Here is a 57,671-nt window from a genome sequence, read left to right on the forward strand (position 1 = left end):
CCAGCAGAATCGGCGACATCGTCAAAGCCGCACTCGTCCTCACTCATTTCGAACACAGCTACCCAACGTGAAAGTCGCTGAGATCACCTCAATGGACGAGCGTAATCTCATCGATCCCCCAGGGTCGCACGGCACGAAGAAGCGATCTCCGACATGGAGGATAACAGGATTCTAACGCACATAGATATCTATAATATGAATTATACTATTCTGTCATCGCATTTCTGGTTTGAATATATTTCACGGCGAACGGCAGGATGGTCCGAATCGAATACGGCATCACCGGGCGCCACAGGCTTCGCCGGGGTCCCCGCGGCCGGTGACCGCCGCCCGGGGCTCCGGGCGCAGGACGAGGCGCCCGCAAGGACGCACGTCGAGCGCGACCTGTTCGAACGCGGCGGCACCAGCGGTGCGACCGGGACCGGCGCGAAGCCTTCACGGTCGCGTACGGGCATGAGCCAGGGGCGGGCACGAATAATATATTGACGCCCCATATTCAGATATAAGTGATACGCCTATGCTCGTGGCCGTCCATCCGCCAGGCTGACGCACCGTCACACCGCACCGTTCCCACGCGTCGGACCACGCCGACGGACAGGACGCGGCTCCCCCAATTAAGGAAACCCTATAGGGGTCGAATATTCTGTCCGCAATTCCCTCATCGGCCTTGTCGCATTTCAGCGCTCGCCTCATGCGGCGATTCCGGTACCGGCACGGGAAGGCCGGCGCGAGAAAGTCGGCGCGAGAAAGCCGGCAGCACGGGCCGGCCGGGCCGGAGGGTCTCCGCCCTCCGCGGGAGTGAGGGTCTCCTCCAAAAAGGTGTGGGCCCCGTCCCACCGGGACGGGGCCCACACCGTGACGTCAGACCCTGAGCGTCAGGACGTGCTCGACCAAGGTGATCAAGGTCGACTTCACGGCGTCGCGGGACCGGGCGTCGGTCCGGACGACGGGGATGTGCGGGGAGATCGTGAGAGCCTCCCGCACCTCCTCCTCACCGTGGACGTGCGATCCGCCGAACCCGTTGAGGGCCACGACGAACGGCAGGCCGGCCTCCTCGAAGTAGTCGATCGCCGGGAAGCTGTCGGCCAGCCGCCGGGTGTCGACGAGCACGATCGCACCGATCGCGCCCTTCACGAGGTCGTCCCACATGAACCAGAACCGGTGCTGACCCGGCGTACCGAACAGGTACAGGATCAGGTCGCGGTCCAGCGAGACACGGCCGAAGTCCATGGCGACCGTGGTGGTGCGCTTTGTCGGAATGTGCGAGAGGTCGTCGACGTCCGCACTCGCCTCCGTCATCACCGCTTCCGTGGTCAGCGGCATGATCTCGGAGACCGCGCCGACGAAGGTCGTCTTGCCGACACCGAACCCGCCGGCAACGACGATCTTCGTCGATGTCATCCCGGCGTCAGAGCCTGCGAAGCCCACTGAGCACCCTTTCAAGCAAATTGAGATCCGGCTTACCCGCATCCAGCGACGGCTGGTGGATCTGCACCAAGCCCTCGGCCGCCATGTCCGCGATCAACACCCGGGTCACGCCGAGAGGCATGCGCAACAGGGCGGAGAGCTCGGCAACCGAGCGCACCTGCCGGGACAACGAGATGATCGCCTGATATTCCGTGGAGAGCGTGGTGGGATCCACGCTCGCGAACGTCGCCGAGGAAACCAGCGCCTCGAGAGCGAGCTGCATCCGGGGAGCGGTCCTGCCCCCGGTCACAGCGTACGGACGGATCAAACGATCTCGCCCGCTCTTGGCCTGGGACGTACCCAGAGATTCCTCCGGGCCACGCCAACCTGGTGCGTCCATATCACCCCCCTATCGCTGAACCGACTGCAGTTCGGCCCGGAGCGCAGGCGTAAGGGCCTGGCCGGCACGCTCTGCGAGCAATGTCATCTGGTAGGCCACGAGGCCCATGTCACAGTCCGGCGAGGCCAGTACGGCCAGCGCGGAACCGTCGCTGATCGACATGGTCAGCAGGAGGCCCCGCTGCATCTCGATCACCGTCTGCGCGACCGGACCGCCCTCGAAGACCCGCGAGGCCCCCTGGGTGAGGCTGATCAGACCGGCCGTGATCGCGGCGAGCTGGTCCGCCCTGTCCTTGGGAAAGCCCTGGGAGTAGGCCAGCGGGAGCCCGTCCGCGGAGACGATCACCGCGTGCGCCACTCCGGGCATCTCCTTGACGAACTCGGTGATCAGCCAGTTGAAGCCGCGAGCGGCCTGGCTGAGTTGGTTGTTCACTGCTGGTTCTCTCCCTCGACGGCGTTGGCGCGCTCGCTCATCTCAGCACGTCCCTGCCGTACGCCTTGCTGGAAACTGGACAGACGGCTGCGCACCCGTTCCGCCGATATCGGCGGCATCGGGGGGGCCGGAGCCGCCGGGGCCGCCGAGGCGGCACCGGGAACGAGGTTCGCCTTGGGCACCCGCTTGGGAAGACCCGCGCCGGTCACGCCGCCCTCCACGGGCTTCTTGGCGACCTCGGCGGCCGCCCAGCCCTGGTCGGAGGGAGTGCTCCACGGCTGCCTCTCGGCCGCGGGCTCGGCCGGCCTGGGCTGGCGCGTCGGCTGGGGCGTCCGCTGCGGCAACGGCTGCGCCTGCTGCTGGGGGCCCCGCTGCGGAAGCGGCTGGGGCTGGGGTTGCTGGGGCGGCGGCGAGGAATGCGTGATCTGCGGGATGTTCTGGGTCTCCAGCCCCTGCGGTCCCCTCCTGACCCGCTGCTCCAGCGGACGTGGCCTGACCTCGGCCACGGGCTCGGGAACGGCCTCCGGCTCCGGCTCCGGTTCGGGGGCGGCGGCGCCGCTGCGGAACCAGTCGGACCCCACCGCCGCGAAGATCGGCAGGAACTCCTCGGGCTCCGGTTCCGTCGGCGGCACCTCGACCACGGGAAGGGCCTGGGTGTTCTCCATCGGTTCCAGCCGGTGCGGCGCCTGGGGCGTCTGCGGCGTCCAGGGGTCGATCGCGGGCGGATCGGGCCAGGCCGAGGGGAACGACGGCGGCGCGGTCGACGCCATCGGGGACGACCACAGGTCCTCCACCGCGGAGGCGGGCACCACCGGCCCGGACCACAGGTCCGCCGAGGTCGGCGCGGGCACCTGGGGAGGTGCCTGGGCGGGCGGCGCCCCGGGACCGGCCTGCGGGCGGCTGCCGCGCCCGGCCCCCGCTCCCACCCCTGCCCCGGTCCCGAACGGGTCGGGATTCGGGACGGAGCCGAACGGGTCGGGGTTCACCGAGGCGAACGGATCCTGGCCCGACATGCCAGACATGCTGGACAGGGAGCCGAACGAGCTCGACGGGCCCCCGAAGGAGCCGGACGGCATGCCCTGCGCCGACAGCGCCATCTCGGGCATCGCCGTGGACTGGGCCACCACCTGCACCGGCAGGAGCACCACGGCGCTGAGGCCGCCGGTGTCCGGACGCCTGAGCTGGACCCGGATGCCGTGACGCATGGCCAGGCGGCCGACCACGAACAGGCCCATCCGCCGGGAGACCGACAGGTCCACCGCGGGGGGCTCGGCCAGGCGGCGGTTCGCCTCGGCCAGTTCCTCGTCGCTCATCCCGATGCCGGAGTCGGTGACCGCCAGGATGACGGCGCCCATCTCGTTGCCGTTGCTGGTCACCGTGATCTTGGTGTCCTGCGGCGAGAAGAAGATCGCGTTCTCGACGAGCTCGGCGACCAGGTGGACGATGTCGTTGACGGCCTGGCCGATGATCGAGATGCCCGACTCGACCCGGAGGTTGACCCGCTCGTAGTTCTCGACCTCCGACAGCGAGGCGCGGACGACGTCGCTGAGCGGGACCGGCTCGCTCCACCGGCGGCTCTGCTCCTGGCCCGCGAGGACCAGGAGGTTCTCGGAGTTGCGGCGCATGCGGGTGGCCAGGTGGTCCAGCTTGAAGAGGCTGCCCAGCCGGCCCTCGTCCTGCTCGCCCTGCTCCAGGTCGTCGATGAGGTCGATCTGCCGTTCCACCAGCGACTGGGTGCGCCGCGAGAGGTTGACGAACATCGCGTTGATGTTGCTGCGCAGGCGGGCCTCGTCACCGGCGAGCCGGATGGCCTCGCGGTGGACCTCGTCGAAGGCCCGTGCCACTTCCCCGATCTCGTCGCGGGAGGCCACCCCGATGGAGGGCACCTCGACGTTCGGGGCGTGGTCGCCGGACTCCCGCAGCACCCGGACGGTCTCGGGCAGCCGGGTGTCGGCCACCTCGAGCGCCTCGCTGCGCAGCCTGCGCAGCGGCCGGACGAGCGTGCCGGCCACCCAGGCGGTGATGAGCAGGATCAGGACCAGCAGGACCAGGATCGAGGCACCGGAGATCACCGCGCTGCGCTGCTCGGCGCTCTCCATCTCCTGGCTGCGGGCGACGACCGCGGACGCCAGGCGGCGCTCGACGGTCCGCATGCCCTCCACGATCGAGGTGGAGGCGCTGTACCAGGTGTTGGCGCTCACCGGCCAGGTGCGGCCCGCCATCCGCTCCAGCGGCTTGTTCTCGCGCATGAGGGACATGACGAGGGCGCGCACGGAGTCGGCCTGGTCGACCTTGGGGCCGGTGACCGCGTCACGGAAGCCCTTGATGTCGGCGGCGGAGGCGGTGGCCCGGAAGGAGTTCTCCTCGCTCTGCTGGCTGCGGTACGCGCCGAGGAGGTCGGCGGGGTCGTCGAAGTCGAACTTGCGGTCCAGGAAGCTCACCATGAGGGTGCCGCGCTGCCTGGCGACCTGCTCCTTGGCCCGGGTCAGCGCGCCCAGCGCGAGCGCGTCTCCGATGAGGCGCTCGTCGCCGCCGCTGCGGCCCAGGTCGTCGTGGAGGGTGATGAAGTCGGTGATCATCCGCGTGTACATGCCGAGGGCCGCTCGGGGCAGCACGCTTCCGTCGGTCATCAGCCTGCGCAGGCCGGGAAGCCCGTTGAGCCAGCGGCGGACCTGGGCGGCCTCGGTGCGGACGCGGGCGGCCTGCGACTCGTCGAGGCCGTCGATGGCGGCCAGCGCCTGGTCACTGCTCCGGTCGACCACCGCACGCTGCTCCCTGACCCTGTTCAGGTTGGTACGGGTGCGGGCGGCGATGGACCAGGCCGTGAGGTCGCGCTCCTCGGCCATCTCGTGGGAGAGGGTGCCGAGCGACTCGACCAGCGTGGCGACCTCGCTCATCCGGCGGTACTCGTCGGCGGTGGACAGGGCCGTGGTGAGCTGGAGGCCGGTGAGGAGGACGGCCGCGGCGGTCGGGAGCAGGATCAGCGCGACCAGTCGGGGACGCACGCGCCAGTTCGCCGGCAGGAGTCGACTGCCCACCCCTGACGCGCGGTGGCTCCGGCGGTCTTGTGTCATCACTGGCCTACGTAACCCCTCGCCGGATTTGGAAACGGCGGAAGCAATTTGAGCACATCCTTTATGTCACTTCGAATGGAGTAAGTGCCGACATATCCCCTCAAAAGGGACATACGGTGTCAAAGTTTTCAGGCGGGCCGGAAGGAATCCCTCACCTCCGGAGCCTGGTGCTTGATCATGAGATGGCGGGTCACAGAGTATTCCTGAACCGCCTCCTGACTCATGTCCTTGCCGAAGCCGCTTCCCTTGACCCCGCCGTGCGGAGCCTCGGAGGCGATGGGTAGATGGTCGTTCACCCAGGTCACGCCCACATCGAGCCGATGCGAGACGCGCAGTGCCCGCGCCACGTCCCTGGACCAGACCGAGGAGGCCAGCCCGTAGGGGGTGTCGTTGGCCAGTTGCACCGCCTCGTCCTCACCGTCGAAGGGCAGCGCCACGAGGACCGGACCGAAAAGTTCACCCTGAACGATCTCACTGTCCTGCGCGGCGCCGGAAACCAGGGTGGGCGGATAGTAGAATCCGGGCCCCTCAAGCGGGACGCCGCCGTGGAGCACCGAGGCGCCCGCGGCGACGGAGCGCTCCACGAAGCCGTGCACGCGGTCGCGGTGCCCGGCGGAGATCAGCGGGCCGATGTCGGTGGCCGGGTCCCAGGGGTCGCCCACCGTGATCTGGGCCAGCGTCGCGTGCAGCGCCTCGACGGCCTCGTCGTACACGTCGCGGGAGATGTAGACGCGGGTCGCGGCCGTGCAGTCCTGGCCGGTGTTGTAGGTGGCGCCCATCGCGACGCCCCTCGCCATCTCGGCCAGGTCCGCGTCGCCGAAGACCAGCGCCGGGGCCTTGCCGCCGAGTTCCAGGTGGACCCGCTTCAGGGAGCCGGTGGCGCCGCGCATGACGGCCCGGCCGGTCGCGGTGGAGCCCGTGACGCTCACCATGTCGACGCCCGGGTCGGCGACGAGCGCCTCCCCCACCTCGGCGTCGCCCAGGACGACCTGGAGCAGACCGTCGGGCGCGCCGGCGCGGGCGAACAGCTGCGCCATCCGCAGCGTGGTGCCCGGCGTCTGCGGGGCGGGCTTGATGACCACCGCGTTCCCCGCGGCCAGCGCGGGGCCGATCTTCCACACCGCCATGACCAGGGGGAAGTTCCACGGGGCGATCGACCCCACGACCCCGACCGGGCGGCGCACCAGCACCGAGGTGTAGCCGGAGCTGAGCACCCCCGCGCCGGTGCCGTCCAGCGAGCGGGCCGCGCCGGCGAAGAAGCGGAGGTTGTCGGCCGCGAACGGCAGCTCGCCGTCGCGGAAGACCGCCGCGGGCTTGCCGGTCTCGATGACCTCCAGCCGGGTGAGCTCCTCGACGTCGGCCTCGACGAGGTCGGCGAAGCGCAGCAGCACCCTGGACCGCTCGGCCGGGGTCGCCGTGCTCCACTCCTCGAACGCCGCGCGAGCCCGCCGCACGGCGGCGGCCACCTCCTCGATCGGGGTGTCGGCCACCTCCCGCAGCAGGTCTCCGGTCGCCGGATTGATCAACTTGCCCATGGAACTTCCCTCGTCGTGGTGATGCGGAGCCGTCAGGCGCCCGCCCGCTCGATCAGGTCGGCCGCCCTGCGCAGGCCGTCGCGACCGCGGATCTCCTCACCCGCGGCCGCCAGGCGCTCGCGCAGCGCGGTGTCGCCCAGGAGCCGCTCCAGCGCGCCGGTCAGCTCCTCGTCGGAGAAGGTGTAGGTGGCCAGGCGGACGCCGTAGCCCAGCTCGTGGATGCGCTGCGCGTTGTCGTACTGGTCCCAGAACAGGGGCAGCAGGATCATCGGCTTGCCGAAGTGCAGCGCCTCGGTGGTGGTGTTGTTGCCGCCGTGCGTGATGACCAGGTCGGCCAACGGAATGATCTTGGTCTGCGGGACGAACTCGGCGCCCCACATGTTGTCGGCCAGCTTGATCTCCTCGTGCAGCGGGCCCATGGAGACGATGAAGCGGTACGGGGTCGTGCCCAGCACGTCGATGACCCGCTGCATGAGGGCGACGTCCGCCGAGCCGAGCGAGCCCAGCGAGAAGTAGACCAGCGGCCCCTCCCGCCCGGCCAGCGACGCGGGGAGCTCGAAGCCGCCCTCCGTCTCGCGCACCGAGGAGTCCAGGCGGTGCCAGGAGTCGCCCAGCGGCCGGGCGTCGGTGTAGTCGGCGATCTCCGGGAAGACGTACAGGTTGAGGTCGCCCTCGTGGATGAAGTCCAGGTCCGGCAGCGGGGGGGCGCCCTGCTCGACGACCCACTCGTTGAAGGCGGTCCAGATCTCGCGGTGGGTGCGGTCGTACTCGGCCTCGAAGGCGCCCCACTCGGAGCGGTCGTCGGCGGGCAGCCCGGAGAAGACCGGGGCGACGCCCTCGCCGCGTACCTCCAGCGGGTTGCAGGAGACGATCCGCACGAACGGCTTGCCCGCCGTCAGCAGCGCCGGAAAGGTGATGACGTTGTCCTCGACGATGACGTCCGGCCGCACGCGCTCGATAATCGCCTTCAGCTGAGGCTCGCAGTACTTGGCGCCGTCGATAAGCGCGTCCCAGATCGGCTTGGTGACCGTCTCCAGCTGCTCCAGGGTCGACTTGCGGTATTCGGGGGCGGTGTCCCGGATGAAGTCCTTCCAGAACTGCCCGGCGTCCTGCTCCTCCTCGGACGGCGGCGCGAGATCGACCAGGTCCTCCTCGAATCCGAGGGCCGTCAATTTCCCCTTCCAGGAGGCCTCAGCTGCGAAAACGACTCGATGTCCGCGCTTACGAAGAATGTCACCGATGCCGATGCAGTTGTTCGTCGGCCCGTAGGCACTCTCGGGCATGAACAGGATCGTGAGGGACATCACGCCTCCTTGCGTCTAGGGAGTTGCGGCTTTTGAAGAATGGTTCAATTCTTGGGTGGCAAAAACACCGGGAAACGGTCACTATGGACCCCGGCACAGAGCGTGGTTCTCAACGAGCGGGGAAATATGACGCGCAAGGGTCGGGCGGACCGGCGCCTGGATCTCATCGCGGCCGCACACCGGGCGATCATCAGGCACGGCACCGAGGGGGTGCACCTCAACCACGTCGCCGAGGAGGCCGGTCTCACCTCCGGAGCGGTCCTGTACCACTACCCGCGCCTCAGCGAGCTGCTGGTCGACGCCCACCACGCCGGGATGGAGCGCTTCTACGAGCAGAGGCTCAAGCGGATCAGCGGCATGCGCGACCCCGCGGAGAAGCTCGTCGTCACCATCCGCTCGGGGCTGCCGCACGGCCCGGACGACCCGGACGTGCGGCTGCTCAACGAGCTCGGCGGCGCCGCGCCCCGCAACAGGATGTACGCCCTGCTGCTGACCACGCTCTACGACCGTCAGGTCTCCCTCTACCAGAGCATCCTCGACACCGGGGCCGCGCTGGAGACCTTCAGGCTCTCCGGCGACTCGCTGCCCATCGCCCGCAACCTGGTGGCGCTGGAGGACGCCTACGGCTACCGCATAACGGCCCGCCACCCGGTGATCGGCGCGCAGGAGGCGGCGGAGCTCATCCTCGACTACGCCAGGACCGCGACGAACAACCCGCTGAAGTCTTCTCATTGAGGGATCAGCACCCCGTCGCCGTCCGCCCAGCCGAGCGCGACGAGGGAGCCCGCCCGCACCTGCGTGGCCCCGGGGGTGGCCACCAGCAGGGGCGTGGGACGGCCGCTCACCTGGACCGACACGTGCGAGACGCCGCCGAAGAAGCTCACGTCGACGACCTCGCCGCGCAGCACCCCCTCGGTCCCGATCCTGAGCCGCTCCGGCCGCACCGCGAGCAGCGCGGGCGTGCCGTCGGGCAGGGTCGAGATCCCGGGAAGCACGCCGAGCCCGTCACTGGCCAGGCCGACCGAGCAGGCCCTGCCGGGGAAGATGTTGTTGGCCCCCACGAAGTCGGCGACGAACGGGGTGCGCGGGCGCTCGTACAGCTCCACCGGGGCGTCGACCTGCTCGACCGAGCCCGCGTTGAAGACCGCGATCCGGTCGGCGAGCGACATGGCCTCCTCCTGGTCGTGGGTGACCACGACGAAGGTGATGCCGACCTCGTTCTGCAGCCGCTTGAGCTCCAGCTGCATCTCCGCGCGCACCTTCTTGTCCAGCGCCGACAGCGGCTCGTCGAGCAGCAGCAGGCGCGGCCGCTTCACGATCGCGCGGGCCAGCGCGACCCGCTGCCGCTGGCCGCCGGACAGCTGGTGCGGCTTGCGCCCGGCCATGCTGTCCAGCCCGACCTTCTCCAGCACCTCGCCGACCCGGCGGCGGACCTCCGCCCTGCCCACCTTCTCCCGCTCCAGGCCGTACGCGACGTTCTTGGCGACGGTCATGTGCGGGAACAGCGCGTACGACTGGAACATCAGGTTGACCGGGCGGCGGTGGGCCGCCTGGCCGAGCAGGTCGGCGCCGTCGAGCGTGACGGAGCCCTCGTCGGGTGACTCGAAGCCCGCCAGGATCCGCAGGAGCGTCGTCTTGCCGCAGCCGCTGGGGCCGAGCAGCGCGAAGAACTCGCCCTGCCGGATCTCCAGGGAGACGTCCGACAGCGCCGTGACGTCGCCGAACCGGCGGCTGACACCTGTGATCTTCAGCATTAGGACAGCGACTCCGTCAGTCGGGTCATCCGCTGGGTCACGATCACCGCGGTGAAGCTCACCAGCAGCAGCAACGTGGCCAGCGCGTTGATCTCGGGGGTGACCCCGAAGCGGACCATTGAGTAGATGACGATGGGCAGGGTCGGCGTGGTGGGCGCGGCCGTGAAGTACGCGATGACGAACTCGTCGATCGAGAGGGTGAACGCCAGCAGCGCGCCCGCCAGGATGCCCGGCGCCAGCTGCGGCAGCGTGACCCGCAGGAACGTGGTGAACGGCGTCGCGCCCAGGTCCCTGGAGGCCTCCTCCAGGGAGGTGTCGGCTCCTGTGAGCCGGGTGCGGACCACCGCGGTCACGAACGCCATGCCGAACACCGTGTGGGCCAGCAGCACCGAGTGCAGGCCGAGGGTCGACTTGATCGTGGCGTAGAACACCAGCAGCCCGATGGCGAGCACCAGGTCGGGCAGGACCGCGGGCAGCACGCCCAGCGCGTCGAGCGCCCGCGACCTGGTGTGCCGGGCCAGGCCCACCGCCAGCAGGGTGCCGAGCACCGTGGCCAGCGCGGTGGAGCCCGCCGCCACGACGAGCGTGTTGACCAGCCCCTCGCGGATCTTCTCGTTCTGGGCGAGGACGCCGTACCAGTCGAGGCTGAAGCCCTCGTAGATGTAGGGGGACTCGCCGGCGTTGAACGACATCACGACGAGCACGAGGATCGGCGTGTAGAGGAAGGCGTAGGCCGCCCAGAAGGGGACGTACAGCAGGCGTGGTCTACGCACGTCGGGCACTCCAGGCCTGCAGGAGCAGCAGGACGATCAGCACGGCGATGAGCGCCAGCGCGAGGGTGGATCCGAACGGCCAGTCGCGCGCCTTGAGGAACTGGTCCCTGATCAGGTTGCCGACCATGATGGAACGGCCGCCGCCGAGCAGTTCGGGGATGATGAAGTTGCCGAAGCTCGGCACGAAGACGAACAGGCAGCCGGTGAACACGGCCGGCAGGGTGAGCGGCAGCGTCACCGACGCGAACGTGCGGGCCGGTGAGGCGCCGAGGTTGGCCGAGGCCTCGCGCAGCTGCGGGTCGAGCTTCTCGATCGCCGCGTACAGCGGCAGGACCATCAGCGGCAGGTACGAGTAGACCAGGCCGGTGACGATGGTGCCCTGGTTGTAGAGCAGCTCCAGCGGCTTGTCGATCAGCCCCAGGTCCATCAGGGTGGTGTTGACCAGGCCGGGGCCGCTCAGCAGGATGATCCAGGCGTAGATGCGGACCAGGAAGTTGGTCCAGAACGGCAGCACGATCGCCACCAGGGCGATCGTCTTCCACTTCCGCGGGAGCTGGGCGATCAGGTAGGCCGTCGGGTAGCCGACCAGCAGGGCGATCAGCGTGGCGATCGTGGCCAGCTTCAGCGAGCCGAGCAGGACCTCGAGATAGAGCGGGTCGAACAGCCGGGTGAAGTTCTCGCCCGTGACCTCGTAGACCACCCCGCCGAACCGGCCCCTGCGGAAGATCGTGAAGCTGATGAGCAGGGCGAGCGGTACCAGCAGGAGGACGAGCAGATAGGTCAGGCCGGGCCCCAGGAAGACGATCCTTCCCAGGGCACGCGACCGGCGCGCCCGCGATCTCGCGGACGCGCCGGAAACGCTGGTGGAACGTGTCACTGCTTCGTCGCAACCTCGGACGCGAGCCGGCTGAACTTGGCCGAGTCCTCGCCAAGGTCGATGATCGACTCACCCTTGAGCAGGTCGGACGGCGTCATCTGCAGCGGGGCGTTGTCAGCCTTGAGCTTGGCGTCCATCGCGTCCATCGCGGCCTTGTTCGGGACCTTGTAGAGGATGTTCTCCGCGGCCCAGCCGTGGACCTTCGGGTCCAGGATGTAGTTGATGAAGGCGTGTCCCGCCTCCTTGTTCTTGGAGGACTTCAGCACGACCATGGTGTCAACCCACAGGTCGCTGCCCTCCTTGGGGATCACGAACTTGATGTTCTTCTCGGTGGTCGGGCACCAGCCGTCCCACGCCTCGACCATCACGGCCTCGCCGGTCTTGAGCTTCTCGCCGAAGGTCGTGTCGTCGTAGCTGAGCAGCTTCGGCTTCGCCTCAAGGAGCTTCTCCTTGACCTTGGCGATCTCCTCGTCGCTCCTGGTGTTGACCGAGTAGCCGAGCGCCTTGATGGCCGGAAGCGCCAGCCAGCGCTCGGTGGTCATCATGGTGACCTTCTTGAGCGCCTCGGCCGGCGGGTCGAGAATATCGTTCCAACTCGTCGGCGCGGTCTTCACCAGGTCGGTCCGGTAGCAGATGCCCGTCGTGCCCCAGGTGTAGGGGACCGAGAAGACGTTGCCCTTGTCGTAGGACAGCTCCTTGGCCTCGGGGTAGAGGTTCGCGAGGTTGGGGATGAGCTCGGGGTGGATCGGCTCCAGCAGCCCGGCCTCGTTGAGGGCCTGGGCGTACTGGCCGGAGACGAAGGCCACGTCGAGACCGGTGTCGGCGCCGGCGGTGAGCTTCGCCATGATGTCCTCGTTGGTGGCGTGCTCCGTCACCTTGAGGGTGGTCTTCAGGTTGTCCTTGATCCGCTGGGGCAGGTCCTCGGGCGTGTAGCCCGCCCAGACGGAGATGGCGACGCTCTGCTTGGAGAGGTCGGCGTTGGGGTTCAGCTGCGCCGCCGAGGCACTCGCGGCGGGCGCGGCGGCGGAGGTGTCCGCGGCCTCACCGCCACAGGCCGAGACGGCGAGCGCGAGACCGGCGACCAGGGCGGCGACCGGAAGACGACGGGTGTACCGGGTGCGGGACACGGCCGCTACTCCTTCAGAATTCAGTGTAATTGGGGTAGACCGGCCGTTGGGAGACACGGCAGACCAAAGCAGGAGTGTTGCAGTCAACATTAACTTGAGCAAGACTTCCCCCGACATCACCCCTGGAAAGTTTGGTCCGTTTGTTAAATCCTGCTTCAATCTGGGACCGGCTCGACACCGTGCCCCGAGCCGGCGACGGGCGGACCACCGAGCTCGTCGAGGCTCTGACCTGCGATGCACCGGCCCCATTCGACGTGCGCCGATTCCATCCGCTCCCCGCACCGATCACCACTCTTTTCTCAATCGACACTCAATTGTCATCGACCGGCCAGGGCGCCGGGAGTGCCGAGCGGGGGATCGAGGTCGACCAGACCAACCATTCGGTGATCGTCGGTGAGCGGATCGTCGTGAAATGGCTCACCCCTCCCGCGCCGCTCCCCCAGCCCGCGCCCGACGTGTTCGCGCACCTGACGTCGGTCGGCTTCACCGCGACCGCCACGCCGTACGCGTCCGTCTCCCGGCGCGCCGCCGACGGCTCGGAACTGCTGGTCGCCCTCGTCACCGCGTACCTGCCGGGGGCCGTGGACGGCTGGGAGTGGTGCGTGGACGAGGCCGTCTCCGGAGGCACCTCCTTCGCCGCCGACCTGGGCGTTCTCGCCGCCGACCTGCACGCGGCGATGGCCACCCCGTCCGCGACCTTCCCCGGCCCCGTCAGACAGGCGGACGCCGTACGGGCGGGAGAGAGCCCGTGGTCGCTCCGGGCGGGCGAGGCGCTGGCGGAGGCGCTGGCGCTCACCGGCGGGGAGGACGGCGACTGGCTCGCGGAGCGGGCCGACGCGCTCCGCGCCGACCTGGCGCCGCCGGCCTCCGCGGGAGCCACCCCGCTGATCCGCATCCACGGGGACCTGCACGTCGGCCAGGTCCTCCGCTGGCGGGACGGCTACGCGGTGATCGACTTCGACGGCAACCCGACCGTCGCGGGCGCCGACCCCTTCCAGCCCGCGGCCCGCGACCTCGCCCAGCTCACCACGAGCCTCGAACACGTCGGCCAGGTCGCGATCAGGCGGCGCGACGCCGACCCCGAGGTGATCGCCGGATGGTCGGCCACGGCCCGCGCCGCCCTGGAGTCGGCCTACCGCGACCGGCTGGACGAGCGGGGCCACGCCGCGCTCCTGGACCGTTCCCTGCTGCGCCCGTTCGAGATCGAGCAGGAGTGCCGCGAGCTCGTCTACGCGGCCAGGCACCTGCCCCGCTGGCGCTACGCCCCGATGGGCGTGCTGCGCTCCCGCTACCGCTGAACCCCGTGGGGGGGCCGCAGCCGCGCTACCGCCGAACCGGTGCCGCGGTCCCGACACCGCTCCCGCTGTTACCGCCGAACCCGACGCTTCCGACGCTTCCGATGAAGGAGAGACCGTGATTCCCGAGCTGTACCTCGCCGATCTGGAGGCCAAGCCCGCCGCGCTGGCCGCGCTGGCCGACGCCCTGGAGGCGGGTGATCCCTTCGCGGGGATCCCCACGGGGATCCGGCGGGTGCTCCTGCTCGGCATGGGCAGCTCCCGCTACGCCGCACAGGTGGCCGCGCTGCGCCTGCGGGCCGCGGGGGTGGACGCGGTGGCCGAGTACGCCTCCGCCGCGCTGTCCTACCCGCCGAGCCCGGACACGCTGGTGGTCGCCATCTCCGCCACCGGCGGCAGCCGGGAGACCCTGGACGCGGTCGCCCGCCACCGTGGCCGGTCCTTCGTCCTCGCGCTGACCAACAACCCCGGCTCAGCCGTCACCGAGGGCGCCGACCTGGTGGTCCCGATGGTGGCGGGCGAGGAGCGCGGCGGCGTCTCCTGCAGGACCTTCCAGCACACCCTCGCCCTGCTCCTGGCGCTCGGCGGCCATCTCACCGTCCCCGGCTGGGGCGGGCGCGTCCCGGCCGGGGACGAGCCCGGCGGTCTCGGCCGGGACGTGCCCGAGCTGCTCCGGCGTACGGCCGAGGCCACCGCCGACCTGCTCGACCGCCGTGACGAGTGGCTGGAGGGGGCGGCGGCGCTGCTCGACGGCCCGCACGGCGTCTACACGATCGCCCCCGCCGAGCACCTCTCGTCGGCCGAGCAGTCGGCGCTGATGTTCCGGGAGGGCCCTCGCAGGGCGGCCGACGCGTGCGAGACCGGGGACTGGGCCCACGTGGACGTCTACCTCACCAAGACCCTCGACTACCGGGCCATCCTCTTCCCCGGCTCCCGCTACGACGAGCAGGCCATGGACTGGATCGGGCAGCGCGGCTCCACCGTCCTGGCCGTCGGCGGCGACCTTCCCGGGGCGAGGGCCTGCGTCCGCTACCGCCACGACGACGACCCGGACGTGGCGCTCCTGACCGAGACCCTGGTGGCCGAGCTCGTCGCCGCCCGCTGGTGGCTCGCGGGAAGCTGACGCCCGCCCCTAGTTCCTGAGGTGGTTGAGGACGCGTTCGAGCAGGTCGGGCCCGGGGCCCGCCGCGGTGACCCGGGGGCGGTGGATCCGCACCAGGCCCTCGGACTCCATGTCGGAGACCAGGACGCGGGTGACCCCGAGGGGGACGCTCAGGAGGGCGGATATCTCCGCGATCGAGCGGATGCTGCGGCACAGGTCGCTGATGAAGCGGTACTCCCGGATGTAGGACAGGCCGAGCGGCGTCGTGGTCGTGGTCGCGACCAGCGCCTCCATGGCGAGCTTCGAGCTCGGGACGACCCGCCCCCCGGTCACGGCGTACATCCGGATCAGCGAGCTCTCCTCCTCGGCCGGCTCGTCGTGGTCCGGCTCGTACCCCGGACGCCCGTCCCGCCGGGCCGCGAGGCCGGGCGGCTCCTGCGGGGCGCCGTATCCCGGCCGCGCGGCACCGCGCGCGGGCAGGGCCACGGGCCACCTGTGTCCCGCGGCCCCGGCCGGGAGGCCGTACCTGGGAGTGTCGTCCTCCCACTCCTCCCCCGGGGAGGCGTGACCGTCGCGGGACTCCCGCCCGTGGTCGCGGTTGCCGGCCCGCATCACCGCTCCCTGCCCGGGAGCTCGTTACGCGCCTTGCGCACGCCCTCCTGGAAGCTCGCCATACGGCTGCGCATCCGCTCGGGCGAGAGGGCGGGCCTGGCCGGCGCCGGGGACGATGACGGCCCCGACGGCCCCGACGGCTCGGGCCGCGCGGGCGGGGTGACCGAGCCGGGGACCAGGTTGGCCCGGGGGGTGCGCCTGGGCAGGCCCGCCTCGGTCGTGCCGCCGAGCACGGGCGCGTTCGCCGCCTGCGCGGCCTGCCAGCCGAGGTCACCGGGCGAGGTCCAGGGCTCGGGCTCGGCCCGGACCTCCTCGGGGACGGGGCCACCGGAACCACCGGGGCCCTCGGGAGCACCAGAATCACCGGAGCCCTCGGAAGTGGAATCGCCGGAGGCGGAGCCCTCCGGAGCCGGGCCGGAAGCGGCGCCCGCCCCGGGGCGGGCCGTGCGCGCACCGGGATCGCGGGAGAGGGCGGCCCGGAACCAGGCGGACTCGACCGCGGCGAAGATCGGCAGGAAGTCGTCCTCCCCCTCCGCCGGACTCCCCGCACCGGTCCCGTCCAGCGGGGGAAGGCCGTCGAGGAAACCGGGCGAGCCGTCGAGCGGGCCGGAAGGGCGCTCGGAGGAACCGGACGGGACGTCGAGCGGGCCGGGAAGGCGGTCGAACGGGCCGGGCGGGAATCCCCCCCGCTTCCCCGGCGGGCGGAGCCGCTCCGCGGGCGGGCTCCACACGCTCCGCGCGGTCGCGTCCGGCCTGACCCGCGAGGGCAGCGGCGTCCGCGTCGCGGGAGGTGCCTGCTCGGCCGTGGGCGCCGCGAGCAGGGGCGCGCCCGACGGGCTCGCGGCATCGGCTACCTGGGGGAACGCCACGTCCGGATCGTCCTCACCTTCGTCGGGGGTGTGCGGGAACGGCGTGGCGGGCGGGCCGTCCGCGTCGTCGGGGAGCGGGAAGGCGGCCACCCCCGCGGGCAGGCCCACCACGCCCGCGGGAAGGCCGGTCACGGCCGCCGGCGCCCCGGAGAAGGCGGCCGCTGGCTGCGGGTAACCGGCCGGCCGGCCCACGATGGGCGGCAGGACGAGGAGCGACTCGGGAATCATGACCATCGCGGTCAGGCCGGAGTCCTGGGGCCGGAGCTGGACGCGGACGCCGTGCTTGAGGGCGAGGCGGCCGACGACGAACAGGCCCATGTGGCGGGCGATCGAGGCGTCGGCGTCCTGCGGGCCGGCCAGGCGCCGGTTGACCTGGGAGAGCTCCTCGGGCGTCATGCCGATGCCCCTGTCGGTCACCGAGACCATCACGCCCCCGTCGTCGACCCGGCTGCTGGACACCGTGACCCTGGTGTCCGGCTTCGAGAACGAGACGGCGTTCTCGACCAGCTCGGCGAGCAGGTGGACCACGTCGCTCACCGCGGGGCCCGCGACGGCGACCTCCGACTGGACCCGGTTCGTCACCCGCTCGTAGTTCTCCACCTCCGACAGCGCGGCCCTGACCACATCCATCAGCTCGACCGGCTGCCTCCAGCGCCGCGCCACCTCCTGCCCCGCGAGGACGAGCAGGTTCTCGCTGTTGCGGCGCATGCGGGTGGCGAGGTGGTCGAGCTTGAACAGGTCGGCGAGCCGCTGGTCATCGCGCTCGCCGCGCTCCAGCCGCTCGACCAGGGTGAGCTGGCGTTCCACCAGGCTCTGGCTCCGCCGCGAGAGGTTGACGAACATCGCGTTCACGCTGGTGCGCAGCCTGGCCTCGTCGCCCGCCAGCCGCACGGCCTCCCGGTGGACCTCGTCGAACGCCCTGGCGACCTCGCCGATCTCGTCGCGAGACAGCACCCCGATCGGTGGCACGTCGGCGGCGATCTCTCCCCCGTGCGACTCGCGGACCTTCTGGACGTACGCGGGCAGCCGCTCCCCGGCGACCTCCAGCGCCTCCCTGCGCAGCCGCCTCAGCGGCCTGACCAGCGAGCGGGCCACCCCGATGGTGATCACCAGCACGAACGCCAGCAGGGCGGCGACGGCCATCGCGACCAGCAGGGCGTGGCCGTGCTCGGCGTCGCCGAGCCGCTGGCTGCGCGCCACGATCTCCTGGGCGTGCCGCTCCTCGACCGCGCGCATGTGGCCGATGGTGACAGTGGCCGCGTCGTACCACTCCTTGGCGTCGTTCTCGCGCGCCAAGTCCAGGCCCCTCAGCGGGATGCCGGAGGCCGCGCGGTGCAGGACCAGCTCGCGGAGGAGTTCGGCGCGTTCGGCGGCACGGCCGTTGACGGTCTCGTCGAAGAGGCGGCGCTCCCGGCTTCCGGCCTCGGCGGCGAAGGTCCCGCGCTCGCCGCGCTCGGTGGAGAGCGCGCCGAGGAAGCGCTCCATCTGCCCCGGCTCGAACCGGCCCGCCACGAGCACCACCGTCAGCAGCGCCCGCTGGAAGGAGAGTGCCTCCTTGGCGCGGGCGAGCGCGTCCAGGCTGATCGCCTGGCCGAACAGGACGTCGTCGGCGCTGCCCTTGCCGAGCTCGTCGTACAGGGAGAGCAGGTCGGCGATGACCAGGGAGTAGGCGGCGATGGCCGCGTCGGGCAGCAGCCCCGAGCGCAGTGCCTGCTCGCGCAGCGGGCGGAGGTCCTCCAGGCGGGCGATCGCGGTCTCGACCTCTTCCCTGGTACGGCCGCTCACCTCCCCGCCGAGCAGCGAGCCGCTCTCGCGGACGCGCGCCGCGGAGCTGTCGACCAGGTCCATCCGGGCCTTCACGTCCCGCACGCCGTCCTTCGGCCGGCCGAGGGCGATGAACCAGGCGGTGTGGTCGCGCTCCTCGGCGAGCTCATGGGTGAGCGTGCCGATGCGGGCGGAGAGCCGGGCGAGGTCGTTGACCCGCTGGTAGTCCCCCGCCGCGCGTATCGAGGCGAACACCTGGACACCGCCGAGCAGCACCGCGGCGATCGTGGGCACCAGAACGAGCGCGACGAGACGCCGGCGTACCCGCCAGTTCCGCGGGCGCAGGCCGCTGCCCGCGTCGTGGATCTCGTGTGGACTCACCGGACGCTGCCCTCTCGCGGATGAACCTCTGGCCGAATTTCCCGTGGTTCCCGGCAATTCGAGCACATATCAACCTATGGGGCCAAGCGAACACAGCTCGATAAATACGTATTCCTGGTGATGTGGGGACTGTGTGCGGAGCTCCCGCTATGCCGGGAACCCCGCTTCCGGCTCGCCGGACACCCTTATTGAGCATTTATCGACCAATATGACCGTTTGCACCGTTCCACATCCACAGGCCCGGAGCCCGCGACGGAAGCTTGCCGGCCGCCGGTGGATGACGACTTTGTGGTTCGCGATATGTACGCCATATCTTGACTCCCTACATCCGTAGCCGCACCGCGTTCCCCGCGTTCCCGGCGTTCCCGGCGTCCCCCGCGTCCTCAGGGGCCCCCGGCGGCCCCGGCCCGCCGGGTCCGGGCGGCGAGCCCTGGAGGAGACCGTGGCCACACCCGGCGACGCCGCGAGCCCGGTTCGCGGCTCCCGACCGCCCGCCCGCGCCACCTCCCGGCTCCTGGCCTTCGGCGCGGCCGTCGCGCTGCTCCTGCCCCTCTCCGCGTGCACCGATGAGGAGGTGGACGTCCCCGCTCCCCCGTCTCCCGGGACCGTGAGGATCGCCGTCAACGACTGGGTGGGCTACGAGGCGGGCGCCGCCGTCATCGGCCGCCTGCTCACCCAGGAACTCGGCTACCGGGTGCAGACGGTGAGACTCACCCCGCCGCAGTCCTGGGAGGGCCTTGAGAAGGGCACGGTGGACGTCATCGTGGAGAACTGGGGGCGGGAGTCGCTGAAGCGGACCTACATCGAGGAGAAGAAGGTCGCGGTCTCCGCGGGACGGAGCGGCGCCAGGGGGGTCATCGGCTGGTACGTCCCCCAGTGGATGGCGGACAAGTATCCCGGGATCACCGACTGGCGGCGGCTCAACAGGTACGCCCACCTCTTCAGGACCGGCAAGTCCGGCAACCTGGGCCAGCTCCTCGACGGGGACCCCTCGTACGTCACCAACGACGAGGCCCTCGTCCGCAATCTCGGCCTCGACTACCGGGTCGTCTACGCGGGCAGCGAGAAGGCGCTGATCGACGCCGCGAGACGGGCGACCCGCGACCGCACCCCGCTGCTGATGTACTTCTACGAACCGCAGTGGCTCTTCAGCCAGATCAAGCTGGCGAAGGTCAACCTCCCGCCGTACGCGATCGGCTGCGACGCCGACCCCGCCGCGGTGAGGTGCGACTACCCGCCCTACCTGCTCGACAAGATCGTGAGCAGGCGGTTCGCCGACACCGGCGGCCGGGCCTACGAGCTGGTACGGAACTTCTCCTGGACGAACGAGCAGCAGAACGCGGTGGCGAACGACATCGCCGGCAACGGCCTCGACGCCGGCCGGGCGGCCCAGAAGTGGATCGACGCGAACAGGATCACCTGGAAGGAGTGGATACCGCACTGACGCGTCCCGCCCGCCGGACGGCGCGGCGGGGCCCGTGACAGCGACAGGGGACGGGCCCGCGGAGCGCGGACCCGTCCCCTCGCGGAGAGCGGGACTACACCGACGAGCCGTAGGCCGAGCGGACCCGCAGCACGTGCTCGACGAGAGTGATCAGCGTGCTCTTGACCGAGTCGCGGGAGCGGGCGTCGGTACGCACCACGGGGATGTGCGGGGCCAGCGTCAGGGCCTCGCGCACCTCCTCCTCGTGGTGCGGGAACTCGCCGTTCCAGCCGTTGACGCCGACCACGAAGGGGAGCTTGGCCTCCTCGAAGTAGTCGATCGCCGGGAAGCCGTCGGCCAGCCGCCGGGTGTCGATCAGGACCACCGCGCCGATCGCGCCGCGGACCAGGTCGTCCCACATGAACCAGAACCGGTGCTGACCCGGCGTACCGAACAGGTACAGGATCAGGTCGCGGTCCAGCGAGAGACGGCCGAAGTCCATCGCGACCGTGGTGGTGCTCTTGTGAGGGGTGAGTCCCAGGTCGTCGATCCCGGCGCTGGCGTCGGTCATCACCGCCTCCGTGGTCAGCGGCACGATCTCCGACACGGCCCCCACGAACGTGGTCTTGCCGACGCCGAACCCACCCGCGACAACGATCTTCGTTGACGTCAGGCCACCCTGGCTAGAGCCTGCGAAGTCCACTGAGAACCCTTTCGAGCATGTTGAGGTCCGGTTGTCCCTCATTGAGATGCGGCTGATGGATCCGGACGAAGCCCTCGTCGACCATATCCGCCACCAGCACGCGGGCCACGCCGAGCGGCACCCTCAGCAGGGCCGAGATCTCGGCGACCGACCGGTACGAACGGCAGAGCCTGATGATGGCGTCCTGCTCGGGGGTGAGCAGGGCCAGATCCTCCTCCATGATGAAGGAGGAGGAGACCAGCGCCTCCATCGCAAGGTGGAAACGGGGCTCCGACCTGCCGCCGGTGACGGCGTACGGACGGAACAGGGGCTCGTCGTCCCCGGCCCCGTCAACCCCGAGCACGAGCCTCTCCCGTGAGGACACCGGGCGTGAGCGCGGTCATCACCGGCCCCGGGAGGACTGCAGCTCGGCGCGGAGCGCCGGGGTGAGCACCTGTCCGGCCCTGTCGACGAGCATGGTCATCTGGTACGCCACCAGCCCCATGTCACAGTCGGGGGAGGCCAGCACGGCGAGCACGGAGCCGTCGCTGATCGCCATGACCAGCAGCAGGCCACGCTCCATCTCGACCACCGTCTGGGTGACGGCGCCGCCCTCGAACACCCGGGAGGCGCCCACCGTCAGGCTGAGCAGGCCCGCCGAGACGGCGGCGAGCTGGTCGGCCCTGTCGGGGGGGAACCCCTCGGAACTGGCGATCCTCAGCCCGTCGGCCGAGACGCACACCGCGTGCGCGACACCCGGCGTGCCGCGGACGAACTCGGTGATCAACCAGTCGAACCTGCGTGCCTCATGACTCAGGGTCGTCACGAGCCCTCCTCCTCGTCAACCAGGCTTCTGGTGGTGGTGTCGACTACTTCGGCACGGCCCCGCCGTACGCCCTGCTGGAAGCTCGACAGACGGTTTCGCACCCTGTCCGGCGACAGGGGCGGCATTGGGGTGGACGGCACGGCGGCGGCCGTGCCGGGTACGAGGTTCGCCTTGGGAGTGCGCTTGGGCAGGCCCGCGGCGGTCACCCCGCCGAGCGCGGGCTCGCTCGCCGCCTGGGCGGCCCGCCAGCCGGCGTCGGCGGGGGTGTTCCAGCTGTCCGTCCCGGCCGCCGGCGGCGTGTCGAGGGCCGTCTCCCTGGCCGGCATCCCGGTCGGGGGCGTCGGCTCCTCCCCCCACGCCGGCTCGTGGGGCTCGCTCCCCGCTCCGGGGGACGTACCCCATCCGGGGACCCCGCCCGCGGCCCCGCCCGAGGCCACGCCCGCGGCCCCGCCCGGGGCCACGCCCGCGGCCGGGCTCTCGCCCGGCTCCTCCGCCCGGCGGAACCAGGCGGACTCGATCGAGGCGAAGATGGGCAGGTACTCCTCCTGCTCGGCCTCCAGCGGGGAGACCCCCACCGCGGGCATCGCCCCCACGGCCGTGTCCTCGTACGACGACTGGCCCCAGGCGGAGAACTCGGAGACGGGAGGGCTCCCGTTGCCGTTGACCTGCCGCTTGGGCAGCGGCGGACCGCTCACAGGCGGACCGCTCACAGGCGGGCCGCTCACAGGCGGGGCTCCGGAGGGGCCTCCAGGGGCCTGAGGGGCACCGAACGGCGGGGTGGAGCCGAAGGGGGGCACGTCCACGGACGCCTGCCCGAACGCCTCCCGCCCGAACACCTCCTGGCCGAACGAGGTCTGCCCGAAGGAGTTCTGCCCGTACGACGCCTGCCCGAAGGGGTTCGACCCGAACGGCGACTGTCCCTGCTCGAACGAGGGGTGGGTGTGCCCGTACGAGGACTGCTGGACGGGCGCGGCCGCCGGGGCGAAGTGGTTCTGCGAGGGAGGCGGCTCGGCCCCCCAGGAGGGCGTCTGCACCGGCTGGACCGCCTGGACGACGAGCTCCGGCGGGAACAGGACCATGGCGACGAGACCGCCGCCCTCCTGCGGGCGCAGCTGGACCCGGATGCCGTGGCGCAGCGCCAGGCGGCCGACCACGAACAGGCCCATGCGTCGCGACACCGAGACGTCGACGACGGGCGGGTCCGCCAGCCGGCGGTTCGTCTCGACGAGCTCCTCGTGGGTCATGCCGATGCCCGGGTCGCTGACCGCGAGCAGCGCGCCGCCGCCCTCGATCACGCTGCTGGAGACCACGACCTGGCTCGCCCGGGGGGAGAACTGCAGGGCGTTCTCCACCAGCTCGGCGACCAGGTGGACGATGTCGTTGGCGGCGCTGCCCGCGACCGAGATGGTGCGGTGCACCTTGACCTGGACCCGCTCGTAGTCCTCGACCTCCGACAGGGAGGCGCGGACGACGTCGACGAGCTTGGCCGGCTGGCTTCGCCTGCGGGTCGGCTCGTGACCGGCGAGGACCAGGAGGTTCTCGGAGTTGCGGCGCATGCGGGTGGCCAGGTGGTCGAGCCTGAACAGGTCGGCCAGGCGGCCGCCGTCCTCCTCGCCCTTCTCCAGGCCGTCGATCAGCGAGATCTGCCGCTCGACCAGGGTCTGCGTGCGCCGCGACAGGTTGACGAACATCGCGCTGATGTTGGAGCGGAGCTCCGACTCCTCCGAGGCCAGGCGCACGGCCTGCCGGTGGACCTCGTCGAAGGCCTTGGCGACCTCGCCGATCTCGTCGCTGGTGTCGACCGAGATGGGGTCGATGTCGGGGGTGCGGGTGTCGCCGGAGACCCGCAGGCGGCGGACGATCTCGGGGAGGCGGAAGCTCGCCACCTCCAGCGCCTCGACGCGCAGGCGGCGCAGCGGCGACACCATCGAGCGGGCGATGAGGACCGTGAGGCCGAGCACCAGCAGGAGCAGGAGCAGGATCAGCCCGGCGGTGACGATCGCGTTGCGCTGCTCGGCGTCCTCCAGGTCCCGGGCCCGGGTGACCACGTCGGCGGCGACCTGGGTCTCGACCTTCCGCATCCGGTCGAGGACCACGGTGTTGTCGGAGAACCACTGCTTGACCTCGTTGAAGCTGGACAGCAGCCGCCCGGTGCGCGCGGGGTTGCTCGCGAGCACGATCACCCTGGCCTTGGTCAGCTCGGCCCGGTGGACCCGCTCGTCGATCAGGGCGGTGACGAGGAGCTGGGCGTTGTCCGGGCTCGACTCGACACCGAAGTCCGACTCGTACTCGTCCATGCGGGAGCGGGAGGCGATGAACTTCTCGACCTCCTGCGGGTTGATCAGCGAGGGCGCGTAGTAACCGGCCAGCAGCCGGGCGCGCTGCTTGGAGACCTCCTCCTTGGCGTACGCCAGGGCGCTGAGCGCTCGGGTGTTGCCGATGATCTCCGGATCGTCGCTGACCAGCGTGAGCTCCTCGTGGAGCGTCAGCAGCGGGGCGATCATGGAACTGTACCGTTCCACGCGGGCGATGCCCTCCAGTCGCCGCAGCTCAGGAAGGCCCTCCAGCTGGTAGCCCACGTTCCTGGCCGCCTCGACGACCCGGGCGCCGTAGGAGTCGTCGATCGCCTGGACTTCCAGCCGTACCTTCTTGACCAGCGCGTCCACGGTCTTGCGCTGCGCGTCGGAACTGTCCTTCAAACCCTTGTTCGAGGGCTGGAAAGACGACCACGCGCCCCGGTCACGTTCCAAGCCGAGAGCCTGGGCCAGGTCGCGGAGACCGCCCGAGTACTCCGCGGCGGCGGCGGTCCGCTGGTATCCGGCCACGCTGTCCACGGAGGCCACCACGCGCGTGCCGGCGAGCACGACGCCCACCGCCGTCGGCACCAGGATCAGGGCCGTCAGGCGCGAACGGACACGCCAGTTCTTCAGGCCGAACCGGGCGGCAAGCCGCTTGCCGCGGTCGGGTGCCGGAGCACCCCCGCTCTCGGATGTCGCCGTAGTCACCGCTCTCGATACCCCTCAATCGCGACACAAGTGGACAACATCAGACCACAAGGTCATGGGAAAGAATCGGCAAAACCGACATAGCGACTTTAATCGTTACGAAGGAGACGAGAGACCGCTACTGTTACCGGAGGGCAGCAAGCACCTGATCACGCACCTGCGTCCGCTGCGCCTCGTCGGTCAGCGGGCGGCCGGCCCGGTCGACCACGTAGAAGACGTCCACCGCCTCTGCGCCGAGAGTCTCCACACGGGCGGCCCGTACGTCAAGACCACATTCACCAAATGCTCTACCAATCCGCCACAAAAGCCCCGGACGGTCATGGGCGCGCACCTCGATGACGGTGGCGGTGTTGGACGCGTCGTCCACCAGGTTCACCCTCGGCGGCGCCACCGGCACCCGGGCCGGGCGCATCGACCTGGTCCTCCTGGCCAGACGTTGCTCGATGTCGAGGCGGCCTGCCAGGACCAGGCGCAGGTCGGCCTCCAGCGTCGCGGGGTCGGGCGGCGAGCCGTACTCGGGCACGACCGAGAACTCGATGACCGCGGTCGTCCCCGCCGAGGCGGCCGACGCGGCGCGGACCACCATCCGGTGCGCGGCCAGCACCCCGGCCGCGCGCCAGAGCAGCCCGGCGCGGTCGGGCGCGACCACGGTGACCGCTCCCCCGTTGACGCGCACGGCACCGCCGCCGTGGCGGGCCAGGGACGCCTGCTCCACCGAGAGCGAAGGGGCCGGGCGCAGCGGGGTCCCCGAGAGCGCCGAACGGACCCGGCGTACCAGGTCGGCGACGAGCGAGGCCTTCCACGAGTTCCAGGCGGCGGGGCCGGTGGCGTGGCCGTCGGCCACGGCGAGGGCCGCCAGCAGTTCGAGGACCTCGCGCGAGCCGACGGCCTCGGCCACCCGGGAGATCGTCACCGGGTCGTCCAGGTCGCGGCGGGTGGCCGTCTCGGGCAGCAGCAGGTGGTGGCGGACCACGGTCTCCAGGATGTCGACGTCGGACGGGGACAGGCCCATCCGGGCGCCGATGTCTCGCGCGACGACGGCGCCGGTGGTGGAGTGGTCGCCGGGGTACCCCTTGCCGATGTCGTGCAGGAGCGCCGAGATGAGCAGCAGGTCGGGCCGGGAGACCTCGCGGGTGAACGAGGCGGCCCCGGCCGCGGTCTCGATCAGGTGCCGGTCGACGGTGTAGCGGTGCACCGGGTTGCGCTGCGGGCGGTGCCGCACCCGCTCCCAGTCGGGCAGCAGGCGGACCAGCACCCCGGCCTGGTCGAGCTCCTCCCAGACCGGTACGGCCGCGCGACCGGCGCCCAGCAGCGCCACCAGGGCGTCCCGCGCCTCGTCGGGCCAGGGTACGGGCAGCGGCGGCGACTGGGAGGCCAGCGCGGTGACCGTGGCGGGCGCCAGCGGCAGGCCCGCCTCGGCCGCCGCGGCGGCGGCGCGCAGCACCAGCACCGGGTCCTTGCGCGGGTTGACCCCGCGGGCGAGCACGACCTCCCCGCCGTGCTCGACGACGCCGTCGGCGAGCGGGCGGCGGCCACGCGGGGTGGGGCCGGTCAGCAACCGGTCGACGGTGCGCCAGGTGGCGTCGAAGGAGTGCCCGATCGTCCTGGCGGCCTCGGCGAGCCTGCGCATCAGCGCCTCGGCGTCGAGCAGGCCGAGCATCCCGGCGACGGCGTCCTGCTCCTGGAGCACCAGCCTGTCTGCGCCACGGGCGGTCACCAGGTGCAGGCCGTGCCGGACGTCGAGCAGCAGCTCGTAGGCCTCGCGCACCCGGGGGCCCGGCGCCGAGGCCACCCAGGCCGCCGCCACGGCCTGCATCGCCTGCACGTCGCGGATGCCGCCCCGGGAGTCCTTGAGGTCGGGTTCGAGCAGGAACGCCAGCTCCCCGCTGGCCTCCGCCCGCTTGTCGGCGGCGTCGCGCAACTCGCCCAGGCGCCGCCGGGAGTCGGCGCGCCACTCGGCGAGCACGATCTCGCGCGCCGAGCGGGTCAGCTCCGGGTCTCCCGCCACGTGCCGCGCCTGGATCAGGCCGAGGACCGCCTTCAGATCCTCCCTGGCGACCTTGGCCGCCTCGTCCACCGTCCGCACCGAGTGGTCGAGCCCGACCCCGGAGTCCCAGATCGGGTACCAGACGCGGTCGGCGACGCGCGCCACGTCGTCGCGCCCGTCGTGGAGCAGGACCAGGTCGAGGTCGCTGCCCGGCGCGAGCTCGGAGCGGCCGAGGCTCCCGACCGCGACGAGCGCGACCCCGCTGAGGGCGCCGCGCTCGTCGTTTCTCGTCGTTCCCCCGTTGGGCCCGTACGGCGTGCCGACGGCGGTGCGGACCAGGTCCGTCAGCCAGCGGTCGATGTCCGCGGCCCGTTCCTTACGGGCCGCGGCGTACGAGCGAGTGTCGCCTCTCACCGGTTAGAGCGCCTCAGGTCCGCGTTCTCCGGTACGGACGCGGACGACCGTGTCCACCGGAACGGACCAGACCTTGCCGTCACCGATCTTGCCGGTCTGCGAGGCCTTGACGATGACGTCGATGATGTCGTCGGCGTCCTCCTCCTCGGCGAGCACTTCGAGGCGGACCTTGGGCACCAGGTCGACCTGGTACTCGGCGCCGCGGTAGACCTCGGTGTGACCGCGCTGGCGGCCGTAGCCGCTGGCCTCGCTGACCGTCATGCCCTTGACCCCGAACTGCTCCAGGGCCGCTTTCACGTCATCGAGCTTGAACGGCTTGATGATCGCGGTGATGAGTCTCATGCGTCCACCTTCTTAGACGCCGGGGTGGGAACCGGTCCGTTGACGGCGGCCACACCCGAGGAGTGAATGGTGCCGAGGTCGTACCCGGTCTCGGCGTGGGAGGTGATGTCGATGCCGGTGATCTCTTCCTCGGCGCCGATCCGGAAACCGACCGTCTTGTCAATGATCTTAGCGATCACCCAGGTGACGATGAAGGAGTAGGCGCCGACCGCGACCGGGCCAAGGATCTGCAGGCCCAGCTGCTTGACGCCGCCGCCGTAGAAGAGGCCGGTGCTCTGCTGGTCCAGGAACGGGTAGGCGGCGATGAAGCCCAGGGAGACCGCGCCGACCACACCGCCGACCAGGTGCACGCCGACCACGTCGAGGGAGTCGTCGTAGCCGAACTTGTACTTCAGGCCCACCGCGTAGGCGCAGGCGGCGCCGGCGACGAGGCCGAGGAGCAGGGCGGCCCAGGGGTCCACGAAACCACAGGCCGGGGTGATGGCGACCAGACCGGCGACGGCGCCGGAGGCGACGCCGAGGCTGGTGGCGTGACCGTCGCGGATCTTCTCGACCACGAGCCAGGCGCCCGCCGCGGCGGCGGTGGCGATCTGGGTGTTCATGAACGCGAGGCCGGCGGTGCCGTCCACCGCGAGCTCGGAGCCCGCGTTGAAGCCGAACCAGCCGAACCACAGGAGACCGGCGCCGAGCAGGACCAGGGTCAGGTTGTGCGGCCGCATCGGCTCCTTGCGCCACCCGGCGCGCTTGCCGAGCACGAGTGCCAGTGCCAGCGCCGCGGCTCCGGCGTTGATGTGGACCACGGTGCCACCGGCGAAGTCCTCGATGCCGAGGTTGAACAGCCAGCCGTTGCCCCAGACCCAGTGGGCCACGGGGAAGTAGACGATCGTCGCCCAGACGACGGTGAACAGCACCCAGGCGCCGAACTTGGCGCGGTCGGCGATGGCACCGCTGATCAGCGCGACGGTGATGATCGCGAAAGTGAGCTGGAAGGCCGAGAACACCAGGCTCGGCATGCCCGTGCCGTCGTCCTTGGTGGCGGTGTCGACCAGGCTCTGCAGCCCGAGGGCGTCGAAGCCGCCGATGAACTTGTTGACGAGCTCGCTGCCGTTGTCGGTGAAGGTCAGCGAGTGCCCGTAGAGCACCCATGTGATGGTGACGGTGATGATGCTGACGAACGACATCATCATCATGTTCAGGACACTCTTGGCCCTTGTCATTCCTCCGTAGAAGAACGCGAGGCCAGGAGTCATCAGCAGCACCAAGGCGGTGGCTGTGAGCATCCAGGCAGTGGTGCCGCTATCGATCTTCATTCGACGCGACCCTCCCTTACAAATGGCGTGTGGCCGGTTTCACAGTCGCAGTGATCGCTTCCTGGGCTCCATCGACCGGCCGCGCACTGACGTTGCGCCACAGCGTGTTCTTCCACCGTTTCAGGGTGCGACCTTGCGTGTTTCACATCTGTGAATCTCGGCCGCATGGTGTTTCAGACGTGTTTCGGACAAGGTGAGCCATGACTTGGAGATGACCGGAAAAGGGCCCGGGTGGGCTTGGCTTGGCGGTTCCCAGAGGCTTTGGCGCCCTCGGCGATGACGGCCGCCACGCCCGTCGTGTCCCCCTGGGCCGGACAGTGGGGCCCTAATCCCTGGCCAGGACCTCGTGCGACCTTGATCGGCTTCGGTGCCGTTCAGGTTGCGGTGGGCCTCAAGTGGGCTTGTCTCCGTTCAGGGTGCGACGGGCTTCGCGTGGGTTCCGTCTCCGTTCAGGGTGCGACGGGCTTCGCGTGGGTTCCGTCTCCGTTCAGGGTGCGACGGGCTTCGCGTGGGTTCCGTCTCCGTTCACGCTGCGGTGGGCGGGTGTTCCGGACGGCCGTCTCAGTCGCTGTCTTGTGGTTCAGGCCTCCGGCCTGCGCGGGCGCGGTGGTTACGGGCTCTTTTCAAGCCGTCCGGAACACCCGCCCACCTCCGCTGCACGCGTTCTCGCCGTACGGCGCGCGGACCGTAGTCGCTTTCTCTCCGGCCGCCCGGCGTTCTCCGCGCGGCTGAAGCGATCCATACGGGACCGCTTTGTGCGGGCGCCGTAGCTGAAGCGTCACTTTCGAAAGGAGCGCAGGGCGCGCACCGCGGAAACCAAATGTTCACGTACCGGGAAGAGAAGAATTTCGCCCCGTGCGGATCAGGTCAGGAGTCCCGTGGCGTACATGAGGGCCATTCCGGCGAGGATGCCGGTGATGCCGAGGGGGTGCAGCAGCCGTCCCGTGTGGTCACGCACCGACGGCGCGATCTGGAGTATCACCTGCGCGATCGCGCCGACACCCAGGCCCAGCAGCAGCGCGGCGATCGCGGGTTGTACGGTGGCGGCGCCGAGCCAGGCGCCGAGGATGGCCGGGACGCCGGCGACGAGGCCCAGCAGTGCCAGCCGTGGCGGTGAGGTGCGTTCCTCGCTGACCGGCGCGACGATGGCGAGGCCCTCGGTGGTGTTGTGGATCGCGAAGCCGACGACGAGCGTCGCGCCCAGGGCGAGCGCGCCGACGGCGTAGGCCGAGCCGATCGCGAGCCCTTCGCCGAGATTGTGCAGGCCGATGCTGACGGACACGAGCAGCGCCAGGCGGTAGCCGCCCGCCCGTCCCGGTCGCGTGGCCATCCAGGCGTGCAGGCCGGACAGCAGCAGGTACGCGGCGACGGCGCCCAGCGCCACTAGTCCGGCGCCGCCGAGCCCGCTCGCACCGGCGTTCGCGACCTCCACGCCCTCCAGCGCCGCGTCGATCGCCAGCCAGGCGAGCAGGCCGATGGTGAGTGCCATCAGCGCGCGGATCCAGGCCGGGGGCACCCGCCGCAGCCACGGCAGCCAGAGCATCCCGATGGCCACGGGGATCACCCCGACGTACGTCCCCAGGAGCGCCATCAGGCCGACGAACCCGGACGGGTCGGGGGTCGTGACGGCGACCGGGATCTCGTGGGTGACGACGCCTCCGGTGGAGGTGAGGAGCGTCACCTCGTAGGCCTCCGCGTCGACCCAGGGGTAGGTGATCCGGACGTTGGTGGAGCCGAGGCGGCCGATCTCCGGTTCGCTCATCCGGAAGTCGGTGAAGGCGTCGTTGACCGCGACCTGGACGACGGCGACCGGGTCGGGGCCCTGGTTGCGCACGACCAGTTCGATGGAACCCGCGCCGAGTATCGTCCGCTCCACCGTGAGCTCCTCGGCCGGGGGGCCGTTGCGCGCGGACAGGCCAGGGCCGTCCAGGACCGCGAGACCCGCTACGGCCACGGCGATGACGCACAACGGCAGGAGACCGAGCAGCCATGTCCTCAGGCGGGTGCCACCCGGATGACGCGTCTGGTGCTCCTCCATGTCACCGGTTCCTTTCGCATTCGGTGGAAGCGGTGCCGCCGCAGCCGGCCTCGAAGAAGCCCATCCAGCCGAGCTCGGCGAACTCCGACTGGTGGGCGTGGAACATGAAGCGCCCCTGGCGGGAGAAGGTCATTTCGAGGATGCCCCGCTGCCCCTGGCAGAGCATCACGGTGTCGGTGTGCTCCGCGGGGCGCGGCGACGTGCCGGTCGGATACCAGTCGAAGAAGTTCCCGTGGACGTGGAAGGAGTTGACGAGGTCGTATTCGAGGATGTTGACGAGATAGATCCGCACCAGCTCGCCGACGGTCACCTTCACCGGCTCCCCCATGTACGCGAAGGGGATGCTGTTGACCGCGTACAGCTCGTTCGAGCGGTCGAAGTTGGTGTCGAACCCGTTCATGACCATCACCAGCTCGTCGGCCTCGGTGCGCGAGTCCTTCGGGTCGATGACGAAGGCGCCGTACAGGCCCTTGGCGATGTGGGCGGCGAGTGGCGTGACGTGGCAGTGGTACAGATGCACGCCGAACGGCTCCGCGTCGAACTCGTACACCGCCCGCCCGCCCGGCTGGATCAGGCCGAGGCCTATCCCCGTGACCCCGTCGACCTCCGCCGCGTGCAGGCCGTGAAAGTGAATCGTGTGCGCGTGCGCCGATTCGTTGACGAGGGTGATCCGCAGGCGGTCGCCCTCGTTCGCGCGAAGCGCGGGGCCGGGAATCCTGTCGTTATAGGTCCAGGCGGGGAACACGACTCCGGGAGCCACCTCGATCGGCCTCTCGCGAGCCACCAGCGTCCATTCTCGAAGCGTCCTCCCACCGGGCAGCGAAGACTCCTTCCCCCTGTCGAAATCCCGGAGGAGCGCCGTTGGGTGAAACCCGTTCTTGCCATTGTCCACCTGGGTGCCCGACCGGAAGCCGGCGTGCGCGGACCCTGCGGTGTGTGCCGGAACATGCTGGTGGTCGCCCGGTCCGGGTGCCGGAACCGCCGGCCCTCCGGCCAGACGCGCGGCGACAGCGGCTCCGACAGCGGGAGCCAATGCGGCAATTGCGCTACGTCGAGAGATGTCTGACATATGAAACACGGTAAATGGTCAAGGCTCGCGTTACAATACGCAAATTAAGCCCCCATTTGACCCAAAATGCCAGAACAAAACATGCTTTGCTGGCGATGACAGTAAATGGCAATTCCTGCCATACAATCAGGCCCATGACGACAATCCGGCCAGTCGACATACCATTAATATCTGATTTAACGGAATTGTCGCAATGAGTCCTTTCCAGTCTGATCTTGCAGATGAGGGCGGGTACGGCGGCCCCGGGCGTCGATGAGGGCGAGGCTCGGGATCGGCCATGCCGGCCGGCTCCGGTGATGAGTTGTCGCGCCCGCACCCGTCATACCTACGACGGAACATGACGAGACGGAAGGATGACGTGATGAGTGCGGGCACAGGGCTGGAGGAGCTGGGCGTGAGCGGGCTGGACGAGGTCGACGAGCCGGCGTTCTCGGGGCTGGCGGAGCGGCACCGGCGGGAGCTGCACGTGCACTGCTACCGGATGCTCGGGTCGTTCGAGGACGCCGAGGACACCGTGCAGGAGACGTTCCTCCGTGCCTGGCGGCGGCGGGAGACCTTCGAGGGGCGGTCGACGTTCCGGGCCTGGCTCTACCGGATCGCCACCAACGCCTGCCTGGACCTGCTCGCCAAGTGCCGCCCGGAGCCCGCGACCGGCGGCGAGGTGCTGTGGCTGCAGCCCTACCCGGACCGGCTGCTCGACGAGCTGCCCGCGGGCGACGCGGACGAGCCGGAGGCCGTCGCGGTCGCGCGGGAGACGATCGAGCTGGCGTACGTGGTCGCGGTCCAGCACCTCGCGCCGCGCCCGCGGGCCGTGCTGATCCTGCGGGACGTGCTCGGCTGGCCGGCGAAGGACGTCGCGGAGCTCCTCGGAGACTCCGTCAACTCCGTGAACAGCGCGCTGCAGCGAGCCCGCGCCGGCATGCGGGAGCACCTGCCCGCCGAGCGGCAGGACTGGAGCGGCGGCGAGGAGGACGCCGGGACGCGCGAGCTGGTGCGCCGCTACACCGACGCCAGCGTGGCCACGGACGTCGACGGGCTCGCCGCGCTGCTGCGGGACGACGTCCGCTGCTCGATGCCGCCCACGCCGGGCCTGTACGTCGGCCGCGACACGGTGGTGAACGACTGGGTCGAGGACGGCTTCGAGAGCATGAGGCGCATGCGCGCCGTCCCCACCTCCGCGAACCGGCAGCCCGCCGTCGCCTTCTACCTCTGGCAGGAGCGTGAGGGTGCGTACCTGCCGCTGACGATCGACGTCCTGCGCGTCACCGGCGGGGCGATCGCCGAGATCGTCACGTTCCACGACGACCGGTTCCCGCGGCTCGGACTGCCGGAGCGCCTGCCGGCGGACGGCACGGAGTAGTCCCCGGCTCGCCCCCGCGGCCAGGACCGTCACACGCCGGTCAACACACACTTACGCCGGTTACCGAATGACGAAGGATGACATGAACAGCATGAACGACACCGGGGTCGTCGCGGGCCCGGCACCGGGCCGGACCGGCCGCCCCCACCGGCTCCGCGGGCTCGCCGGAACCGGTTTCGTCGCCACGCTCGCGGCGATGGCGGCCACCACCCTCGCCGCCGCGCTCGCCCAGGCCGCCGGCGTCGACTTCGAGATCCCCGACGGCGGCGAGACGATCCCGTTGCCCGGGTTCGCCGTGGTGACCGGCTTCTTCTCGGTCGTGGGCGTCGTCATCGCCGTCGCTCTTCTTCGCTGGAGCGCTCGCCCCGCCGAACGATTCGTGTGGACGGCGGTGTCACTGACCGCGATCTCGCTGATCCCGCCCTTCCTCTCCGGGGCGAACGCCGCCACCGTCACCGCCCTCCTCGGGCTGCACCTCGTCCCCGCGGCGGTGATGATCCCCACCCTGGCGCGAAGCCTCCGCGCCCGGACCGATTGACGCTCCCGCGACGGGACACGCGCGGCGCAGCGGCAGGGGGCACTGTTTGTGATGTGGGAGGTCGCGAAAGGCTCGATGTCTCGCTCACCACAAGCCGTGTCGGCGACATCGCCCGCGCTGCGACCGCTCTCCCGCCTTCGGGCATGGGAAGATCACACAAACCATGCGGCAGCCTGGTTCCTGTCAGTTCAGGCCATTGCGAACGGCCAGCGCGTGAAGCTCCGAGGGGACCGGGCCCCCGCCATACCTCATCCCCGAGATCAGCGTGGACACCGCCGGTCGGCATATCTCCTGGGGTGCGACCCGTTCGGCGGCGAGCAACGCGGTCACCGCCCGGTCCCGGCGGCCGAACTGCTCCCAGGCCCGAGCCGTGTCGACGCACCAGCGCGCGTGGCGTTCAGGGGTGGGAAGCAGGCGGTGGTTCACCCCACGGGCATGATCGAGAGCGACACCCGGCTCACCGAGGGCCGTGTGGATGCCGACCCGATACACCGCGACGTTCGCGGGCGTCGGAAGCCTCCCCCGCGACGTGGCCTCGGGGAGGCGGCCCGCCGCCCGCTCCGCTTCCCCGATCAGATCGAGCGACTGGGCTCTCAGGCCGTTCTGGGCGCAGGAGTAGGCGGCGGTACACAACAGCGCGGCGTAGACCCTGAGCATCTGCGGCTCGGGAGCACCGCCGTCCGCCCCCAGGTCGAGTGCGGTACGGGTGAGCATGCCGACCGCGCCCTCATGACGCCCCTGGCGTCGCATGGCGATCGCCACGGCCCGGGAGGCTCCAGCGATCGCGAACGGGTCACCCGAGAAGGTGGCCGTGGAGAGGGCCCTGTCGGCGGCCACCCAGGCCATGCCGTCCTGGTTGAGCTTGACCGCGAGCTCGCTGGTGAGCATGTAGGCGTCCGCGAGACAGGCGTTGACCTGGTCACGTTCACGCCCTTCGACCTGGGTGAGGGTGGCCTGTGCGGTGGTGGCGACTTTCGGAAGCATGGTCGACAGATCGCCGTACCGACAGGCGTCGAATGTCGTACGCGCCACGTCCAGAGCCGCACGCAGCTGGGTGACGGTCGTCGGGGTCCCGGAGGTGTCCGAGGTGAGAAACCGTTCGAGACGCTGGGCCATCGTCGCGGCATCGGCCGCCTCCTGATGCCCCGCGAGGAGGGCCGCCCCGGTCAAACCGGTGAGCCCGGCGAGAAACCGGCGTCGCTTCACGGCGTCATCCTCCCCTGCCAGGTGAGGTTCAACACTAACGGGCGCGGTCGTGAAACGAGGGTGGACGCTCGGGATCCTCCGACACGAGCGGGGACGACAGCCCCAGCCATGACGGTGGAATGTCGAGCGCGCGGGCAAGGATGCGAAGCGTGGTCATGTCGTCCAGCGCCTGATGCCCGGTCTCCAGCCGCGAGATCGTCGCGGCAGAGTAACCCGTCCGGCCGCCGAGTTCCTGTTGCGTCAAACCCCGGGCACGCCGGGCGAGCCGTACCACTTTCCCGTAGTTGTGTGCGGCGACCGCGTCGCGCATCTGAGGCTGCGACATGTCATGCCTTCGCGTCTCCACCATGGGCCACCTGATCCAGGGAAGGGATCCCATCGTAAGCGGAGCGTCACCCTGAGGAGCGGCGCACACGTCTCTTTCCCGCCGTTTTTGCAAGGTTCGCAAATGATCTTTCACAGTACGTACGGGCTCTGCCGTTCCGTCGTCACGTGGGATGTCGTGGGAGATGAGCGTCCGATCCCGTCGAGCCGAACGGAGAGCTCTCAATGGCTGACATCGCTCACCGACCATCCACAGCCGTACCTCGTCCCGAGCTGATCCACGCGATGGTGGCGATCCGCCCCGGCGGCCTGACCTGGCGGCGCACCTTCCTGGGACACCCTGATCAGGCCCCACAGGCCCGCCAGTTCGTCCGCTTCCTGCTGGACGACTCCCCCTGTCGCGAAGACGCGGAACTGGTCGTCTCCGAACTTGTCAGCAACGCCCTGCGCCACACCGCCAGCGGGAAGGCTCACGGCTCCTTCATCGTCGAGGTCATCCGCAAGACCACGACCGTCCGCGTCGCCGTCTACGACTGTGGCTGGGGTGGAACGCCCAGAACCCGACGGCAGCGATGTCCGGCCGGTGACGAGGAGAACGGCCGGGGTCTCATGACCGTGGCGGCCCTGGCCTCCAAAGTCGGGTATCGGGGCACCCAGGCCGTGGGCCACGTGGTGTGGGCGCAGTTCGACCTCACATCACCGTGACACGGTACGGCGCCCCGCCCTGCGCTCTTCTCCGAGGTGGAGCTTCAGCTACGGCGCCCGCATCGAGCGCTCCCGTACGGATCGCTTCAGCCGCACACGGAACACCGGGCGGCCGGAGAGAAAGCCACTACGGTCCGCGCGCCGTACGGCGAGAAGGTGTGCAGCGGAGGTGGGCGGGTGTTCCGGACGGCTTAAAAAGAGCCCGCAACCGTCGCGCCCGCGCAGGCCGGAGGCCTGAACTACGAGACAGCAACTGAGACGGCCGTCCGGAACACCCGCCCACCGCAGCGTGAACGGCGCCGGAACCCACCGGGACGTAACCGGCGACGCGCCACAGCCTGAACAACCATGCAACCGGCCAGGCGTGAACGGCATCGAAGCCCACAGCCCGAACAACCACGGACCCGCCGCAGCGACAACCCTCACCGCAAAAAACGATCCGGCACGGTCCAAACGAGACCGTGCCGGATCGTCGGGGACTAGGCGGCCGTGGCCATCTTCCGCAGCCGGGCCAGGGCGTCACGCTCGATCCGGCGGGCACGGTCGCGGCCGATGCCGTAGCGCTCGCCGACCTCGGTCAGCGTGTGCTCGCGTCCGTCCATCAGGCCGTAGCGCCAGCGGAGCATCTCGCGGGTCTGCCCCTCCAGCCCGGTCAGCCACACCTCCAGCCGCTCGCGCTCCAGGATGTCCATCGCCTGCTGCTCGGGGTCGGCCCAGGTGTCGTCGGCGATCATGTCGCCGAGCTCGGTCTCGTCCTCGTCGCCCACGCCCAGCTGCAGGGAGACGGGGTCGGAGGCCCAGCGGCGGAGCTCGCGCACCCGCTCGATGGGGAGTTCGAGCACCGTCGCCAGGTCGGCGTCGGTCGGCTCCTGGTCGAACTCGGCCAGCATGTCGCGGCGGACCCGCATCAGCCTGGTCATCTGCTCGCCCGCGTGGGTGGGCAGGCGCACCGGCCGGGCCTGCTCGTGGATGGCGCGCCCCACCGACTGCCTGATCCACCACGTGGCATATGTCGAGAACTTGTAACCGCGCCGGTAGTCGAACTTCTCGACCGCGCGGACCAGTCCCAGGTTCCCTTCCTGGACCAGATCGATCAGCGGCATTCCCCGCCCTGAATATTTGCGCGCGACGGCCACCACAAGACGTAGATTGGCCTGGATGAATTCGTCTTTGGCCCTCCGCCCGGAAACGGCCAGTCGTTCAAGCTCCTCATCGGCCGCGTCCCCGATCCGCGGCTCCGTCAATCCACCCAACCCACCGTCCAGCAACTGCTCGGCGAAGAGACCCGCCTCGATCCGCTTGGCGAGCTCGACCTCTTCCTCCGCGGTGAGCAGGGGCACCCGCCCGATCTCTGCCAGGTAGGTCCCGAGCAGGTCTCGATCAGAGACATGCTGATCCTGCGTCCGATTCCCCGTCGGCCTTGCCATCCGATGGCACCTCGCTCCGCCTGCTTATGACGTGTCCACCCGCTCGCTCGACGCCCCGTGCGTACAGACACATCGCTTGTCTTTTCAACGGACGTGCCAGGGCAAAGATTCCCTCAAAAAGTACGCCTGGAGAATGGTTTGGATTTCCTCCTCAAGGAGGAGGTTTCCCAACGCGCCGCCAAGGTCCGCAACTGACCCCCGCAAAGAGGCTTAAACCACGCGTCGGCCCCGCTTCCACACCTGCGTCACCAGCGGCACCCCCGGCCGGTAGGCCAGATGGACGTACGAGGGTGTGTCCAGGATCACCAGATCCCCCCGGCTCCCCACCCGCAGCGTGCCGACGTCCCCGCGGCGCAGTGCCCTGGCCCCGCCGTACGTGGCGGCCCTGATCGCCTCCAGCGGCGTCATCCGCATCTCGCGGACCGCCAGCGCCACGCAGAAGGGCATGGAGGAGGTGAAGGAGGAGCCCGGGTTGCAGTCGGTGGCCAGCGCGACCGTCACCCCGGCGTCCAGCAGGCGGCGGGCGTCCGGGTAGGGCGAGCGGGTGGAGAACTCCGCGCCGGGCAGCAGGGTGGCCACCACGCCCGACGACGCCAGCGCCGAGACGTCGTCGTCGGTCAGGTGGGTGCAGTGGTCGGCGGAGGCCGCGCCGACCTCGGCGGCGATCCGCACCCCGGGCCCCTCGCCCAGCTGGTTGGCGTGGATCCGCGGCAGCAGTCCCGCCTTCACCCCGGCCAGGAGGATCTCCCTGCTCTGATCGGCGTCGAAGGCCCCGCGCTCGCAGAACACGTCGACCCACCGGGCGTGCGGCGCGCAGGCCTCCAGCATCTCCCCGGTGACGGTGCGGACGTACTCGTCGGCGGAGGAGGCGTCGGGGGGGACGACGTGCGCGCCCAGGTAGGTGGTCTCCTCGGTGAACCCCCGCGCGATCTCCAGTGACCGGCGCTCGTCGCCGACCGTGAGGCCGTAGCCGCTCTTGATCTCGACCGTGGTCGTCCCCTGCGCGAGCATCTCGGCGACCAGGGCCGCGGTGCGCGTCACGAGCTCGGCGTCGGAGGCGGCGCGGGTGGCCGACACCGTCGTACGGATGCCTCCCGCCGTGTACGGGCGGCCCGCCATCCGGGCGGCGAACTCGGCCGTGCGGTCGCCCGCGAAGACGAGGTGGGCGTGGCTGTCGACGAAGCCCGGGAGCACGCAGCGCCCGGCCACGTCCACCCGCTCGTCGGCGCCCGGTGCCGCGCCCGCGGGACCTACCCACACCACCTCGCCGCCCTCGACGACGAGCGCCGCGTCCTCGATCTCCTCCCGCGCGCGGTCGCCCGTGTAGAGCAGGCCGATGCGGTCGAAAAGGGTGCTCGTCACCGGCCGGTCCTCGCTTGTCATACCGAAGCCCGTCATACCGACTCCGCCTCCCGTCATACCTGCTTCTCCTCCCGCGCCTCGGCGAGCCCCGTCATACCGGCCTCTCCTCCCGCGCCTCGGCGAGCCCCGTCATACCGGCCTCTCCTCCCGCGTCTCGGCGATCGCCTCGGCGAGCATGGTGCCCACGTCGCCGAGGACGTGCCTGCTGTCGACGACCACGTGGCGCCCGCCGGACACCACGGAGTGCACGTCGGCGGCCGTGGCGGCGAAGACCACGGTCTCGGCCACGTGCTCCGGGGCGGCCCCGGCCGTGCGGACCGAGTCGAGGCGCACCGACACCAGGTCCGCCCACGCGCCGGGGACGAGCATGCCCGCGCAGGCGAAGCCGAGCGAGTCGTGCCCGGCGGCGGTGGCGGCGTTCAGGAGTTCGGCGGCCGACCAGTGGCCGCGCCGCTCGGTGGCCAGCCGCTCGTCCAGCTCGACCGCGCGGGCCTCCTCGAACAGGTCGACGACCGCGTGGCTGTCCGAGCCGAGCGTGATGGGCGCGCCCGCCTCGAACAGCCTCCTGGCCGGGCCGATGCCGTCGGCGAGGTCGCGCTCGGTCGTCGGGCACATGCATACGCGCGTGCCCGAGGTGCCGAGCAGCGCGACGTCCACGTCCGACAGGTGCGTGGCGTGTACGGCGGTCGAGCGGGGACCGAGCGCGCCGTGCGTCTCCAGCAGCTGGACCGGGGTCGCGGCGTAGGCCTCCACGCAGGCCTCGTTCTCCGCGCGCTGCTCGGAGACGTGGGCGTGCAGCGGGACCGCGTGGTGCCGGGAGAACTCGGCGACCACCGGGATGTGCTCGGCCCTGACCGCGCGGACCGAGTGCACGGCCACGCCGATCTCCACGTCCGGCTCGCCCCGGTAGCCGGCCGCGAGCGCCTCGGCCCGCGCGGCCCACCCGTCGGCGTCCCGGTCGCCGAACCGCCGCTGCACGCCGGTCAGCGGGGTGCCGACGCCGCCGGTCAGGTAGCAGGCGTCCAGCAGCGCGATGCGCAGCCCCGCCTCCCGCGCGGCCTGGACGAGCGCGTGCCCCATGGCGTTCGGGTCGTCGTACGGCCTGCCGTCGGGCCCGTGGTGCAGGTAGTGGAACTCCCCCACGCAGGTGATCCCGGCCAGCGCCATCTCGGCGAACGCGGCCCTGGCGAGCCTGAGGTAGGAGTCGGGGTCGAGCGTGCCCGCCAGGCCGTACATCCGCTCGCGCCAGGTCCAGAAGCTGCCCTTCTCGCGTTGCGTCACCCCGCGCAGGGCGCGGTGGAAGGCGTGGGAGTGCGCGTTGGCCAGCCCTGGAAGGGTCAGCCCGGCCAGCCGGACGGCTCCGCCCGGCGGGGTCGCCACGCCGGTGGCGACCTCGGCGATCAGGGTGTCCCTGATCGTGACGAGCACCCCCGCGACGGCCTCTCCCGGTGGCAGCCAGGCCAGTTCGCACCAGTAGCTCAGTTCCCGCACAGCTCCTCCACAACGGCGGCGAGGGCGGTGACCCCGGCGTGGCAGTCGGCCCGGTCCGCGTGTTCCTCCGGAGAATGAGAGATGCCCGTCGGATTGCGGACGAACACCATCGCGCTGGGCACACCCGCGGACGCCAGGATTCCCGCGTCGTGCCCGGCGCCGGTCGGCAGGACGGGCGCGCTCCCGACCCCGCCCCCGGCCGCGGCCGCGACCCGTTCCCGCAGGACCGCGTCGAAGTCGACGACCGGGGTCCACGACTCGACGGTCACCTCGGCACCGGAGAAGTCGATCAGCTCCTCGACCAGGTCCCTGACCGCGTCCTCGTCGCCGCCCCTGGCGTCCAGCCAGGCGCTGACCAGGCCGGGGACGGCGTTGGCGTTGTTGGGCGACACGCGCGTCCTGCCGAAGGTGGCGAGCACGCCGTTGCGCTCGGCGGCCTGGCGGGCGTGCAGGACGGTACGGGCGAAGGGCAGCATCGGGTCGTCGCGGTCGGCCAGCCGGGTGGTGCCCGCGTGGTTGGCCTGGCCGTGGAAGTCGAACCTCCAGCGGCCGTGCGGCCAGATGGCCGAGGCGACGCCGACCCGGGCGTCCCGGTGGACCAGGTCCTGCCCCTGCTCGACGTGGAGCTCGACGAAGACGCCGATGTGCCGCAGGGTCTCCTCGTCCCGGCCCAGCGCGCCGGGGTCGCGCCCGGCCCCGCGCAGCACCTCGGCCAGCGAGTCGCCCTCGTCGTCCTTCAGGCCGCGCGCCCTGTCGGGGTCGAGGATGCCGGTCAGGAGGCGGGAGCCGACGCACGGCACGCCGAACCTGGCGCCCTCCTCGTCGGTGAAGCAGGCGATCCCCAGGGGGCGTTCGGGCCGGAAGTCCCTGGCCCGCAGCAGGTCGAGGGCGGCGAAGGCCGACACGACGCCGAGGGGGCCGTCGAAGGCGCCGCCCTGGCGCACCGAGTCGAGGTGGCTGCCGGTGACCACGCCGGGCCTGACGGACGGATCACCCCACCAGGCCCACAGGTTGCCGTTGCGATCCTCCCTCAGGTCGAGGCCGCGCCTGGCGGCCTCCTGCCCGAACCACCGCCGGAGTTCCAGGTCCGCGGGCGACCACGCGTCTCGCAGGTAGCCGTGGGTCCGGCCGTCACGTCCGAGGTGCTCTATGGCACCCCACATCTCGTCGAACACCCTCCCATTATGTGAATGAGTCCATTCATTGGCGAGCCCGCCGCACCTTCGGCTCCGCACGTGTCCGCTCCCGCCCTGTCTTCAGGCTCCGCCACGTGTCCGTTCCCGCCGCATCCTCAGGCTCCGCCACGGTCCGCTCCCGCCGCACCTTCAGGGCTCTCGCGCGGGGGCGGCGCCACGGGACCGGCCCCGCCCTCAGTTCGGGGGGCCGGAGGCGGGACGGACTGTGATCTCGGTGATGTGCGCGTCGGGGGACGCGGTCAGGGCCGTCACCGCCAGCCGGGCCACCGAGTCGGGGTCGAGGTGGTCCTCCGGCCGGTAGGGACCGCCCTCCTGGGCCCGTACCCCGCGCTGCATGTCGGTGGCGACCCGCCCCGGGTAGATCGTGGTGACCTGGAGCCCGGGTTCCTCCAGGCGGAGCCCGTCGGCGAAGGCGCGCAGGGCGTACTTGCTGGCCGCGTAGGAGACCCAGTTCGGGTTGGCCCGCTGCCCCGCCCCGGAGTTGATCAGGAGCACGTGGCCGCGCGCCGCGCGGAGCGCGGGCAGCAGCAGCCGGGTCAGCTCGGCCACCGCGATCACGTTGATCTCCATCGTGCGCCGCCACACCTCGGCGGGGGTCTCCTCGACCCGTCCCAGGGTCACCACGCCCGCGCTGTGCACCAGCACGTCGAGCCGGTCGACGCCGGCGACGTCGGCCTCCGTGACGGCGGTGAGCTCCACCGGCCAGGGCCGCGCCGAGGCGCCGGGCAGGCCGGAGACCACCTCGGCCAGCGCCTCGGTGTCGCGGCCGCCGAGCAGCAGGTCGTGTGTGGGGGCCAGGGCGCGGGCGATCGCGGCCCCGATCCCCCGGGAGGCGCCGGTGACCAGCGCGGTGGGGCGTGCGGGCATGACGATCACCCTACTCGGGGCGGAACGTCTCCGGCCCGGGGCGCTCCAGCGTCATCGCGAGAACGCCCTCGCGGTCAGCGCCGTCTGGCGGCCCGCGATCGTGCTGGGCCGCCCCCTGCGCGACGTGATCGTGCTGGTCGTCCAGGCCCTGCTGGTGATCGCGCTGGCCACGCTGATGGGCATGCGGGTCAGCCTGCCGGGGCTGGCGCTCATGCTGGTGCTGATGGCCGCCACCGGGCTGCTCGCCTCCGGCCTGTCGTACGGCATGGCGCTGGCGCTTCGCGACGAGAACGGCATGTCGCAGACCATGCAGTTCCTCGCGATGCCGCTGATCCTGCTCACCGGCATCATGCTGCCCATGTCGCTGGCCCCCGACTGGATGCGGGCGGTCGCGCAGTTCAACCCGCTCTACCACGCGGTCGAGGCCGGCCGGGCGCTGTTCGACGGCGACTTCTCCGACGGCTCGATCCCGCTGGCCTTCGGCCTCGTCCTGGCCCTGTCGGCGATCAGCCTGCGCTGGTCGGTCACCTCGATGAGGCGCCTCGCCGGATAGGTCCGGTGGACCCTCGGGTGACCCGATGACGCCTCGATCCCGCGACGGCGCCTCTCACGGCGCGCGGTGGGGCTCTCGCGCCGTCAGTCGAGCTGCTCGGTGAAGACCCCGGCCTGGTCGGTCATCCGTTCGTACTCCTCCAGCCGGGCCTGCGTGCGCAGCGGCGCCGCGTCGGCCATGGCCTCCACCAGCACCATGGCCAGGGCCAGCGGCGCCGCGTGCGAGTCGAAGACCAGCCGCTCGCCGACGGGGGCGGTCAGCACCACGTCGGCCTCGAAGGGCGCGTCCCGCCGATCGGTGATCACCGCCGTACGCAGGCCGAGGTCGCGGGCGCCGCGCAGAGCCTGCACGGCCTCCGCGGGGTAGCGGGGCAGGATCACCGCGACCAGCCAGCCCGCTCCCGCCCGGCGCGCGGCGTACAGGCCGTCGGCCAGCTCCGAGCCGCCGTGGGTCAGCAGGCGGACGTCGGGGTGGATCCGGCGCGCGAAGTAGGCGAACGTGGTGGCCAGCCCGCTCGACACCCGCAGGCCCAGCACCGGCAGGGGCTCGCACCCCGCCAGGCTGGCGCCCAGCTCCGACAGGTCGGAGGGGTCGCTCAGCGCCTCGCGCACGCTCCGCAGGTTGTCGATCTCCACGTCGATCGCGGTCTGCAGGTCGTTGGCCCGCGACGGCTTCCTGCCGCCCACGACCAGGGGCCGCAGCGCCTGCCTGAGCTCGGGGTATCCCGCGAAACCGAGCACCACCGCGAACCTCGTCACCGACGGCTGGCTCACCCCGGCCCGGTCGGCCAGCTCCACGCTGGACAGGAAGACGGCCTCGGAGAGGTGGTCTCCCAGGTAGCGCGCGATCCGCCGCTGCACGGGCGACAGCCGCCGCCCCTCCAGAAGCCGATCGAGTCCGTCACCCACGCCCCCTCCAACCGCTCGAAGCCCCACGAGCATTCCCCTCCCCGTCCCGCCCCGATGTCGTTCCTACACCCGGACGGGAGGGAGTGAGCGGCGCCCGGAGGATTCACGCCCCGGAATCGGGCGCGGCAGGTGAATCGACGCCCGACCGAACCGGTCGAACCACTCGAAAGACATGCATTCTTGGTCATGACACACATCACGACCAGGACTCGCGGGTCCCCGGCCGACGGCGGGCCGATCGGAACTCGCAGGACCCGGCCGACGACGGGGCCGATCGGGGGGCGCGCTCCCCGATCGGTGGCGGGCCGACCGGAACTCGCAGGACCCGGCCGGCGACAGGCCGATCGGGACCCGCGAGCCCCGGTCACGGCGCGCGTCCCGGGCGCGGCGCGAGCCCCGGGCGCGGCGCGAGCCCCGGGCGCGGCGCGAGCCCCGTCAGGACTCGCGCATCGGGATGCGCACGCCTCGCTCCTCGGCCACGGTGACGGCCTCGTCGTACCCGGCGTCGACGTGGCGGATGACGCCCGTGCCCGGGTCGTTGGTGAGGACCCGGTTGAGCTTCTCGGCACTGAGCGCGGTGCCGTCGGCCACGGTGACCTGGCCGGCGTGGATGGAACGGCCGATGCCGACGCCGCCGCCGTGGTGGATGGAGACCCACGCGGCGCCGGAGGCGACGTTGAGCATGGCGTTCAGCAGCGGCCAGTCGGCGATCGCGTCGGAGCCGTCGGCCATGCCCTCGGTCTCCCGGTACGGGCTCGCGACGCTGCCGCAGTCGAGGTGGTCGCGGCCGATCACCAGCGGGGCCTCGATCTCCCCCGAGGCCACCATGTCGTTGAAGCGCTCCCCGGCCAGGTGGCGCTCGCCGTACCCGAGCCAGCAGATGCGGGCGGGCAGCCCCTGGAAGTGGACCTTCTCCCCGGCCAGCCGGATCCACCTGGCGAGCGGCTCGTTGTCGGGGAACAGCTCCAGGATCGCGCGGTCGGTCTTGGCGATGTCGGAGGCGGACCCGGACAGCGCGGCCCAGCGGAACGGGCCCTTGCCCTCGGAGAACAGCGGCCGGATGTAGGCGGGCACGAAGCCGGGGAAGTCGAACGCGCGGGTGTAGCCCGCCAGCTGCGCCTCGCCCCGGATCGAGTTGCCGTAGTCGAAGACCTCGGCCCCGGCGTCCTGGAAACCGACCATCGCCTCCACGTGGGCGGCCATGGACTCGCGGGCCCTGCGGGTGAAGCCCGCCGGGTCCTTCTCGCGCTCGTCGGCCATGTCCTCGAAGGCCACGCCGACCGGCAGGTACATCAGCGGGTCGTGGGCGGAGGTCTGGTCGGTGACGACGTCGATCTCGGCACCCCTGCGCAGCAGCTCGGGCACGACCTCGGCCGCGTTGCCCTCGACCCCGACGCTCAGCGGCCTGCGCTGGTCGCGGGCCTCGTACGCCAGGCGCAGCGCCTCGTCGAGGTCGGCGGCGCGGACGTCCAGGTAGCGGTGCTCGATCCGCCGGTCGATCGACCTGGGGTCGCAGTCGACGCAGATCACCACGCCGCCGTTCATGGTCACGGCCAGCGGCTGGGCGCCACCCATGCCGCCGAGCCCGGCGGTCAGCGTGATCGTCCCGGCGAGGCTCCCGCCGAACCTCTTGGCGGCCACGGCCCCGAAGGTCTCGTAGGTGCCCTGCAGGATGCCCTGGGTGCCGATGTAGATCCAGGAACCGGCCGTCATCTGCCCGTACATGGTCAGCCCGGCGGCCTCCAGGCGCCGGAACTCCTCCCAGTTGGCCCAGTCGGGCACCAGGTTGGAGTTGGCGATGAGCACCCGGGGGGCCCACTCGTGGGTACGGAAGACCCCGACGGGGCGGCCCGACTGCACCAGCAGCGTCTCGTCGCCCTCCAGCGTGGTCAGGGTACGGGTGATCGCGTCGAAGGAGCGCCAGTCACGGGCGGCCTTGCCCGAGCCGCCGTAGACGACGAGCTGTTCCGGATGCTCGGCGACCTCGGGATCGAGATTGTTCTGGATCATGCGGAGCGCCGCCTCCTGCGGCCACCCCTTGGCGGTGAGCGTGGTACCGCGCGGCGCGCGCACGATCCGGCTGCCGGACATGCCCGACCTCCCCCTCAGGAATGAATGAACGTATTCATATTTGGTCACCCGGAGGCTACAGGTCAACCCGGAAAGGGGGGTGTCGCGAGCGGCACGCCCGCGACACCCCCGGTGATGGCCGTAACGATCCTCACGCCCGGACCTCGTCCCGCACGGACGGGACCGGGTGATCGAATGCGGCGAGCGCCCGATGGGCGCCCCGATGCGAAGGAGAGGCTCCGCACAGGCGGGGATGCCCGATTCACCGGACGGCGAATCAACCCCTCGGCCCAGTGTCCGAAATATTCCTTTATGGGCGATATGAATTTACACAACCGAGCCAGTGAGCGCAGGTTTAGGTGGGCAGCAGGAACTGGGTCGCGGCCAGCTCACGGTAGAGGGCGTCGTCGGCGAGCAGCTCCTCGTGGGTGCCCACGGCCCGCACCCGGCCCGCCTCCATCACCACGATCCGGTCGGCCCCCGCCACGGTGGAGAGGCGGTGGGCGATCACCAGCACGGTCGTCTCCGCCGCCACCTCCGCGATCACCTCGCGGAGCCGCAGCTCGTTGACCGCGTCGAGCTGGGAGGTGGCCTCGTCGAGCAGCAGCAGCCGGGGGCTGCGCAGCAGGGCGCGGGCGATGGCGACCCGCTGGCGCTCGCCGCCGGAGAGCATGATCCCCCGATGGCCGACCCGGGTCTCCAGCCCCTCCGGGAGCCGGGAGACCAGGTCCTCCAGGCGGGTGCGGGCGAGCACCCGCCAGATGTCGGCCTCCTCCACGCCCGGCGCGGCGAAGACGAGGTTCTCCCTGAGCGTGCCGTCCAGCACCGGCGCGTCCTGCTCGACGTAGCCGAGACAGGCGCGCAGCTCGGCGAGCGGCCAGTCCGTGATGTCGCGGCCGTCGATCGCGATCCTGCCCGCCTTCCGCTCGTAGAACCGCTCCAGCAGGGCGAAGATCGTGGACTTGCCCGCCCCGGAGGGCCCCACCAGGGCGGTCAGACCGCCCGCGGGCACCTCGAAGGAGACGTCCTCGTGGACGACCGGCCTGTCGTCGCCGTAGCGGAAGGCGACGCCCTCGAAGACGACCCCGGCCGGGACCCTGCCGACCTCGTACGCCGCGCCGTCGGCCTCCTCGGCGGGCAGCTCCTCGATCTCGCGGATCCGCTTCACCGCGGCCAGGCCGTTCTGCACCTGCGTGAAGCCGTTGACCAGCTGGCCGATGGGGGCGACCAGGTAGAACAGGTACAGCAGGAAGGCGATCAGCGAGGAGACCTCCAGCGAGCCCGAGGAGACCCGCGCGCCGCCCACCCCGAGCACGGCCACGAAGGCCAGCTGCGCGGACACCCACGCCGAGACACCGGCGATCGAGGTCAGCCAGGCGACGGCGACCCCCCGGTCGCGCGCCTCGCGGGCCGCCTCGCCCACCGCGGCGATCTCCCGCTCCTCGGCACCGCTCGCCTTGACCGTACGGAACGCCTGGAGCACCCGGTCGAGGACCGCGCCCATCTCGCCGACCGCGACCTGCGCCTGCATCGAGGCACGCTGGATGCGGGGCATGATCAGGCTGACGAACCCGCCGACCACGACCAGCACCCCGAGCGTGATGAGCAGCAGGAACCCGTCGATGACCGCCATCATCACCACCGCGCCCACGAGCATGAACAGCGAGCTGACCGTCTCGACCACGCCGTTGGTGAACACCGCCCGCAGCAGCGTCGTGTCGGAGGTGACCCGCGACATCAAATCACCCGGCTTGAGCCGGTCGACCTCGGACACCCGCAGCCGCAGCATCCGGTCGACCAGGGAGCGGCGGGCGGAGAAGACGATGCCCTCGCCCATCCGCTCCAGCACGTAGCTGCCCAGCGCGCCGATGACCGCACCCAGGAGCACGGCGGCGGTCAGGCCGAGCACCGGGCCGAGCAGGGAGCGCTGCTCGCCGAAGGCGTCGATGACGGTCTTGGCCAGGAGCGGCATCGCCAGCCCGGCCAGCGAGCCGACGAGGCTGAGCGTCCCGCCCAGCAGCAGGGCCCCGCGGTGGGGCCGTATGTACGCGGCCAGCAACCGCCAGGACGCGATCCCGGGCCCCGCCGTTTCCTCCGCCCCTGGCTTACCCGGCCCCGCGTCGGGCCCGGTCTCCTCCGGGCTCCCCGGCACCCTGTCGTCCGGCAATGTGACCCCCGGCAATGTGTCCCCCTTCGGAAACGACGTGATCGGCCTCCGGCCGCTTTTCCTGTCTACCGCGCACGAGCCCGTCTCGGGCGTCTCGCCCTGTTTTGAAGACGAAAGTCGATGACGTCAACATAAGTTGACATCATCATCGGTGTCAACCCAGGTTGCCTCGAAGGGGGCGCGCGGGGAGTGGAAGCCGGATCCGGCGAACGAGCGGGGCCGCGGAGAACCGGCGGGCAGCGGGCGTGAAGGGCCGGAAACCCGTAGAGGACCAGGCCGGAAAGACGGCCGGAAAAGTGACGGGAAATCACCCCGTCCGGCGCCAATCCGGGGAGCGCGCGGCGGCGAATGGGGAGCGAGGAACCCGGCCGGATCCCTCTCCCATCCCCGTACCCACGGCCGGTCACACCGTGACCGGCGGCCGAAAGGACCAACTGACATGGAGCTCCGGACCAACCGGCGCGCCCTGGTCGGCATGGGTGTCGCAGGGGCGCTGGCCGCGGCCTCGCTTTCCTCGTTCGCCCTGCTCAGAGCCGAGACCGGCATCGCCTCCTCGCACCGCGAGGCGCCGATGATCGCGGGTGACCCCCGCAACGACAACACCGACGTGTACGCGTTCGTCAGCCCCGACAAGCCCGACACCGTCACGCTGCTGGCCAACTTCATCCCGTTCGAGGAGCCGAACGGCGGGCCGAACTTCTACCAGTTCGACACCAACTCCCGCTACAACATCAAGATCGACAGTGACGGCGACGCGAGGCCCGACGTCGTCTACCAGTGGACGTTCCGCAACGAGGACCGGCGCGGCAACGGCACCTTCCTGTACAACAACGGCCCCGTCACCTCGCTGAACGACAAGAACCTGTTGTTCAGGCAGCGCTACAAGCTCACCAGGAGCACCGCCCACGGCACCAGGACCCTGGTCGCGAACGGCGTGGTGGCGCCGAGCAACACCGGCCCGGCCTCCGTACCCGACTACGGCAAGCTGCGCGCCCAGGCCGTCAAGAAGCTGCCCGGCGGGGGCAGCGTCTTCGCCGGCCAGTCGGACGAGGCGTTCTTCGCCGACCTGCGGGTCTTCGACCTGCTGTACGGCGGCGACCTGTCCGAGGTCGGCCAGGACACGCTCAAGGGTTACAACGTGCACAGCCTGGCCCTGCAGCTGCCCAAGGACGAGATCGCGCTGCGCGGCGACCCGAAGCGCAACCCCGTCGTCGGCGTCTGGTCCACCGTCGACAAGTGGAGCCCGAAGGGCTTCGTCCAGGTCTCCCGCCTGGGCCAGCCGCTGGTGAACGAGGTCGTGGTCCCGGCCGGGCTGAAGGACGCCTTCAACGCCCTGCCGCCGGACCAGGACGCCGGGGTCCCCGCCGTCGTCAAGCGCGTCACCGAGCCGGAGGTGCCCAAGCTCCTGGAGGCCGTCTACGGCCTCCAGGCGCCGAAGACGCCCCGCACCGACCTGGTCGAGATCTTCCTCACCGGCATCGCCAAGGAGAACGGCCCGATCAAGGCCGACCTCAACTCGCAGAGCCTCAACAAGGACGCCGGGAAGCTGCGCCCGTCGGAGATGCTGCGGCTGAACATGGCGATCCCGCCCGCGGCGACCCCGAACAGGCTCGGCGTGCTCGCCGGTGACCCGCAGGGCTTCCCGAACGGCCGCCGCCTCGGCGACGACGTGATCGACATCGCCCTGCAGGCGATGGCGGGCGCCGCGCGGACCGGCAAGCTCGTCGACGCGCTGGCCGCGGGCGACAAGGTGGACGCCAACGACAAGCCGTCCGGCACCGTGTTCCCGTACATCCCGCTGCCGGGCAACACGTCGGTGAACGCGAACTGACCGCGAGGGCGCGGGGCCCGGTTCTCCCGGGTCCCGCGCCCGCGCGCTCCCGCGCCGACCAGAGGGGTGCTGACCATGAAGACTTCCGCGAAAACCCGTACGGCCGCGACCGTGCTGGGCCTCGCCGCGGCGCTGACCCTCGGGGCGGCGCTGATCCCCGGCGACCGGCCCGCCCCCGCTCCCGTGCCCGCCGCCGCGGCCCGGGTGGAGCTCACCGAGACGCCCGTCTCCGCCGTCTCCCTCGACGGCGCGATCAGGGCGCTGACCGACCGGCTCCGGCGGCTGCCCGCCGACCACCACGCCTGGGCGCGGCTCGGCGCGGCCTACGTCCAGCAGGCGCGCGTCACCGCCGACCCGTCCTCCTACCCGCGCGCCGCGCATGCGCTGGCCAGGGCCGCCGCGCTGAGCCCCGGCGACCCGGAGGTGCTCACGGGCCTGGCCGCGCTCGCCGCCGGGCGCCACGAGTTCGCCGAGGCCGTACGGCTGGCCCGCTCCTCGGTCGCCGCCAACCCCTACGGCCTGGACGCCCACGCGGTGCTGGCCGACGCCTACACCCAGCTCGGCCGGTACGGGGAGGCCAGGCGGGCCGTCGACAGGATGATGGAGCTGCGCCCCGGCGTCGCCGCCTTCACCCGCGCCTCCTACGACGCCGAGCTCAGGGGCGACCGCGCGACGGCCCGCCGCATGCTGGAACACGCGCTCTCCGACGCCTTCTCCCCCGCCGACGTCGCCTACTGCCGCCACTACCTGGGCGAGCTGGCCCTGCACTCCGGTGACCCGCGCGGCGCCGCCGAGCAGTACCGGCTCGCGCTGGAGGCCTCGCCCGGCTTCGTCCCCGCCCTCGCGGGAAGCGCCAGGGCCGCCGCGCTCGACGGGCGCACCGCCGAGGCGATCGACCGCTACGCCGTCGTGGTCGCCCGGCTGCCCCTGGCCCAGTACGTGGTCGAGTACGCCGAGGTGCTGGCCGCCGCGGGCGGGGACCCCTCCGAGCAGTGGACCCTGCTGCGGGCGCAGCGGGACCTGATGCGGGAGGCCGGGGTGTGGGACGACCTGACCTGGGCCGAGTACGAGGCCGACCACGGCTCCCCCGCACTGGCCGTCACGCACGCGCGGGCCGAGTACGCCCGCAACCCGAACGTGGTCGCCGCCGACGCCCTGGCCTGGGCCCTGCACCGCGACGGCCGCAGCCGCGAGGCCCTGCCGTACGCGAGGAGGGCCACCGCCACCGGCTGGCGCAACGCCCTGCCGCTGCACCACCGCGCGGAGATCGAACGCGCCCTCGGCATGGCCGGAGAGGCGAGGCGCTCCGCCGCCCGCGCCCGCGCGGCCAACCCCTCCTTCTCTCCCGGCCTGCCCGCCCTCGCGAGGTTGTCATGAAGCTCCCAGAGGTCCAGAAACCAACGACAACGCCGAGCCTCGTGAGGACGCCGGGGCCGTCGCGACCGGTGAAGGCGTCGCGTGCGTTGCTCGGCGCGCCCTTCCTGGTGAGAGCGGTCACGGCAAGGACAGCCGTGGTGAGGACGGCCGTGGCGAGGACAGTCATGGTGAGGACGGCCGTGGCGAGGACAGTCGTGGCGAGGACGGCCGTGGCGAGGGCGGTCTTGTTGGTGACGGGCGCGATGGTGACGGGGGCGGTGTGCGCGCTCACCGTCCTCGCGCCCCCGGCAGCCGCCACCACCAGCGCCACCGCCACCACCACCGCGTCCGCGTCCGCGTCCGGCACAGCCACGGTGACCGCGCCCAGCACGGCGACCGCCGTACTCGGCGCGGCCACCACCACCGCGCGCGGCGTGGTCACCGTGACCGGCGCGCGGGTCGCGCACCCGCTGGGCAACTTCACCGTCAACCACTACAACGGCCTGCGGATCGGCCGGAACCTGGTGGAGAACCTGGCGGTGGTGGACAGTGCCGAGCTGCCCACCCTCCAGGCGCGTCCCTCGGTGGACACCGACCGCTCGGGCACGGTCTCGGACTCCGAACGGTCGGCGTACGGCACCGCCCGCTGCGCCGAACTCGCCGCCGCGCAACGCCTGGCGGTGAACGGGGCCGCGACGCCCTGGCGCGTCGCCGGGAGCTCCTTCACCTACGAGCCCGGCCAGGGCGGCCTGGAGACCACCCGCCTGACCTGCCGCCTCTCAGCCGTCGCCACCCCTCTCCAGGGGGCCGGGACGATCTCGTTCGGCGACGGGTACCTCGCCGACCGGATCGGCTGGCGGGAGATCACGGCCGTGGCCGCGGGAGGGGTGCGGCTGGCGCGGTCGTCCGTGCCCGGCACCAGCGTCAGCGAGGAACTGCGGGCCTACCCGGACGGCCTGCTGTCCAGCCCGCCCGACCAGCGCGCCGCCGAACTGGGCGTGGCCCCCGGGGCCGGATCGGTGGCGGTCACGCTCCCGCTCGTACCCGACGGGCCGATCGCCGACGCGCTGGCCGCGCTCGACCGCACGTTCGTCGGCCTGGTCGGCACCGACTCGCCGACCCTGCCGCTGGGACTGCTCGCCGTCCTGCTGGCCACGGTCCTGGGCGCCGGGCACGCCCTCATCCCCGGCCACGGCAAGACCGTCATGGCCGCCTACCTCGCGGGCAGGAGGGGCCGCCCCCGCGACGCGCTGATCGTCGGTGCCACGGTGACCGCCACCCACACCCTGGGCGTCATCGTGGTCGGCCTCCTGCTGAGCGCCTTCTCCGTCCTCACCGGGGAGGGGGTCCTGGCCTGGCTCGGCCTGGCCAGCGGCCTGCTGATCCTCGCCGTGGGCGTCCGCCTGCTGCTGTCCGCCTGGCGCGCCTACCGCACCGGCGAGCCCCCGGCCTTCGGTCACGGCCACGGCCACGGGCATGGGCATGGGCATGGGCACTTCGGTCATGGGCATGGCCACGGGCGGCTTGCCGGGGCGGGCCGTACCGTGGCGCTGCTGGAGCGGGAGGAGACCGACGGCGACGAGGAGGCCGTGCGGTCGCGTACCGGCGGGGTGGAGGCGCGGGACGAGGGAGCGGCCCCTGCCGATTCCCGGAAGGCGGCCCCCTCGAAGGGCGGGCTCGTGGGCATGGGGGTGGCCGGAGGGCTCGTGCCCAGCCCGTCGGCGCTCGTCGTCCTGCTCGGGGCGATCGCGCTCGGCCGCACCTGGTTCGGGATCGCGCTGGTCCTGGCCTACGGCGTGGGGATGGCGGGGACGCTCACCGTCACCGGGCTGCTCCTGGTCAGGCTCACCGGGCGGCTGGACCGCCTGGCCACGGCGGGCGGCGGCCTCGCGGCCCGCGTCTCGGCCTTCGCCCCGGTCGGCACCGCGGCCCTCGTCGTCCTGCTCGGCCTGGGGCTGGCCCTGCGGGGCCTCACGGGATCACTCTGAGCGCCCGGCGAGCAAGCTGAGTGCCCGGCGAGCAAACGCCCTGCCATGCCCGTTCCCGGACATCCGCCTCATGGCGGTGTCCCGCCCGAGGTATCCTCGCGGATCCCGTCGGAGCGGGCCGCCGCGTGCCGGTGTCCCGCCGATCCGGAGTCGGCTCCCGAGGGAGCCCATCGGCGGGACACCGGCATTCGGTGCGGCGGGATGGGAGTCAGCGGCGGCGGGCGCCGTACTCCTTGCGCAGCTCGGCGACGGTGTCCAGGATCTCGTCCTGGGTCTTCAGAAGCTTCGCCTCGGCCTGCTCGGTCCTGGCCTCGGCCACCATCCGGCGGTTGCCCGTCCGTCCGGCCAGCTTCAGCTTGGCCTTGGCCTTCATTTCACGCAGGTTGAGCTTCTCCATGAGACCCATGATCAGCACCCTTCAGCAGAGAGGACCGTCGACTGCCCGGCAGTCGGCCGAACATGCGTCCCGGAAGCTTTCCCGTCTCCCTTGGATCCCCGCAGTCCCTGCGGCCTTCCGGCTTCGGCCTTCTCAGTCGGGGTCGGGGACGTCGTCGTAGTCGACGTCGCCCTCCTCGGCGCGGCGCAGGCCGATGTCCTCCACCCAGGCGCAGGCGAAGCGGCGGATCTCCATGATCTGCTCGCCGTTCACGCCGTAGGCCTCGAAGTCCTCGTCGGCGATCAGGTCGACGAACTCCAGCCGCATCACCAGCTCGGCCAGCTCGAACTCCTCGTTGTGCAGGCGGGCGAGGTGTTCGAGCTCGCGGAAGCCGTACAGGTGGGAGACCGAGGCGATGTCGATGACGTCGCGGGCGAGGCTGCGCTCGTGCAGGGCCCGCATCTTCAGGCCGACCGCGTCGTCCAGGGAGACGACGGAGACGTCGCCGACGATCACGGGCTGCTGCTGGAACGCCTCCCTGAGCAGGTCGAACTCGCAGCTCTGCTCGGTCACCGGGTCGCTGACCACGAGGCGGCCCATCCGGGGCGTCACCTCCGTCAGGGTGACCTCCAGCCCGGCCTCCCTGAACGCCTCGGCCATCCCCTCCGCGACCTCGGGCAGCGGCGTCTCGGCGGCGGTCGCGAAGTCGAGGTCGTTGCTCGGGCGTTCGGTGAAGCCGTGGGCGTTCATCGCGTACCCGCCCGCCAGGACCAGCCCGAACCGGGTGCAGGCGGGCAGCGCGGCCTCCAGCATCCGCTGCTGGAAGGGAGGCAGGATCACCGCTCCCACCCCGGCGTCAGGGCCCCCGCTCCGGCGCCCGGTCCGGTGTCGTGCCGCCAGCCCAAGGCTGCGATCTTGGTCTCCCAGGCCCTCCGGTAGCTCGGCCCGATGCCCCGGCGCAGGGTCGGCCAGTCGGCCACGAGGAGCTCGGCGTTCAGGTACGACTCGGCGTCGGACCGGCCGCCGCCGGTGATGATCGTACGGTAGAGGCTCATCCGCAGCAGCGGGTTCACCAGGTCGTACTCGGTGAGGCCGGACCAGCCGAGGTGCACGGGCAGGGCGACCGTCCCCGTCGCCGGGCCGCGTAGATCGGCCAGCGATTCGGGGACGCGCTGCTCCACGCCGTCCCAGCGGGACGGAAGCGTACTCACGCCTTCCAGTATGCCCGCCGTTCGGCCGAGGTCCACGGGACGCGCGGGGCGCGCGGGCTCAGCGGCGGGAACGGCGGCGGGTGGAGGGGAGGTCGTGGCGGCCTGAGAGGAACTCCTGGAAGGCGATCTTGCCGCGGATCACCGGGCGGCGCCAGCGCTCCTCACGGCCCTCGGCCCTCGCCATCTTGCGGGGCTGCGGGCGCCGGGAGTCGGGCGCGAAGAACCAGTGGGCCCAGGGCGATCCCGGGCGGGCCAGGCGTATCGCGCCGGGCACCAGGAGAATCGGCACGAACAGCCCGGCGAGACCCGTCCAGATCTTGCCCTTGAGCAGCGTGATCACGGCGAGCGCGAGGTTGGTGACGATGAAGCCGACCGTGAGCAACGTGCCCCGGGGCTCGGTGTCGTAGTCCTCCCAGCCCAGGGGGCGCAGGCCGAGCAGGAGCAGCGCGGTGACCACGACGGCGATGAACACGGCGTCGACCGACGCGCGCCCCTCCTCCTCCCAGTAGACGTCGTGCAGGTGCAGGATCAGCGCGAACTCGTCCAGGATCAGGGCGGCCCCGGCGCCGAAGACGGCCGCCGTCACCGCGTACCAGCCCTCGGACACCCCCGAGACGATCAGGCCCGACACCCCGCCGAGCAGGGTCAGCACCACGCCGAAGACCACGTGGTGGATGTGCATCTCACCCACGTTGACGTTGCCGAACCAGCCGATCTTGGCGCGGATGAGCCGGACGTTGATCCTGGTGAGCAGGAAGACGACGATCAGCGCGACGAAGAAACAGAACAGCGGCAGCCGTCCTGTGTCCATGATTCGCTCTCGGAACAAATCCCCCACCGTCCCCCCAGGCTATGCGAGGGAGGCCCCCGGCAGGCACGGGAGGCACTGCGGCACGGCGGTTTTCCGGGCCGGCCGTAAGGGACGCGCCACGCGTCGGGCACGGGAGCCGCGAAGATCTTCACGGGTGCCCGCCCAGACGCCCCCGACGCCCGTACGAGGCGCGCCACGCCTCAGGTGAGGAACCCCCACAGCAGCGCCGCGGTCCCCTCGAGGTGCTCGGCCACGGCGCGGCGCGCGGCCTCCGGGTCCCCGGCCAGGATCGCCGTCACGATCGCCTGGTGCTGGACCGCGGCGTGCTCGATGTTGCGCTGGAGCACCGGGATGGCGTTGAGCAGGTCGGTGACCCGGAGCCTGGCGTCGGCGCAGGCCCCGGCGAGCAGGGCGGAGCCGGTCAGCTCGGCGATGGCCAGGTGGAAGGCCGTGTCGAGGCGGCGGTAGTCGTCGGGCCCGGCCGCGTTGACCTCGCGCAGCCTCTCCCGCAGGATCTCGCGCCGCTCGGGGGTCAGCGGGGTGGTGGCGAGCACCTGGGCCGCGCCGCACTCGACCGCCATCCTGAAGGTGAGGGCGTCGGACAGGTCGTCGGTGCCCATGTCGGCCACGGCCCTGCGCAGGTCGCCCCGGTGCGGGCGGGGCGGGGTGTAGGTGAGGAAGGCGCCGCCGTACCGGCCGCGGCGCACCTCCAGGTAGCCGGCGTCCTGCAGCTCGCGGATGGCCTCGCGCAGGGTGACCCTGCTGATGCCGAGCTGGGTGGCGAGCTCCCGCTCGGGCGGCAGTTTCTCGGCCACCAGCCCCAGCTTGATGACCTGGAGCAGGCGCTCCACGGTCTCCTCGAACGCGTTGCCCGCGCGTACCGGCCGCAGCACGGCGGTCAATCGCGACACCTCATCCAATTATCCCCTCCGGCCCTTGACAAGGCTCCCCCCGCTACACGTCAATGGTCTGACACTAGCCCAATAGGACCCCGACGAGGAGGGCATGTGGACGTCACCGAGCTCCACGACGAGGTGCGGGCGGGCCGGATCGACACCGTGCTGCTGGCGGTCGTCGACATGCAGGGCCGTCTCCAGGGGAAGCGCCTGTCGGGACGTTACTTCCTGGAGGAGGTGCTGCGGCACGCCTCCGAGGGCTGCAACTACCTGCTCGCGGTCGACGTCGACATGAACACGGTCGACGGGTACGCCATGTCGTCGTGGGAGCGCGGATACGGCGACTTCGTCATGAAGCCCGACATGTCCACCCTGCGCCGCGTGCCGTGGCAGGAGGGGACGGCCCTGGTGATGGCCGACCTGGTCTGGGAGGACGGCTCCGACGTGACCGCCTCGCCGCGCCAGATCCTGCGCCGGCAGCTCTCCCGGCTGGACGAGCGCGGCTGGGGCGCCTTCGTCGGGACCGAGCTGGAGTTCGTCGTCTTCGACGACACCTACGAGGACGCCTGGCGCCGCGGCTACCGCGACCTCACCCCTTCCAACCTCTACAACGTCGACTACTCCCTCCTCGGCACCGCGAGGGTCGAGCCGCTGCTGCGCAGGATCAGGCTCGGCATGGAGGGCGCGGGCATGTACGTCGAGTCGGCCAAGGGCGAGTGCAACCTCGGCCAGCACGAGATCGCCTTCCGCTTCGGCGAGGCCCTGTCCAGCTGCGACAACCACTCGATCTACAAGAACGGCGCCAAGGAGATCGCCTCCCAGGAGGGTATGGCGATCACCTTCATGGCCAAGCCGAACCAGCGCGAGGGCAACTCCTGCCACATCCACATCTCGCTCAGGGACGCGGGCGGAGAGCCGGTGATGGCCGGTTCCGGGCCGCACGGGCTGTCGGCGACGGGAGAGCACTTCATCGCCGGGCAGATCGCGCTGATGCGCGAGCTGACCCTGCTGTACGCGCCCAACATCAACTCCTACAAGCGGTACGTGCCGGGCAGCTTCGCCCCCACCGCGGTCAAGTGGGGCGTGGACAACAGGACGTGCGCGCTGCGCCTGGTCGGCCACGGCCCCTCGCTGCGGATCGAGAACCGGGTGCCGGGCGGCGACGTCAACCCCTACCTCGCGGTCTCGGCGCTCGTCGCGGCCGGGCTGCACGGCATCGAGAATGA

Annotated in this window: 48 protein-coding genes (1 of these 48 running past the window's edge); 12 read left to right on the forward strand and 36 right to left on the reverse strand. The window is 71.2% G+C overall.

Annotated elements, in window-relative coordinates; genetic code table 11:
* Positions 1–861: 861 nt before the first annotated feature.
* From ACFYWM_RS39375 to ACFYWM_RS39400, 6 genes are all read right to left on the reverse strand, one after another.
* Positions 862–1,401, reverse strand: coding sequence for an ATP/GTP-binding protein (locus tag ACFYWM_RS39375; protein WP_329091233.1), 540 nt, complete (start codon positions 1,399–1,401; stop codon positions 862–864).
* Positions 1,402–1,408: 7 nt separating this feature from the next.
* A complete protein-coding gene (locus ACFYWM_RS39380) occupies positions 1,409–1,807 on the reverse strand; it encodes a DUF742 domain-containing protein (protein ID WP_389925247.1) in 399 nt (132 codons plus the stop codon).
* Positions 1,808–1,816: 9 nt separating this feature from the next.
* The gene (locus ACFYWM_RS39385) at positions 1,817–2,239 is read right to left on the reverse strand and encodes a roadblock/LC7 domain-containing protein (RefSeq protein ID WP_030906232.1); all 423 of its coding nucleotides are present in this window, start codon (positions 2,237–2,239) and stop codon (positions 1,817–1,819) included.
* A complete protein-coding gene (locus tag ACFYWM_RS39390) occupies positions 2,236–5,244 on the reverse strand; it encodes a nitrate- and nitrite sensing domain-containing protein (protein ID WP_389925251.1) in 3,009 nt (1,002 codons plus the stop codon). Before ACFYWM_RS39390 ends, ACFYWM_RS39385 begins: the two co-directional genes overlap by 4 nt.
* A gap of 197 nt (positions 5,245–5,441) precedes the next feature.
* Positions 5,442–6,848, reverse strand: coding sequence for an aminobutyraldehyde dehydrogenase (locus ACFYWM_RS39395; RefSeq protein ID WP_389925254.1), 1,407 nt, complete (start codon positions 6,846–6,848; stop codon positions 5,442–5,444).
* A gap of 32 nt (positions 6,849–6,880) precedes the next feature.
* On the reverse strand, positions 6,881–8,152 hold the full coding sequence (locus ACFYWM_RS39400) for a glycosyltransferase (RefSeq protein ID WP_389925257.1): 1,272 nt from the start codon (positions 8,150–8,152) through the stop codon (positions 6,881–6,883).
* A 126-nt stretch (positions 8,153–8,278) separates the two neighbouring features.
* Here ACFYWM_RS39400 and ACFYWM_RS39405 point away from each other — a divergent pair, with 126 nt between their 5' ends.
* Positions 8,279–8,887 (forward strand): TetR/AcrR family transcriptional regulator, encoded by a 609-nt coding sequence (locus tag ACFYWM_RS39405; RefSeq protein WP_389925260.1) that lies wholly within the window; start codon positions 8,279–8,281, stop codon positions 8,885–8,887.
* Here ACFYWM_RS39405 and ACFYWM_RS39410 read toward each other — a convergent pair.
* The 4 genes from ACFYWM_RS39410 to ACFYWM_RS39425 are packed head-to-tail and all read right to left on the reverse strand — an operon-like array spanning position 8,881 to position 12,683.
* Positions 8,881–9,906 (reverse strand): ABC transporter ATP-binding protein, encoded by a 1,026-nt coding sequence (locus tag ACFYWM_RS39410; RefSeq protein ID WP_389925262.1) that lies wholly within the window; start codon positions 9,904–9,906, stop codon positions 8,881–8,883. The two genes, ACFYWM_RS39405 and ACFYWM_RS39410, sit on opposite strands and share 7 nt — an antisense overlap.
* Positions 9,906–10,679 carry an ABC transporter permease gene (locus tag ACFYWM_RS39415; RefSeq protein WP_389925265.1) on the reverse strand — a complete coding sequence of 258 codons (774 nt, stop codon included), beginning with the start codon at positions 10,677–10,679 and terminating at the stop codon, positions 9,906–9,908. Before ACFYWM_RS39415 ends, ACFYWM_RS39410 begins: the two co-directional genes overlap by 1 nt.
* Entirely contained in the window at positions 10,672–11,556 is an 885-nt protein-coding gene (locus tag ACFYWM_RS39420) for an ABC transporter permease (protein ID WP_389925268.1), read from the reverse strand. Before ACFYWM_RS39420 ends, ACFYWM_RS39415 begins: the two co-directional genes overlap by 8 nt.
* Entirely contained in the window at positions 11,553–12,683 is a 1,131-nt protein-coding gene (locus ACFYWM_RS39425) for a spermidine/putrescine ABC transporter substrate-binding protein (RefSeq protein WP_389925271.1), read from the reverse strand. The genes ACFYWM_RS39420 and ACFYWM_RS39425 overlap by 4 nt, the downstream gene beginning before the upstream one ends.
* 314 nt (positions 12,684–12,997) lie before the next feature.
* Here ACFYWM_RS39425 and ACFYWM_RS39430 point away from each other — a divergent pair, with 314 nt between their 5' ends.
* Both ACFYWM_RS39430 and ACFYWM_RS39435 read left to right on the forward strand, forming a co-directional pair.
* Entirely contained in the window at positions 12,998–13,981 is a 984-nt protein-coding gene (locus tag ACFYWM_RS39430) for a hypothetical protein (RefSeq protein ID WP_389925274.1), read from the forward strand.
* 115 nt (positions 13,982–14,096) lie between these two features.
* A complete protein-coding gene (locus tag ACFYWM_RS39435) occupies positions 14,097–15,101 on the forward strand; it encodes an SIS domain-containing protein (protein WP_389925278.1) in 1,005 nt (334 codons plus the stop codon).
* A gap of 9 nt (positions 15,102–15,110) precedes the next feature.
* Here ACFYWM_RS39435 and ACFYWM_RS39440 read toward each other — a convergent pair whose 3' ends face one another.
* Positions 15,111–15,692: a DUF742 domain-containing protein gene (locus ACFYWM_RS39440; RefSeq protein WP_389925281.1), complete on the reverse strand. Its 582-nt coding sequence runs from the start codon at positions 15,690–15,692 to the stop codon at positions 15,111–15,113.
* Positions 15,692–18,706, reverse strand: a complete 3,015-nt coding sequence (locus ACFYWM_RS39445; protein ID WP_389925284.1) for a nitrate- and nitrite sensing domain-containing protein — start codon at positions 18,704–18,706, stop codon at positions 15,692–15,694. The genes ACFYWM_RS39440 and ACFYWM_RS39445 overlap by 1 nt, the downstream gene beginning before the upstream one ends.
* A 442-nt stretch (positions 18,707–19,148) precedes the next feature.
* On the opposite strand from ACFYWM_RS39445, the gene ACFYWM_RS39450 reads away from it, so the two are divergent.
* Positions 19,149–20,150 (forward strand): ABC transporter substrate-binding protein, encoded by a 1,002-nt coding sequence (locus ACFYWM_RS39450; RefSeq protein WP_389925287.1) that lies wholly within the window; start codon positions 19,149–19,151, stop codon positions 20,148–20,150.
* 94 nt (positions 20,151–20,244) lie between these two features.
* Here ACFYWM_RS39450 and ACFYWM_RS39455 read toward each other — a convergent pair whose 3' ends face one another.
* The 9 genes from ACFYWM_RS39455 to ACFYWM_RS39495 all read right to left on the reverse strand — a co-directional run bounded on the left by ACFYWM_RS39455 (position 20,245) and on the right by ACFYWM_RS39495 (position 31,517).
* The gene (locus ACFYWM_RS39455) at positions 20,245–20,832 is read right to left on the reverse strand and encodes an ATP/GTP-binding protein (protein ID WP_389925289.1); all 588 of its coding nucleotides are present in this window, start codon (positions 20,830–20,832) and stop codon (positions 20,245–20,247) included.
* Positions 20,813–21,175: a DUF742 domain-containing protein gene (locus tag ACFYWM_RS39460; protein ID WP_389925292.1), complete on the reverse strand. Its 363-nt coding sequence runs from the start codon at positions 21,173–21,175 to the stop codon at positions 20,813–20,815. Before ACFYWM_RS39460 ends, ACFYWM_RS39455 begins: the two co-directional genes overlap by 20 nt.
* A gap of 39 nt (positions 21,176–21,214) precedes the next feature.
* Complete coding sequence (locus ACFYWM_RS39465) at positions 21,215–21,637, reverse strand: roadblock/LC7 domain-containing protein (protein WP_389925295.1); 423 nt, start codon at positions 21,635–21,637, stop codon at positions 21,215–21,217.
* Positions 21,634–24,642 (reverse strand): nitrate- and nitrite sensing domain-containing protein, encoded by a 3,009-nt coding sequence (locus tag ACFYWM_RS39470; protein WP_389925298.1) that lies wholly within the window; start codon positions 24,640–24,642, stop codon positions 21,634–21,636. The genes ACFYWM_RS39465 and ACFYWM_RS39470 overlap by 4 nt, the downstream gene beginning before the upstream one ends.
* Positions 24,643–24,766: 124 nt before the next feature.
* Positions 24,767–27,043: a [protein-PII] uridylyltransferase gene (locus ACFYWM_RS39475; RefSeq protein WP_389925301.1), complete on the reverse strand. Its 2,277-nt coding sequence runs from the start codon at positions 27,041–27,043 to the stop codon at positions 24,767–24,769.
* Positions 27,044–27,046: 3 nt separating this feature from the next.
* The gene (locus tag ACFYWM_RS39480; RefSeq protein WP_389925304.1) at positions 27,047–27,385 is read right to left on the reverse strand and encodes a P-II family nitrogen regulator; all 339 of its coding nucleotides are present in this window, start codon (positions 27,383–27,385) and stop codon (positions 27,047–27,049) included.
* Entirely contained in the window at positions 27,382–28,695 is a 1,314-nt protein-coding gene (locus ACFYWM_RS39485; protein ID WP_389925306.1) for an ammonium transporter, read from the reverse strand. Before ACFYWM_RS39485 ends, ACFYWM_RS39480 begins: the two co-directional genes overlap by 4 nt.
* Positions 28,696–29,557: 862 nt before the next feature.
* The gene (locus ACFYWM_RS39490; protein WP_389925309.1) at positions 29,558–30,733 is read right to left on the reverse strand and encodes a ZIP family metal transporter; all 1,176 of its coding nucleotides are present in this window, start codon (positions 30,731–30,733) and stop codon (positions 29,558–29,560) included.
* 1 nt (position 30,734) lies between these two features.
* The gene (locus ACFYWM_RS39495; RefSeq protein WP_389925311.1) at positions 30,735–31,517 is read right to left on the reverse strand and encodes a multicopper oxidase domain-containing protein; all 783 of its coding nucleotides are present in this window, start codon (positions 31,515–31,517) and stop codon (positions 30,735–30,737) included.
* Positions 31,518–32,163: 646 nt separating this feature from the next.
* Here ACFYWM_RS39495 and ACFYWM_RS39500 point away from each other — a divergent pair.
* Together ACFYWM_RS39500 and ACFYWM_RS39505 are read left to right on the forward strand one after the other, a co-directional pair.
* Positions 32,164–33,162, forward strand: a complete 999-nt coding sequence (locus ACFYWM_RS39500; protein ID WP_389925313.1) for an RNA polymerase subunit sigma-70 — start codon at positions 32,164–32,166, stop codon at positions 33,160–33,162.
* Positions 33,163–33,244: 82 nt separating this feature from the next.
* A complete protein-coding gene (locus tag ACFYWM_RS39505; RefSeq protein WP_389925316.1) occupies positions 33,245–33,700 on the forward strand; it encodes a DUF6069 family protein in 456 nt (151 codons plus the stop codon).
* 183 nt (positions 33,701–33,883) lie between these two features.
* On the opposite strand, the gene ACFYWM_RS39510 is transcribed toward ACFYWM_RS39505, so the two are convergent.
* A complete protein-coding gene (locus ACFYWM_RS39510; RefSeq protein WP_389925318.1) occupies positions 33,884–34,906 on the reverse strand; it encodes a hypothetical protein in 1,023 nt (340 codons plus the stop codon).
* Between the two features lie 34 nt (positions 34,907–34,940).
* Positions 34,941–35,255 (reverse strand): multiprotein-bridging factor 1 family protein, encoded by a 315-nt coding sequence (locus tag ACFYWM_RS39515; RefSeq protein ID WP_389925321.1) that lies wholly within the window; start codon positions 35,253–35,255, stop codon positions 34,941–34,943.
* Between the two features lie 200 nt (positions 35,256–35,455).
* Between ACFYWM_RS39515 and ACFYWM_RS39520 the strand changes: the two genes are divergently transcribed.
* Positions 35,456–35,935, forward strand: a complete 480-nt coding sequence (locus ACFYWM_RS39520) for an ATP-binding protein (protein ID WP_389925323.1) — start codon at positions 35,456–35,458, stop codon at positions 35,933–35,935.
* A gap of 479 nt (positions 35,936–36,414) precedes the next feature.
* On the opposite strand, the gene ACFYWM_RS39525 is transcribed toward ACFYWM_RS39520, so the two are convergent.
* The 5 genes from ACFYWM_RS39525 to ACFYWM_RS39545 all read right to left on the reverse strand — a co-directional run bounded on the left by ACFYWM_RS39525 (position 36,415) and on the right by ACFYWM_RS39545 (position 42,278).
* Complete coding sequence (locus ACFYWM_RS39525) at positions 36,415–37,362, reverse strand: sigma-70 family RNA polymerase sigma factor (protein WP_362680216.1); 948 nt, start codon at positions 37,360–37,362, stop codon at positions 36,415–36,417.
* A 210-nt stretch (positions 37,363–37,572) separates the two neighbouring features.
* Complete coding sequence (gene hutI, locus ACFYWM_RS39530; RefSeq protein WP_389925326.1) at positions 37,573–38,745, reverse strand: imidazolonepropionase; 1,173 nt, start codon at positions 38,743–38,745, stop codon at positions 37,573–37,575.
* A gap of 108 nt (positions 38,746–38,853) precedes the next feature.
* The gene (locus tag ACFYWM_RS39535) at positions 38,854–40,215 is read right to left on the reverse strand and encodes a formimidoylglutamate deiminase (RefSeq protein WP_389925329.1); all 1,362 of its coding nucleotides are present in this window, start codon (positions 40,213–40,215) and stop codon (positions 38,854–38,856) included.
* Positions 40,203–41,378 carry an allantoate amidohydrolase gene (locus ACFYWM_RS39540; protein ID WP_389925427.1) on the reverse strand — a complete coding sequence of 392 codons (1,176 nt, stop codon included), beginning with the start codon at positions 41,376–41,378 and terminating at the stop codon, positions 40,203–40,205. The genes ACFYWM_RS39535 and ACFYWM_RS39540 overlap by 13 nt, the downstream gene beginning before the upstream one ends.
* Positions 41,379–41,585: 207 nt before the next feature.
* Positions 41,586–42,278, reverse strand: coding sequence for an SDR family oxidoreductase (locus ACFYWM_RS39545; protein ID WP_389925331.1), 693 nt, complete (start codon positions 42,276–42,278; stop codon positions 41,586–41,588).
* On the opposite strand from ACFYWM_RS39545, the gene ACFYWM_RS39550 reads away from it, so the two are divergent.
* On the forward strand, positions 42,277–42,831 hold the full coding sequence (locus tag ACFYWM_RS39550; protein WP_389925334.1) for an ABC transporter permease: 555 nt from the start codon (positions 42,277–42,279) through the stop codon (positions 42,829–42,831). The two genes, ACFYWM_RS39545 and ACFYWM_RS39550, sit on opposite strands and share 2 nt — an antisense overlap.
* A gap of 83 nt (positions 42,832–42,914) precedes the next feature.
* Here ACFYWM_RS39550 and ACFYWM_RS39555 read toward each other — a convergent pair whose 3' ends face one another.
* From ACFYWM_RS39555 to ACFYWM_RS39565, 3 genes are all read right to left on the reverse strand, one after another.
* Positions 42,915–43,739, reverse strand: a complete 825-nt coding sequence (locus tag ACFYWM_RS39555) for a MurR/RpiR family transcriptional regulator (RefSeq protein ID WP_389925337.1) — start codon at positions 43,737–43,739, stop codon at positions 42,915–42,917.
* 435 nt (positions 43,740–44,174) lie between these two features.
* On the reverse strand, positions 44,175–45,830 hold the full coding sequence (gene hutU / locus ACFYWM_RS39560; RefSeq protein WP_389925340.1) for a urocanate hydratase: 1,656 nt from the start codon (positions 45,828–45,830) through the stop codon (positions 44,175–44,177).
* A gap of 334 nt (positions 45,831–46,164) precedes the next feature.
* Positions 46,165–47,868 (reverse strand): ABC transporter ATP-binding protein, encoded by a 1,704-nt coding sequence (locus ACFYWM_RS39565; protein WP_389925429.1) that lies wholly within the window; start codon positions 47,866–47,868, stop codon positions 46,165–46,167.
* Positions 47,869–48,415: 547 nt separating this feature from the next.
* Here ACFYWM_RS39565 and ACFYWM_RS39570 point away from each other — a divergent pair.
* From ACFYWM_RS39570 to ACFYWM_RS39580, 3 genes are all read left to right on the forward strand, one after another.
* Complete coding sequence (locus tag ACFYWM_RS39570; protein WP_389925343.1) at positions 48,416–49,807, forward strand: DUF4331 domain-containing protein; 1,392 nt, start codon at positions 48,416–48,418, stop codon at positions 49,805–49,807.
* A gap of 75 nt (positions 49,808–49,882) precedes the next feature.
* Positions 49,883–51,184 carry a tetratricopeptide repeat protein gene (locus ACFYWM_RS39575; RefSeq protein WP_389925346.1) on the forward strand — a complete coding sequence of 434 codons (1,302 nt, stop codon included), beginning with the start codon at positions 49,883–49,885 and terminating at the stop codon, positions 51,182–51,184.
* A gap of 179 nt (positions 51,185–51,363) precedes the next feature.
* Positions 51,364–53,151: a nickel/cobalt transporter gene (locus tag ACFYWM_RS39580; RefSeq protein WP_389925349.1), complete on the forward strand. Its 1,788-nt coding sequence runs from the start codon at positions 51,364–51,366 to the stop codon at positions 53,149–53,151.
* A gap of 208 nt (positions 53,152–53,359) precedes the next feature.
* On the opposite strand, the gene ACFYWM_RS39585 is transcribed toward ACFYWM_RS39580, so the two are convergent.
* The 5 genes from ACFYWM_RS39585 to ACFYWM_RS39605 form a co-directional block, all read right to left on the reverse strand.
* Positions 53,360–53,548 (reverse strand): hypothetical protein, encoded by a 189-nt coding sequence (locus ACFYWM_RS39585; RefSeq protein ID WP_389925352.1) that lies wholly within the window; start codon positions 53,546–53,548, stop codon positions 53,360–53,362.
* Between the two features lie 132 nt (positions 53,549–53,680).
* On the reverse strand, positions 53,681–54,367 hold the full coding sequence (locus ACFYWM_RS39590) for a nucleotidyl transferase AbiEii/AbiGii toxin family protein (protein WP_389925355.1): 687 nt from the start codon (positions 54,365–54,367) through the stop codon (positions 53,681–53,683).
* Positions 54,364–54,738, reverse strand: coding sequence for a hypothetical protein (locus ACFYWM_RS39595; protein ID WP_389925358.1), 375 nt, complete (start codon positions 54,736–54,738; stop codon positions 54,364–54,366). The genes ACFYWM_RS39590 and ACFYWM_RS39595 overlap by 4 nt, the downstream gene beginning before the upstream one ends.
* A gap of 58 nt (positions 54,739–54,796) precedes the next feature.
* Positions 54,797–55,549 (reverse strand): hypothetical protein, encoded by a 753-nt coding sequence (locus tag ACFYWM_RS39600; RefSeq protein ID WP_389925361.1) that lies wholly within the window; start codon positions 55,547–55,549, stop codon positions 54,797–54,799.
* Between the two features lie 200 nt (positions 55,550–55,749).
* Entirely contained in the window at positions 55,750–56,469 is a 720-nt protein-coding gene (locus ACFYWM_RS39605) for a FadR/GntR family transcriptional regulator (RefSeq protein WP_389925363.1), read from the reverse strand.
* Positions 56,470–56,556: 87 nt separating this feature from the next.
* On the opposite strand from ACFYWM_RS39605, the gene ACFYWM_RS39610 reads away from it, so the two are divergent.
* Positions 56,557–57,671, forward strand: the 5' portion of a protein-coding gene (locus ACFYWM_RS39610; RefSeq protein WP_389925366.1) for a glutamine synthetase family protein. Its footprint extends 229 nt past the window's final position; 1,115 of the gene's 1,344 nt are visible here — the first part of the coding sequence; the start codon lies at positions 56,557–56,559; its stop codon lies beyond the right edge, outside the window.

Source organism: Streptosporangium sp. NPDC002721, assembly GCF_042888905.1.
In the GTDB taxonomy this organism is placed as follows: Bacteria; Actinomycetota; Actinomycetes; order Streptosporangiales; family Streptosporangiaceae; genus Streptosporangium.

What these genes read in the sequence shown, in the direction of transcription:
- ACFYWM_RS39375 (WP_329091233.1), bottom strand. Translation starts at nt 1,401, where the DNA reads ATGACATCGACGAAGATCGTCGTTGCCGGCGGGTTCGGTGTCGGCAAG.
- ACFYWM_RS39380 (WP_389925247.1), bottom strand. Translation starts at nt 1,807, where the DNA reads ATGGACGCACCAGGTTGGCGTGGCCCGGAGGAATCTCTGGGTACGTCC.
- ACFYWM_RS39395 (WP_389925254.1), bottom strand. Translation starts at nt 6,848, where the DNA reads ATGGGCAAGTTGATCAATCCGGCGACCGGAGACCTGCTGCGGGAGGTG.
- ACFYWM_RS39400 (WP_389925257.1), bottom strand. Translation starts at nt 8,152, where the DNA reads ATGTCCCTCACGATCCTGTTCATGCCCGAGAGTGCCTACGGGCCGACG.
- ACFYWM_RS39405 (WP_389925260.1), top strand. Translation starts at nt 8,279, where the DNA reads ATGACGCGCAAGGGTCGGGCGGACCGGCGCCTGGATCTCATCGCGGCC.
- ACFYWM_RS39410 (WP_389925262.1), bottom strand. Translation starts at nt 9,906, where the DNA reads ATGCTGAAGATCACAGGTGTCAGCCGCCGGTTCGGCGACGTCACGGCG.
- ACFYWM_RS39440 (WP_389925281.1), bottom strand. Translation starts at nt 15,692, where the DNA reads ATGCGGGCCGGCAACCGCGACCACGGGCGGGAGTCCCGCGACGGTCAC.
- ACFYWM_RS39480 (WP_389925304.1), bottom strand. Translation starts at nt 27,385, where the DNA reads ATGAGACTCATCACCGCGATCATCAAGCCGTTCAAGCTCGATGACGTG.
- ACFYWM_RS39485 (WP_389925306.1), bottom strand. Translation starts at nt 28,695, where the DNA reads ATGAAGATCGATAGCGGCACCACTGCCTGGATGCTCACAGCCACCGCC.
- ACFYWM_RS39490 (WP_389925309.1), bottom strand. Translation starts at nt 30,733, where the DNA reads ATGGAGGAGCACCAGACGCGTCATCCGGGTGGCACCCGCCTGAGGACA.
- ACFYWM_RS39500 (WP_389925313.1), top strand. Translation starts at nt 32,164, where the DNA reads ATGAGTGCGGGCACAGGGCTGGAGGAGCTGGGCGTGAGCGGGCTGGAC.
- ACFYWM_RS39505 (WP_389925316.1), top strand. Translation starts at nt 33,245, where the DNA reads ATGAACAGCATGAACGACACCGGGGTCGTCGCGGGCCCGGCACCGGGC.
- ACFYWM_RS39515 (WP_389925321.1), bottom strand. Translation starts at nt 35,255, where the DNA reads ATGGTGGAGACGCGAAGGCATGACATGTCGCAGCCTCAGATGCGCGAC.
- ACFYWM_RS39520 (WP_389925323.1), top strand. Translation starts at nt 35,456, where the DNA reads ATGGCTGACATCGCTCACCGACCATCCACAGCCGTACCTCGTCCCGAG.
- ACFYWM_RS39525 (WP_362680216.1), bottom strand. Translation starts at nt 37,362, where the DNA reads ATGGCAAGGCCGACGGGGAATCGGACGCAGGATCAGCATGTCTCTGAT.
- hutI (WP_389925326.1), bottom strand. Translation starts at nt 38,745, where the DNA reads ATGACAAGCGAGGACCGGCCGGTGACGAGCACCCTTTTCGACCGCATC.
- ACFYWM_RS39540 (WP_389925427.1), bottom strand. Translation starts at nt 41,378, where the DNA reads ATGTGGGGTGCCATAGAGCACCTCGGACGTGACGGCCGGACCCACGGC.
- ACFYWM_RS39550 (WP_389925334.1), top strand. Translation starts at nt 42,277, where the DNA reads ATGACGATCACCCTACTCGGGGCGGAACGTCTCCGGCCCGGGGCGCTC.
- ACFYWM_RS39545 (WP_389925331.1), bottom strand. Translation starts at nt 42,278, where the DNA reads ATGCCCGCACGCCCCACCGCGCTGGTCACCGGCGCCTCCCGGGGGATC.
- hutU (WP_389925340.1), bottom strand. Translation starts at nt 45,830, where the DNA reads ATGTCCGGCAGCCGGATCGTGCGCGCGCCGCGCGGTACCACGCTCACC.
- ACFYWM_RS39570 (WP_389925343.1), top strand. Translation starts at nt 48,416, where the DNA reads ATGGAGCTCCGGACCAACCGGCGCGCCCTGGTCGGCATGGGTGTCGCA.
- ACFYWM_RS39575 (WP_389925346.1), top strand. Translation starts at nt 49,883, where the DNA reads ATGAAGACTTCCGCGAAAACCCGTACGGCCGCGACCGTGCTGGGCCTC.
- ACFYWM_RS39585 (WP_389925352.1), bottom strand. Translation starts at nt 53,548, where the DNA reads ATGGAGAAGCTCAACCTGCGTGAAATGAAGGCCAAGGCCAAGCTGAAG.
- ACFYWM_RS39600 (WP_389925361.1), bottom strand. Translation starts at nt 55,549, where the DNA reads ATGGACACAGGACGGCTGCCGCTGTTCTGTTTCTTCGTCGCGCTGATC.